The 57671-nt window shown below is 41.8% G+C and carries 49 protein-coding genes (2 of these 49 cut by a window edge); 24 read left to right on the top strand and 25 right to left on the bottom strand.

The genetic code is table 11. The annotated features are described in order from the left end of the window. The 5 genes from ACX0HA_RS05055 to ACX0HA_RS05035 form a co-directional block, all read left to right on the top strand. Nucleotides 1-1503: the 3' end of an efflux RND transporter permease subunit gene (locus ACX0HA_RS05055; RefSeq protein ID WP_458844180.1), read on the top strand. 1656 nt of this gene lie to the left of the window's left edge; the window shows 1503 of its 3159 coding nt (coding positions 1657-3159); its start codon lies off the left edge, out of view; the stop codon is at nt 1501-1503. Between the two features lie 4 nt (nt 1504-1507). Next, complete coding sequence (locus ACX0HA_RS05050; RefSeq protein WP_458844179.1) at nt 1508-2926, top strand: TolC family protein; 1419 nt, start codon at nt 1508-1510, stop codon at nt 2924-2926. Nucleotides 2927-3931: 1005 nt separating this feature from the next. Beyond that, on the top strand, nt 3932-6217 hold the full coding sequence (locus ACX0HA_RS05045; protein WP_458844178.1) for a T9SS type B sorting domain-containing protein: 2286 nt from the start codon (nt 3932-3934) through the stop codon (nt 6215-6217). 193 nt (nt 6218-6410) lie between these two features. Next, on the top strand, nt 6411-6842 hold the full coding sequence (locus tag ACX0HA_RS05040; protein ID WP_458844177.1) for a hypothetical protein: 432 nt from the start codon (nt 6411-6413) through the stop codon (nt 6840-6842). Between the two features lie 195 nt (nt 6843-7037). Then, a complete protein-coding gene (locus ACX0HA_RS05035) occupies nt 7038-8093 on the top strand; it encodes a PA0069 family radical SAM protein (RefSeq protein ID WP_458844176.1) in 1056 nt (351 codons plus the stop codon). A gap of 109 nt (nt 8094-8202) precedes the next feature. Here ACX0HA_RS05035 and ACX0HA_RS05030 read toward each other — a convergent pair whose 3' ends face one another. Together ACX0HA_RS05030 and ACX0HA_RS05025 are read right to left on the bottom strand one after the other, a co-directional pair. Continuing rightward, nucleotides 8203-9168, bottom strand: coding sequence for a YpdA family putative bacillithiol disulfide reductase (locus ACX0HA_RS05030; RefSeq protein ID WP_458844175.1), 966 nt, complete (start codon nt 9166-9168; stop codon nt 8203-8205). After that, nucleotides 9156-9629 carry a CYTH domain-containing protein gene (locus ACX0HA_RS05025; RefSeq protein ID WP_458844174.1) on the bottom strand — a complete coding sequence of 158 codons (474 nt, stop codon included), beginning with the start codon at nt 9627-9629 and terminating at the stop codon, nt 9156-9158. The genes ACX0HA_RS05030 and ACX0HA_RS05025 overlap by 13 nt, the downstream gene beginning before the upstream one ends. A gap of 179 nt (nt 9630-9808) precedes the next feature. Between ACX0HA_RS05025 and ACX0HA_RS05020 the strand changes: the two genes are divergently transcribed. After that, nucleotides 9809-11851, top strand: a complete 2043-nt coding sequence (locus tag ACX0HA_RS05020) for a site-specific recombinase (RefSeq protein ID WP_458844173.1) — start codon at nt 9809-9811, stop codon at nt 11849-11851. 2 nt (nt 11852-11853) lie between these two features. Here the strand turns inward: ACX0HA_RS05020 and ACX0HA_RS05015 are convergent, their stop codons facing one another. Then, on the bottom strand, nt 11854-12513 hold the full coding sequence (locus ACX0HA_RS05015) for an NAD(P)H-binding protein (RefSeq protein ID WP_458844172.1): 660 nt from the start codon (nt 12511-12513) through the stop codon (nt 11854-11856). 165 nt (nt 12514-12678) lie between these two features. Between ACX0HA_RS05015 and dinB the strand changes: the two genes are divergently transcribed. Continuing rightward, nucleotides 12679-13782, top strand: coding sequence for a DNA polymerase IV (gene dinB / locus ACX0HA_RS05010; protein WP_458844171.1), 1104 nt, complete (start codon nt 12679-12681; stop codon nt 13780-13782). A 196-nt stretch (nt 13783-13978) separates the two neighbouring features. On the opposite strand, the gene gldD is transcribed toward dinB, so the two are convergent. Genes gldD through mutY form a run of 4 tightly spaced genes read right to left on the bottom strand, consistent with a single transcriptional unit; the run spans nt 13979 to nt 17389 of the window. Then, complete coding sequence (gene gldD, locus ACX0HA_RS05005) at nt 13979-14551, bottom strand: gliding motility lipoprotein GldD (protein WP_458844170.1); 573 nt, start codon at nt 14549-14551, stop codon at nt 13979-13981. Then, on the bottom strand, nt 14548-15837 hold the full coding sequence (locus ACX0HA_RS05000; protein WP_458844169.1) for a gliding motility-associated protein GldE: 1290 nt from the start codon (nt 15835-15837) through the stop codon (nt 14548-14550). Before ACX0HA_RS05000 ends, gldD begins: the two co-directional genes overlap by 4 nt. A gap of 22 nt (nt 15838-15859) precedes the next feature. Beyond that, nucleotides 15860-16309, bottom strand: coding sequence for a single-stranded DNA-binding protein (locus ACX0HA_RS04995; RefSeq protein ID WP_458844168.1), 450 nt, complete (start codon nt 16307-16309; stop codon nt 15860-15862). 36 nt (nt 16310-16345) lie between these two features. After that, on the bottom strand, nt 16346-17389 hold the full coding sequence (gene mutY, locus ACX0HA_RS04990) for an A/G-specific adenine glycosylase (protein WP_458844215.1): 1044 nt from the start codon (nt 17387-17389) through the stop codon (nt 16346-16348). Between the two features lie 130 nt (nt 17390-17519). Here mutY and ACX0HA_RS04985 point away from each other — a divergent pair, with 130 nt between their 5' ends. The 5 genes from ACX0HA_RS04985 to ACX0HA_RS04965 all read left to right on the top strand — a co-directional run bounded on the left by ACX0HA_RS04985 (nt 17520) and on the right by ACX0HA_RS04965 (nt 22449). Beyond that, nucleotides 17520-17816 carry an HU family DNA-binding protein gene (locus tag ACX0HA_RS04985; RefSeq protein ID WP_057671073.1) on the top strand — a complete coding sequence of 99 codons (297 nt, stop codon included), beginning with the start codon at nt 17520-17522 and terminating at the stop codon, nt 17814-17816. A gap of 402 nt (nt 17817-18218) precedes the next feature. Continuing rightward, the gene (locus ACX0HA_RS04980; protein WP_458844167.1) at nt 18219-19766 is read left to right on the top strand and encodes an Rne/Rng family ribonuclease; all 1548 of its coding nucleotides are present in this window, start codon (nt 18219-18221) and stop codon (nt 19764-19766) included. Nucleotides 19767-19891: 125 nt separating this feature from the next. Continuing rightward, nucleotides 19892-21364 (top strand): DUF4041 domain-containing protein, encoded by a 1473-nt coding sequence (locus ACX0HA_RS04975; protein WP_458844166.1) that lies wholly within the window; start codon nt 19892-19894, stop codon nt 21362-21364. Between the two features lie 166 nt (nt 21365-21530). After that, complete coding sequence (locus tag ACX0HA_RS04970; protein WP_458844165.1) at nt 21531-21959, top strand: hypothetical protein; 429 nt, start codon at nt 21531-21533, stop codon at nt 21957-21959. A gap of 82 nt (nt 21960-22041) precedes the next feature. Next, nucleotides 22042-22449, top strand: coding sequence for a hypothetical protein (locus tag ACX0HA_RS04965; RefSeq protein WP_458844164.1), 408 nt, complete (start codon nt 22042-22044; stop codon nt 22447-22449). 47 nt (nt 22450-22496) lie between these two features. On the opposite strand, the gene ACX0HA_RS04960 is transcribed toward ACX0HA_RS04965, so the two are convergent. The 3 genes from ACX0HA_RS04960 to ACX0HA_RS04950 all read right to left on the bottom strand — a co-directional run bounded on the left by ACX0HA_RS04960 (nt 22497) and on the right by ACX0HA_RS04950 (nt 24119). After that, the gene (locus ACX0HA_RS04960) at nt 22497-22907 is read right to left on the bottom strand and encodes a hypothetical protein (RefSeq protein WP_458844163.1); all 411 of its coding nucleotides are present in this window, start codon (nt 22905-22907) and stop codon (nt 22497-22499) included. A 259-nt stretch (nt 22908-23166) separates the two neighbouring features. Further along, the gene (locus ACX0HA_RS04955) at nt 23167-23643 is read right to left on the bottom strand and encodes a hypothetical protein (protein WP_458844162.1); all 477 of its coding nucleotides are present in this window, start codon (nt 23641-23643) and stop codon (nt 23167-23169) included. A 53-nt stretch (nt 23644-23696) separates the two neighbouring features. Then, a complete protein-coding gene (locus ACX0HA_RS04950) occupies nt 23697-24119 on the bottom strand; it encodes a DUF2541 family protein (RefSeq protein ID WP_458844161.1) in 423 nt (140 codons plus the stop codon). Nucleotides 24120-24490: 371 nt separating this feature from the next. On the opposite strand from ACX0HA_RS04950, the gene ACX0HA_RS04945 reads away from it, so the two are divergent. The 6 genes from ACX0HA_RS04945 to ACX0HA_RS04920 all read left to right on the top strand — a co-directional run bounded on the left by ACX0HA_RS04945 (nt 24491) and on the right by ACX0HA_RS04920 (nt 31155). Further along, entirely contained in the window at nt 24491-25309 is an 819-nt protein-coding gene (locus ACX0HA_RS04945; protein ID WP_458844160.1) for an SDR family NAD(P)-dependent oxidoreductase, read from the top strand. A 78-nt stretch (nt 25310-25387) separates the two neighbouring features. After that, nucleotides 25388-26284 carry a helix-turn-helix domain-containing protein gene (locus ACX0HA_RS04940; protein WP_458844159.1) on the top strand — a complete coding sequence of 299 codons (897 nt, stop codon included), beginning with the start codon at nt 25388-25390 and terminating at the stop codon, nt 26282-26284. A gap of 422 nt (nt 26285-26706) precedes the next feature. Further along, nucleotides 26707-28320: an arylsulfatase gene (locus tag ACX0HA_RS04935; protein WP_458844158.1), complete on the top strand. Its 1614-nt coding sequence runs from the start codon at nt 26707-26709 to the stop codon at nt 28318-28320. Between the two features lie 57 nt (nt 28321-28377). Beyond that, complete coding sequence (locus ACX0HA_RS04930; RefSeq protein ID WP_458844157.1) at nt 28378-29424, top strand: HAD family hydrolase; 1047 nt, start codon at nt 28378-28380, stop codon at nt 29422-29424. Between the two features lie 121 nt (nt 29425-29545). Beyond that, entirely contained in the window at nt 29546-30349 is an 804-nt protein-coding gene (locus ACX0HA_RS04925) for a hypothetical protein (protein WP_458844156.1), read from the top strand. 11 nt (nt 30350-30360) lie between these two features. Then, on the top strand, nt 30361-31155 hold the full coding sequence (locus ACX0HA_RS04920; protein WP_458844155.1) for a bestrophin-like domain: 795 nt from the start codon (nt 30361-30363) through the stop codon (nt 31153-31155). A gap of 136 nt (nt 31156-31291) precedes the next feature. Here ACX0HA_RS04920 and pbpC read toward each other — a convergent pair whose 3' ends face one another. The 5 genes from pbpC to ACX0HA_RS04895 form a co-directional block, all read right to left on the bottom strand. Next, complete coding sequence (gene pbpC, locus ACX0HA_RS04915) at nt 31292-33643, bottom strand: penicillin-binding protein 1C (protein ID WP_458844154.1); 2352 nt, start codon at nt 33641-33643, stop codon at nt 31292-31294. 10 nt (nt 33644-33653) lie between these two features. Then, nucleotides 33654-33956: a type II toxin-antitoxin system RelE/ParE family toxin gene (locus ACX0HA_RS04910; protein ID WP_458844153.1), complete on the bottom strand. Its 303-nt coding sequence runs from the start codon at nt 33954-33956 to the stop codon at nt 33654-33656. Further along, nucleotides 33941-34186: a hypothetical protein gene (locus tag ACX0HA_RS04905; protein ID WP_458844152.1), complete on the bottom strand. Its 246-nt coding sequence runs from the start codon at nt 34184-34186 to the stop codon at nt 33941-33943. The genes ACX0HA_RS04910 and ACX0HA_RS04905 overlap by 16 nt, the downstream gene beginning before the upstream one ends. Before the next feature lie 90 nt (nt 34187-34276). Continuing rightward, the gene (locus ACX0HA_RS04900; RefSeq protein ID WP_458844151.1) at nt 34277-39781 is read right to left on the bottom strand and encodes an alpha-2-macroglobulin family protein; all 5505 of its coding nucleotides are present in this window, start codon (nt 39779-39781) and stop codon (nt 34277-34279) included. A gap of 154 nt (nt 39782-39935) precedes the next feature. Further along, nucleotides 39936-40379 carry a nucleoside deaminase gene (locus tag ACX0HA_RS04895; RefSeq protein WP_458844150.1) on the bottom strand — a complete coding sequence of 148 codons (444 nt, stop codon included), beginning with the start codon at nt 40377-40379 and terminating at the stop codon, nt 39936-39938. 160 nt (nt 40380-40539) lie between these two features. On the opposite strand from ACX0HA_RS04895, the gene ACX0HA_RS04890 reads away from it, so the two are divergent. From ACX0HA_RS04890 to ACX0HA_RS04865, 6 genes are all read left to right on the top strand, one after another. Next, nucleotides 40540-42780, top strand: a complete 2241-nt coding sequence (locus ACX0HA_RS04890) for a tetratricopeptide repeat-containing sensor histidine kinase (protein WP_458844149.1) — start codon at nt 40540-40542, stop codon at nt 42778-42780. A 43-nt stretch (nt 42781-42823) separates the two neighbouring features. Beyond that, a complete protein-coding gene (locus ACX0HA_RS04885; protein WP_458844148.1) occupies nt 42824-43336 on the top strand; it encodes a hypothetical protein in 513 nt (170 codons plus the stop codon). A 34-nt stretch (nt 43337-43370) separates the two neighbouring features. Next, the gene (locus ACX0HA_RS04880; RefSeq protein WP_458844147.1) at nt 43371-44387 is read left to right on the top strand and encodes a hypothetical protein; all 1017 of its coding nucleotides are present in this window, start codon (nt 43371-43373) and stop codon (nt 44385-44387) included. Nucleotides 44388-44480: 93 nt separating this feature from the next. Continuing rightward, nucleotides 44481-46250, top strand: a complete 1770-nt coding sequence (locus tag ACX0HA_RS04875) for a 1-deoxy-D-xylulose-5-phosphate synthase (protein WP_458844146.1) — start codon at nt 44481-44483, stop codon at nt 46248-46250. 46 nt (nt 46251-46296) lie between these two features. Further along, the gene (locus ACX0HA_RS04870) at nt 46297-47247 is read left to right on the top strand and encodes a DUF3078 domain-containing protein (protein WP_458844145.1); all 951 of its coding nucleotides are present in this window, start codon (nt 46297-46299) and stop codon (nt 47245-47247) included. Between the two features lie 215 nt (nt 47248-47462). After that, nucleotides 47463-47861: a DoxX family protein gene (locus tag ACX0HA_RS04865; RefSeq protein ID WP_458844144.1), complete on the top strand. Its 399-nt coding sequence runs from the start codon at nt 47463-47465 to the stop codon at nt 47859-47861. 97 nt (nt 47862-47958) lie between these two features. Here ACX0HA_RS04865 and ACX0HA_RS04860 read toward each other — a convergent pair whose 3' ends face one another. From ACX0HA_RS04860 to hppD, 10 genes are all read right to left on the bottom strand, one after another. Further along, the gene (locus ACX0HA_RS04860; protein ID WP_458844143.1) at nt 47959-48336 is read right to left on the bottom strand and encodes a septal ring lytic transglycosylase RlpA family protein; all 378 of its coding nucleotides are present in this window, start codon (nt 48334-48336) and stop codon (nt 47959-47961) included. Next, nucleotides 48336-48815 (bottom strand): septal ring lytic transglycosylase RlpA family protein, encoded by a 480-nt coding sequence (locus ACX0HA_RS04855; RefSeq protein ID WP_458844142.1) that lies wholly within the window; start codon nt 48813-48815, stop codon nt 48336-48338. Before ACX0HA_RS04855 ends, ACX0HA_RS04860 begins: the two co-directional genes overlap by 1 nt. An 85-nt stretch (nt 48816-48900) precedes the next feature. Next, nucleotides 48901-49338 (bottom strand): hypothetical protein, encoded by a 438-nt coding sequence (locus ACX0HA_RS04850; protein WP_458844141.1) that lies wholly within the window; start codon nt 49336-49338, stop codon nt 48901-48903. A 215-nt stretch (nt 49339-49553) separates the two neighbouring features. Beyond that, the gene (locus tag ACX0HA_RS04845; protein ID WP_458844140.1) at nt 49554-50588 is read right to left on the bottom strand and encodes a fatty acid desaturase family protein; all 1035 of its coding nucleotides are present in this window, start codon (nt 50586-50588) and stop codon (nt 49554-49556) included. A 277-nt stretch (nt 50589-50865) separates the two neighbouring features. Continuing rightward, entirely contained in the window at nt 50866-51405 is a 540-nt protein-coding gene (locus ACX0HA_RS04840; protein ID WP_458844139.1) for a hypothetical protein, read from the bottom strand. A 575-nt stretch (nt 51406-51980) separates the two neighbouring features. Continuing rightward, nucleotides 51981-53621, bottom strand: a complete 1641-nt coding sequence (gene pgi, locus ACX0HA_RS04835; protein WP_458844138.1) for a glucose-6-phosphate isomerase — start codon at nt 53619-53621, stop codon at nt 51981-51983. Between the two features lie 12 nt (nt 53622-53633). Beyond that, the gene (locus ACX0HA_RS04830; RefSeq protein ID WP_458844137.1) at nt 53634-54869 is read right to left on the bottom strand and encodes a peptidoglycan DD-metalloendopeptidase family protein; all 1236 of its coding nucleotides are present in this window, start codon (nt 54867-54869) and stop codon (nt 53634-53636) included. Nucleotides 54870-54892: 23 nt separating this feature from the next. After that, complete coding sequence (locus ACX0HA_RS04825; RefSeq protein WP_458844136.1) at nt 54893-55825, bottom strand: tryptophan 2,3-dioxygenase family protein; 933 nt, start codon at nt 55823-55825, stop codon at nt 54893-54895. A gap of 5 nt (nt 55826-55830) precedes the next feature. Further along, nucleotides 55831-56598 (bottom strand): DUF3108 domain-containing protein, encoded by a 768-nt coding sequence (locus ACX0HA_RS04820; RefSeq protein ID WP_458844135.1) that lies wholly within the window; start codon nt 56596-56598, stop codon nt 55831-55833. Between the two features lie 304 nt (nt 56599-56902). After that, a protein-coding gene (hppD, locus tag ACX0HA_RS04815) for a 4-hydroxyphenylpyruvate dioxygenase (protein ID WP_458844134.1) crosses the window boundary here: on the bottom strand, nt 56903-57671 show its 3' portion. Its footprint extends 389 nt past the window's final position; 769 of the gene's 1158 nt are visible here — the last part of the coding sequence; the start codon falls outside the window, past its right edge; its stop codon occupies nt 56903-56905.

The raw sequence follows: 57671 nt of genomic DNA, 5'->3' as shown, positions 1-57671 counted from the left end.
ACCTATTTCCTTTTCTCTACTACACCTGCCGGATTTATCCCTAACGAAGACAGGGGTATCATCATGGCCGATATTACTATGCCTCCGGGAACTACACTTGAGAAAACCGATGCAGCCGTAAAACAGCTTGACTCGGTACTTAAAAGCATGCCACTTGTAGAGGCAAGGATGAACATTGTTGGCTTCTCACTTCTAAATGGTATCAACGGTGCTTCGTATGCCTTTACGGTTATCAAACTGAAAGACTGGAAAGAGCGTAAAGAGGCTAACCAAAGCGTAGATGCAATTGTAGGTGAGCTATTTGGACGTACTGCAGGATTCAAGGATGCAAAACTATTGTTCTTTACACCTCCAAGTGTACAGGGATTTGGTACTGCCGATGGTTTTGAATTCAAAATACAGGATAAAGGTGATGACGACTGGGCAACAGTGAGCAAAGTGAGCAATGAGTTCCTTGGCGAACTGATGAAGCGTCCTGAGATACAATATGCCATGACTAACTTTAACCCGGGCTTCCCACAATATCAAATGGATATTAACGTGGAGAGGGCTAAAGATGCAGGAGTATCGGTAAGTGATATTTTCAATACAATGCAAGGTTACTATGGTGGTTTGTACACAACCGACTTTAACCGATTTGGTAAGCAGTTCCGTGTAATGATACAGGCACAGCCGGGCGAACGTGCAGATGAGAAATCTATAGACAAGATCTATGTGCGTAACGCCAATAACCAAATGGTAGCCATAAGCCAGTTTATTGATTTTAAAAAGATATATGGCCCTGAAGCCGTAGCGCGTTTCAACATGCTTAAAGCTGTAAACGTGAATGGTAAGGCGAAACCGGGCTACAGCTCGGGAGATGCGATTAAAGCCATTCAGGAAGTTGCGGCACAGCACTTACCAAAAACATACAGCTATGAATTCTCGGGTATGACCCGTGAGGAGATCATTGCCGGAAGTCAGGCAGCAGGCGTATTCTTATTGAGCTTGATATTTGTTTACTTCCTGCTTAGTGCACAGTATGAAAGTTACATCGTACCATTGGCCGTATTGCTTTCGCTTCCTGTGGGTATTGCGGGAGCCATTGGTTTCGTTAAGCTTGCCGGGCTGGAGAACAATATCTACTTCCAGGTAGCGCTGATCATGCTTATTGGACTCCTCGCCAAGAATGCCATCCTTATTGTGGAGTTTGCCATACAGCGAAGGCGACACGGCATGAGCCTGATAGAATCGGCCAAAGAAGGCGCGAAAGCACGTTTACGACCTATCCTTATGACCTCGTTTGCCTTTGTATTCGGACTTCTTCCATTGGCTCTTGCCAGCGGTGTAGGTGCGGTAGGTAACCGTTCGATAGGTATGGGTGCCGTAGGCGGGATGCTTGTAGGTACTGTATTTGGGGTATTTGTTATCCCGATACTGTTTGTAATATTCCAGGGGCTTCAGGAAAAGATATCATCTAAACCTGTTGCAGTAATCAATAACCCTGACACTAACGAAGCTTAGAATCATGAAATTTGTAAAGACAACATATAGAATAGCAGCACTGGCAGTAGCCGGGATACTCCTTCAGGGATGTTTTGCTGCCAAAGAATATAAAAGGCCTGATATTAAAGCCGAAAACCTGTACAGGACAGAAATCGTATCTCAGGATACGGTTTCTATGGCTGACATATCCTGGGAAAAGATGTTTACCGATCCTATTTTACAAGGCTATATAAAACAAGGGCTACAGAACAACTTTGAGCTTAGGATCGCAATACAGAATATTGTAGCTGCCGAAGCCAATGTTAAGCAGGGCAAAGCAGGCTATCTGCCTACCTTTAGCCTAGGTGCTGACTGGACGCACATAGAGCAGAGCAAGAACAGCCAGATTGGCCGTATTGTTAGCCAGACCGGTGGCTCTACAAATCTTGACCAATACCAGCTGACGGGCAATTTTGCTTGGGAAGCCGATATATGGGGCAAAATACGTAGCAATAAACGTGCTTTTTCTGCATCATATATGCAAACAGTAGCAGCGAACCAGCTTGTAAAAACACAGGTAATAACAGCCATCGCATCCAATTACTATCAATTACAATCGCTTGATGCCCAATTAAAAATAGCTGAAGCAACCCTTGTTAACCGAATTGAAAGCGTTGAAGCCATAATTGCACTTAAAGATGCCGGAAGCGTAAATGAAGTAGGTGTTAAACAGACCGAAGCACAACGCTATGAAACGGAAATCATCATAGAAGACCTTAAGAACACTATAGTTTTAGTAGAAAATTCACTGAACATTTTGTTAGGCGAACCGGGAAAAAAACTGTCCCGAAGTATTTTAACCGACCAGTACCTTAACCCTGCTATACAGGTAGGCGTTTCTGCACAGTTGCTTAGAAACCGACCTGATGTTGTTGCAGCAGAGTATGGTTTTATAAACGCATTTGAACTTACGAATGTGGCACGAAGCAATTTCTATCCGCAATTCAGGATTACAGCTACAGGCGGTTTACAGAGTATTGAGCTTAAAGACTGGATAAACACCAACTCGCTTTTTGCCAATATCGTTACCGGACTTACCCAGCCACTTCTTAACGGCAGGCAGATACGCACACGTTACGAAGTAGCCAAAGCACAGAACGAGCAGGCTTTGGTGCGCTTTGAGCAGTCGTTGCTAACAGCCAGTAAAGAAGTAAGTGATGCGCTGGCCAACTATAACAACGAAACCAAAAAAATTACCATCAGGCAAAAACAGGTAGATGCGCTTATTCTGGCAGCAGATTATTCAGACGAACTTTTGCAATATGGTATGGTAAATTATATTGAAGTGCTCGTTGCAAAATCTACTGCACTAAGCAGTGAGCTTAGCCTTGTAGAGACAAGATACCGTCAGCAACTCGCCATAATAAACTTATATAAAGCCCTTGGCGGAGGATGGCGCTAACCCATAATTTGGATTTTTCCAGATTATTTTAGATTAATTGTTTGTTTTATGTTTGCTCCCCGTTACTCCACTAAGTAACGGGGAGTTTCTTTTTAGGCAAGGTAGGGTAATAACAATTTAAGTTGTTTAGCAATTGTGTGGAACTTCTTTCTGTAAAAGCCGCCAGCTGCCCCAACAGCGGCGGTTTTTTTATAAAGGCATCAAAAGCATAATCAAAGCATTTTTTTTAGTCCATTCAGCGCAACCTTTTTGTTTTTTTACATCTCTTATAAAAGTAATTAATTATTTAAAAGTGTTTAGCATCAAGGGATAATCGCATTTGTGTTTTAGTTTTGTGTAAAGCATTTTATCTCTTTTAAGGCCGGTTTTAGCAAATTGCTGGAACCGGTTTTTATTTAACACGAATATTCTCCTTTACAACAACTTTACATCTTTTGTAAAAATACTTAAACCGTAACTAAGCTCTTACAAATATCTAATTTTTAAATAATTATTTAATTCACTATAACGTTTTCGTTTTAAAAACAAAGGTTTTTCAATAATTAATCGATTAAAAGACTGATTAAATCGACAAAATGTAAAAAAAGTAAAAAATACTTGCCTAAAAATTACGGTTGGTATTTATTTTTTAGATACTTTTGTCCCGCTTAAATATTTAGTATTGACTTTCAACACCTTAAATACTAAACTTTAACATTTCCCTCCACCAGTTATAACGTTTTCGTAGGCCTGAAAAACCAATGCGTGCATAACATCTTTAAATCCAAAAGATCTATTAGCCCGTAAATGAGCCCGTAATACCGCTAATTGTCATGCATTTATATATGGCGAAAAGCAAAAGAGAGAGTACAGCAGAAGCTGTAGTATGATGAAGGAGAAGGTGCTGAAGGAGTACTAAGGTTTTCGGAGACTGTAACATTGTTAAAGAATCCGGCAGTATGAAAAGATTATAGGATTGCTTAATAAGCATTCTGCAAACTTGTAATGCTGCATCAAAATTAAATAATGAAACAAGCACAAATTTTGCTTAGCGTTATCATGCTAATGTTTTTAAACGTTAACGCCCAGCAAGAAAACAATTGGTACTTTGGCCGTATGGCCGGATTAAATTTTAGCTCAGGCAGGCCGGTAGCCATAACGAGCAGCACAATGAGCACAATGGAAGGCAGCGCTTCTATATCTGACACGAACGGAAACATATTGTTCTACACCGACGGCATAAGCGTTTGGAACAGACTTAACCGAAAAATGCCTCACGGAACCGGATTACTCGGTGACCAGTCTACAACCCAGTCGGCCGTAATTGTTCCTAAGCCAGGCTCGAACACCCATTATTACATTTTTACCGCCGATGATGCAGGAGGCCCTAACGGCCTAACCTACTCTGAAGTAGACATGAACGCAGATAATGGTAAAGGCGATGTAATTAGCCTGAACATAGCACTAATAACTCCGGTTACAGAGAAAATTACAGCCGTATATCACGCCAATGGATCTGATATATGGATTACTACCCATCAATGGGGCGGCGATGCCTTTTACAGTTTCAGGGTTAGTTCAGCAGGTGTAAATTCTACTCCGGTAGTAAGCAACACAGGCCTTGTTATTGAAGGCACACTTAATTCAGGACATTATGCAGGATGGATGAATATATCGCCCGACGGAAAAAAACTCGCTTCAGCAAGTGGCCTTTTTGCCATAGAGCTTTTCGATTTTGACAACCAGACAGGAAAAGTAAGTAACGCAACGGTATTAAAAACACCTGCAAAATGCTATGGTGTTGAGTTCTCCCCCGATAGTAAAATATTATACAGCACCAGCGACGGTGCGGTATTACAGTATCAATTAAATTCTGCAAATATTGCTGCTTCGCAAACCTCTATAGGTGCTGTAGATGTTGCAAGTTCTATAAAGCTGGGTCCGGACTCAAAGATATATGTGGTAAGCAAATATCTTTCCACATCACTATCGGTCATCAATAACCCAAATGCTATTGGCAAAGATTGTAATTTCGTTCAGAATGCAGTAGACCTTGGTGGAAAAGAAACCTTTGTAGGCTTGCCTAACTTCTTAATCTCTCCTTACTATGTAATTGATATTGATGCAAAAAATGATTGCGATGATACAGCAGTATCTTTTGAAGCAATTGGCACTCTTGAAAATGAGGACGTTATATGGGATTTTGGAGACGGCAACCAGTCTACCAATGCTGTTACAACACATAGATATGCACAATCAGGCACCTATACTGTAAATCTAAAATCAAGAAGACACACTACTGTGCGCTATTTCTCGAAGCAAATTACTGTACTTAAAGCTCCTGTAGCAGGCACACCTGATGCGATGTATACCTGCGGCACCAATGGCACAGGTACTTTTGACCTCGCCGCGCAAAATGCTGCTATACTAGGCAGTCAGCCGGCAGGAGGCTATACAGTAAGCTATTATGCCACACTACTAAATGCTCAGGAAAAGAATAATCCACTCCCCCTATCATATACCAATAGTAGCAATCCGCAAACAGTCTACGCCCGCATATCCAGAAACAGTGGCGTTTGCTATGACACAACCTCCTTTACGCTTAATGTTGCCCCTAGTCCGGTTTTAGAAATGGAAGATAATTATAGTTTGTGCGAAGGGAGTTATACAGTGCTCTCTGCCCCTAAAGGGTTTGACAGCTACAAATGGACATTTGATGGCAAAACAGTAAAAGAGACTTCTCAAATGAGTGTTTCTAAACCAGGAACATACACCCTTACAGTAACTAAAACAACCGGTACTATTACATGCGATGCTACAAAAACTATACTTGTGACTGAATCGCAAAAACCAAAAATAAAAACCATTGAAGTAGACGACTGGTCTGACTATAACAACAGCATAGACGTTGTCATGGCATCATTGGGCGAATACGAATATTCTATCGATGGTGTAAGCTACCAGGGTAGCCCACGGTTCAGCAACCTTGAGCCGGGTATATATACTGTCACTGTAAAGAATGATTGTGGCCAGGCCGAAGATGAAATAGTACTGTTGATGTATCCAAAATTCTTTACGCCGAATGGCGATGGAATACACGACAAATGGCAGGTGAAACATGCTTTTTTTGCCAACGATGTTTCTGTAACCATTTTTGACCGCTATGGCAAGATCATAACCGCATTTAAAGGTAACAGTTCAGGCTGGGACGGTACTTTTAATGGCAATAATCTTCCGGCAAATGATTACTGGTTTGTAATAAACCGTAGCAATGGAAAAGAATATAAAGGGCATTTTTCCCTTATACGATAAAAAATGCAACTTATTACTAATCAGATTTATAAAGTATTTATTTGTTAAATAAAGGTGTTTTGTGCAGTTCGTCGAGTTTTTATGTTAAGAATAAAAAAATTCAATGTTAATATAAATTAAATGAATAGCTTAGTGCTTCATTAACAAAATTTTAAGATGTAAATTTGGTTATATAATTTAATACCTCCCCCACATGCATACCTTTTTATTACTGGTGGGCTTTTTTACCACCATGCTTTTTTTTCTTATCGATAACAACATGTTGCCCGGCATAACCATAGCCCAAAAATATATAATCACAAAGCTGGAGAAAAATAAAAGAAAGGAACTTGAACTTCAGTTGGAATTTGAGAAGCTCATAAACTCATATCAGGCCTGGTCTTTGAAAGCTTTCCCCGATGAAGATATCACCTATCGTGAATATATCGAATTACTTAAAGAAAAGTCCAGCATAGAATATTCAGATGCTGAGTTTAGCAGGCTAAAATCAAAACTAAAAAAAAACCAGTTGCTTGATTACATTGACAAAATCAAAAATCAGGAAGAAGCTGTAATTGCACTTCAGGCAAATATTGCCTGTCAAAAGAAAAACCTGCAGCTCCTTACTGTAGCAAAGGCATCATAAATTTCGTACTGTTTTTAAACTATAAAATTCTTTTAAAGAGTGGCTTCATAAGAGTTTCCTCATTAAAAGGATTTTGTACTTTCTGCATCCCCTTAATTTACTGGGCAAAGCATTTTTGTTGATAACCTCAGCACTGTTTTAACAGAAAAAGAGATGCCCTTTTCTTAATTTGCTTCAGGCAAAAGGGACAAAAAAATGGAAAAGGAAAAGATCAAAGGACAGGGTGCGGTTACCAATATTCACAATCACTTTATTAAAAACCGCTATGAGACATCCATATACCAGGATGATTATGAAGAGGAGATCGCCAAGACCCGTGTTTTGGAAGTCTTCCCCAAGACCATTGTCAATCCTGTAAAAAGTCCCGACCTCTCCATGGCCTACTCCATGAATCCTTATCAGGGATGCGAGCACGGCTGTGCCTATTGTTTTGCACGCCCCACACACGAATACTGGGGTTATAGTGCTGGAGTAGATTTTGAGCGCATCATAATGGCAAAAAAGAATGCGCCACAACTGCTAGAAAAGTTTTTTCAGAAGAGAGGCTACAAGCCCGAGCCCATACTCATGTCAGGCAATACCGACTGTTATCAGCCCATTGAGCGCAAACTCGAAATTACAAGGGGTCTGTTGCAGGTATGCCTAGACTACAGGCACCCTGTACATGTACTTACAAAAAATGCGCTTGTAACCCGTGACCTGGATATACTGACAAAACTTGCCGAGAAAGAGCTTGTTACCGTTTCGCTAAGCATACCCACCATAAACGAAGATTTAAGACGCAAGCTCGAGCCAAGAACCTCATCGGTAAACACTAAACTGAAAGCTCTTGAAACACTCTCAAAAGAAGGCATCCCCACCCATGTAATGGTTGCCCCCATGATTCCGGGACTGAATACTCCTGAGATACTCCCAATCGTAAAAACAATTGCCGAATTAGGCGCGCAGAGTTTTGGGTATACGCTTGTGCGTCTTAATGATACGGTAGAACCTGTTTTTATCGATTGGCTCGAAGAGCATTACCCCGACCGCAAAGAAAAAGTATTACACCAGATAAGCGATATGCATGGTGGGAAACTCGGCGAAAAACAGGTCTTTAAACGCCGCACCGGAGAGGGTAATATTGCCGATATGATACATACCAGCTTTAAGATAGCCCGAAAGAAATTCTTTGGCGGTAAAAAAGAGATGCCGCCATTGGCATTGCATCATTTTGATGGCACTAAAGGTGAGCAGCTGAGTCTTTTTTAGACTATAACGAACGTTTGTCATTGCGAGCAAAACGCAGTGGAGCGTGGCAATCTAAACAAGATTGCTTCGTCGTATCTCCTCGCAATGACAAAAACTAAATATTATTCAATCAAAAAACAATACTCTTAATTATCATCTCAGCATGTACACGGCTGTTCTCGATAAACCATTTATGGGTTTCAAGACCGCCACATACCACTCCGGCAAGATAAAGACCTTTTACATTGGTCTGCATAGTATCGGGATTGTAAGTTGGCGTGGAATAAACACCATCAGAAATAGCAACACCCGCTGCTTTTAAAAACTCCAGGTCCGGGCGGTAGCCGGTAAGTGCCAGTACAAAATCGGCTTCAAGGAGGACTTCGCCGTCAGGTGAGTTTATGATCACTTCATTTTCGGTAATCTCTACGATCTCCGAATAGAAATGCGCTTTGATACTGCCTTCGGCAATGCGGTTCTCTACATCAGGCTTTACCCAGTATTTCACGCGGTCATTTATTTCGCCCTTACGGATCACCATGGTAACATCGGCACCTTTGCGGTAACACTCCAACGCGGCATCTACCGATGAATTGTTAGCGCCCACAACAACTACTTTACGAAATGCATATTCATGCGCTTCTTTGTAATAATGATGCACATGGGGCAGGTTTTCGCCCGGTACTTCCATGTACATTGGGATATCATAGAAGCCAGTGGCGATAACCACATTTTTAGATGTGTAATTTGCTTTGCTTGTGTTCACTGAGAAAACATCACCATTCCTGGCTACAGCCTCTACTCTTTCAAACAGATTAATGTTCAGGCTGAAATGGCGCAGTATGTTTCGGTAATATTCTAATGCTTCCTGTCTGCCTGGTTTTGGGGCAATGCAGCTAAATGGCACACCACCTATCTCAAGCCTTTCGGCGGTAGAAAAGAATGTCATATACAACGGATAGTTGAACAGGCTGTTTACCAATGCTCCTTTTTCAAGGATTAGGTAATTAAGGCCTTTTCTTTGCGCTTCTATTCCACAGGCCATGCCTATCGGTCCGCCACCGATTATGATCAGGTCGTAGGTTACTTGTTCCATAACGTAAACGGATTATTGCTCAGGTAAGCATTGTAATAACGTTCATCTCCCGTAACCTCTTCACCCAGCCATAACGGCTTTTCAAAAGCTTCGTTTTCATCAGAAAGTTCTACCTCAGCTATGGTAAGTCCGGCGTTGTCGCCAAAGAATTCGTCAACCTCAAAAATATGACTCCCAACTTTTACCTCATAGCGTATCTTGTCGATGCTTCCTTTTTCGCATAACGCCAAGAGCTGTTCGGCATCGGCTACGGAAATTTCTTTTTCCCATTCCATACGGCTTGTACCACTGTTGTTGCTTTTGCCTTTTATGGTCAGGAAACCCTGACTGCCTTTGGTACGTACACGCACGGTTCGTTCAGGGTTAGAATTCAGGTAGCCCTGAGCTATTCGTTTTTGGGTAACAGCCTCATTTTTATAGGCATCGGTAAGCACGAGGAATTTGCGTTCAATCTCAATCATGTTCTTTGGAAATAATAGCTAAGGTAGGGAATTGCGGGGAGATTGTCTCACCCCAGGCCCTACTCCTTTGGAGAGAGGTTGGGATAAGGCCTACTCTTAACCAAATCCTAAATCCTTCCTGTTACAAGGTTTTCCGGGATATGATTCGTATTTTTACGTTTCAGCCCTTACTAAAGCCCATGAAGCTCAGGAAAACTAAACAACGTATCACGCTAAAAGGTTTCTTCGAAACTAATTTTGACAAAAACAATCTGTGGGAATTTAAAGCCCAGGAAACCGATCTGCTGGCACAGCTGGTCTATATTATCCGCCCAAGCAACCCTAAAGCAGTACAGTCGATAGATCTCGGTGAACTCCTGCATGAACTTAAAGAAAACCTAACTTTTCGCGAGGGGCTGTCCCGTTACATCAGCGGACTTATAACCCATAAGAAATTCAACAAAATACTTACTGATGCCGGTATCCTCACCAATGCCGATTTTATATATGAGGTAAGGAAACGCCTTTTTGCCAAACTCATTCCGGAACAGCCTGAAAAAAACACATTGGAATACATACTGAATCAGGTATTCTTTTACAAAACCGATCCCGTCTGGATTAACAAAATACCGCTTCAGCAGGTCGAGCAGCTTTTTGACCTGCTTAAATTCAGGACTATCTATGATGACAGCAAATCAGGCAGTCCTCTATCTGAACTGGTTTTTGCCATAGAAGTACTCATACACCGCATCGCCGGACGTGCGCTGGAAACCGAGGTTATCGCCATGGTACCCGAGTATGAAAACCTCGAAAGCCCTTTTCTTGCCTTTCAGAAAGAGTTTGCCGACATCAGCGAAAAACTCCTCGGAAAAGAACAAAATTTTGTCACCCCGGATGATCTCGGCTATAAGCAATTGCTACTATTACACCGACAATGCTCTAACTATGTAAATACCGCTTTTAAGAACAGTGAGAAATTTGGTATTTCACTGCACGTAAACCAAAGCCTGTTGCGCATCAGGCAGCAGCTGGAACGTCTGGAGACACTCTTGCCACTTTTAGTAGTTGACAAACCGCAAGATGCCAAACAAAACAGCATCCTGATCGCTAAAGACCTGATCGCTTATAATTGCGACAAGAACAATGTTAGGAAGCTTATAAATGAAAGTACGCAGCTTGTATCGTATGAGGTTACACAGCACACGGCAAAAACAGGAGAGCATTATATTACCAAAGACCGTAAGGAATATTTTAGCATGTTTTGGAGTGCTTTGGGCGGAGGTGTAATTGTGGGTATCTTCTGTATCTTTAAAATATTCCTTTCTAAAATGGACACGAGTATTTTTGGACATGCCTTTTTTTACAGCCTTAATTATGCGTTGGGGTTCATCATCATTTATGTAATGGGTTTTACACTGGCCACAAAACAACCTGCCATGACAGCATCGGCACTGATAAGTGCACTTGAAGCCGACAGCAAAAACAAAGGCCTGCACGACGACGAGAAACACAGGGCATTCGCCAAATTTTTTGCCAGGGTATTCCGCAGCCAGTTTATAGCATTTGTAGGCAATGTTATAACAGCTTTCTCCATTCCGCTGTTAGGGATATGGCTCATAGACATCATTTTCGATTATAACCTTGCCCTTACAAAATGGTATCATCTCATACGCGACCTGAGCCCTATACACTCTATGGCTGTGCTGCATGCTGCCATTGCGGGTATATTCCTTTTCCTCTCGGGGATTATTGCCGGAGCCGTAGCTAACCGTGACAAATACCAGCATATTTATTACAGGATACAGGAACATCCACTGCTAAAGATGAGCCTGGGACGTACCCGCACAAAAAAGATTGCCGATCTCTATGAAAAAAAATGGGCAGGTATCATTTCCAACTTTTGGTTTGGGGTGTTTATGGGGACTACAGCCCCTATTGGGATCTTTCTGGGTTTGAATCTCGATGTAAGGCACATTACCTTCTCCAGCGGAAACTTTGCCCTGGGGCTATATGGTGCCAACTGGAATGTAGCTACTGATGCTATTGTATGGGGCATTGTGGGTATTGTAATTATAGGAATGGTAAACTTTCTCGTGAGCTTTGGCCTTTCTATGGGACTGGCATTCCGTTCCAGGAATATACCATTATCTGAAATAAGAATAGTGGCAGCTTCAATCTGGAAATACTTTAAAAAAGAGCCTTTATCATTCTTCTTTCCTCTCAAAACAAAAAACAGCGATTAAAATCAGTGCTTCCCAATGTTTTCGATCTGGTCAGACACTACAATAGTTTGCTTGTAATCGTTATTGGCAAGCCACAGCATGGCTTTTGCAACGGTCAATGCCTTAATGCTCCTGTATTTGGCAGCACCGCCAAATAAAAGCGGATTAATAAGCCACATAAAGCCTTCTGCTACTTTTTCGACAATGCGGTTATCCTTTCTGTTGGCCAGGATAAGAGAAGGCTGCAGAAGGTGAACTTTAGGGATATTCTCAGACAGGACAGCATCCTGCATTTCGCCTTTGGTGCGATTATAAAAAATACTGCTTTCTGCATCAGCACCAATAGCCGATATTACTATATATGTTTTAATACCATTAGCCGCGGCAAGTTTGGCAGCGTTTACAGGGATACCATAATCAATATCATGATAGGTTTTCTTATCGGGAGTTTTTGCCTTTGTAGTTCCTATGCAGCAATAAACTTCATCGCCAGTAAAAACATAATCCTGTTTTTCAAGCTGAAAAAGATCAATAAGGTGCTCTTCGATCTTAGGGTGAAGATTATTTACAGAGGAACGCGCAAAAAGTTTAATCTTTTCGTAGCGGCTATCTGCCAGCAGTAATTGGAGGAGTTCACTACCTACAGCCCCGCTTCCACCTAAAAGTATAGCGGTTTTTGGCATAGTTGTATTGTTTTTTTGTTTTCGGTAGTATGAAGTTACAAAAAATAAGTTGAAAACACTGTAAATTAAGCCAATAACCGATGTACAGCCATCTGAAACGGATAATCAGTGAAACTTTATGAGATGCAATTCTCTAACTTTTCTGCTTTTAATTAATTTTACAACATGGAAGCCCCTGAAGAAAAAGAACTACGCCTCCGAAAGATTATACACGTAGACATGGATGCATTTTATGCCTCGGTAGAGCAGCTGGACAACCCGGAACTGCGTGGCAAAGCCGTGGCTGTAGGGGGTGGCGAAAGCAGGGGTGTAGTATCGGCAGCGAGTTATGAGGCACGGAAATTTGGCGTTCGCAGTGCCATGAGCGGTTTTCTTGCCAAGAAAAAATGCCCCCACCTTATTTTCGTCAGGCCCAGGTTTGACCGCTATCGTCAGGTTTCACAGCAAATACGGGAGATATTCCATGAGTATACTGACCTTGTAGAGCCACTTTCGCTCGATGAGGCCTATCTTGATGTTACCCAGAATAAAAAAGGCAATCCGAGTGCCACAATGATTGCACAAGAGATACGCCAAAAAATACTCGAAAAAACAGGGCTCACTGCCTCGGCAGGGATATCCATCAATAAGTTCATTGCCAAAGTTGCCAGCGATTACAATAAGCCTAATGGCCAAAAAACGGTAAACCCCGACGAAGTTCTCGACTTTCTCGAAAAACTGGCCATCGGCAAGTTTTATGGCGTAGGCAAAGTGACTGAAGAAAAAATGTACCAATTAGGCATTTTTACCGGTGCCGACCTGAAACAAAAATCGGTTGAATATTTAACGGAGCATTTCGGGAAATCAGGAGCCTATTATTACCATGTGGTACGTGGCATACATAACGGACAGGTAAAACCCGACAGGACGGTAAAATCTGTAGGAACGGAACATACTTTTTTTGAGAATCTGGTATCTGAGGTATTCATGCTCGAAAAGCTGGAACTAATTGCCGATGAACTGGAACGCCGACTCAAGAAAAAGAAGATTGCCGGAAAAACCGTAACCCTGAAGATAAAATACAGCGACTTTACTGTACAGACGCGTAGCAAGACAATGGCTTATTTCATCTCTGACAAAAGCCTTATCCTCGAAACGGTTAAAGAATTATTGTATCAGGAAAAACCAAAGGATTCCGTACGCTTATTGGGCATCTCACTCAATAACCTGAACACGGAAGAATCGGGTGTTAAGAAGCCCGTTGCTGTACAGCTGAAGTTTGAGTTCTAAGCAGTCTTCAGTCGCAGTTTTTAGCATCATAATCAAAAAACACCCCTAGCCCCTCTCAAGAGAGGAACCTGCTTCACTCAGATTTAAAAGCAATCGTGGCAGAGCATGAGTGTTCCTCTCTTGAGAGGGGCTAGGGGTGTGTTAGAACAAAAAAGCCGCCCAAACAGGACGGCTTATATATATTTTCGTTAGCAAACTACTTCCACTTCACAGTTTCCATGATATTCCTCATATCATCCCTTAGATAGCTTGCTGCCGGCATGATTGAGTCGAAATTGGGCTTGGCATAAAAATATACCGATCCCGAAAGAAAATGATGCAGGCTGTCGGTTACATAGAACTGCGCATTGGTTGCTGCATTTCCACCCACTTCATAAAACATTCCATAGGCTTTTTTCTCAGGGTTAAAATACGGCTGTTCACGAATGTCATCTGCCTTTACAACCTGTTTATAAGTCAGTTTCTGAGCATCTCTAAGCAATTCATCAAGGTTACCGTTTACAGGCTTATAGTTAAGGTAGATAGTAGCCTTCATTTTTGGATAATGAATCTCAAGATTACTACAGTCTTTACCCGGCTTTAGTTTAGCCAGAGAGTTATATCCAAAAGTATATGGGCAAGGCTGCTCAAGCGGCACATATTTACCCATAGGGTAATCCAGCCTTAGGTAAGCCTCTGGTTTAGGCAGGGTTTCTCCGCCACAGCTAACAACCATTATTGCAACAGTTAGCATACCTATAAAACCCGTTAATCGTTTAATATTATTCATTTAAGTGTAACCTTAATTTGTTTTATCCTTCTCTTATCAACTGATTCGATGGTAAAGATATTGCCATTAAAGCTAATTTTTTGTCCTTTTTTCGGAAAATTACCCCATATCTCTAAAAGAAAGCCCGCAAGGGTTTCGGCTTCGCCTTTGGCAGCTTCAAATTCTTCCTCTTCAATATCGGTTATCCTGTAAAAGTCCTTAAGGCTTATTTTCCCGTCAAACAGGTAGTTATGGTCATCAATACGGGTATAGATAATATCCTCATCATCAAACTCATCACTTATATCGCCTACTATTTCCTCTAATATATCTTCAAGCGATATAAGTCCTGAAGTACCACCATATTCATCGACTACAATGGCAAGGTGGTTTTTCATGGTCTGGAATTCCTTTAGGAGGTTGTCCAGCTTTTTATTTTCGGGCACAAAAAATGGCTCGCGAATGATAGCCTGCCAATCAAAATTGTTGTTATCTATATGCGGAATAAGGTCTTTAATGAACAGTACCCCTTCTATCTGGTCGATATTGTCGCGGTAAACAGGGATACGTGAAAAGCCTTTATCTACGATCTGCGGCATTAATGCTTCGAAAGATGTTTCAATATTCAGTGCAAAAATGTCAATCCGCGGACTCATAACCTGCTTCACATCAGTATTCCCGAAGGAAACGATACCTTCCAGTATCTTTTGCTCCTCGGCGGTAGCATCGCCATAATCGGTAAGTTCCAGTGCCTGAGACAGCCTGTCTATTGAGAGGCCATTACCCTGTGCCCCCACTCTTTTGTGAAGCTTTACCGTAAGTTCACGCATGGGCACGCTTAGCGGAGACAGTAGCTTATTAAGTCCAAAGAGCACATAACATATCCTATTGGCAAATTTAGTATTGTTCCTGCCGGCATATAGCTTGGGAACCACCTCACCAAACAACAGTACCAGGAATGTAATAACGATTACCTGAACCATAAAACTAAGCCACGGAATGGTAATACCGCCAAACAACGAACCGCTTATCCTGAAGAAAAGGATAATGATCGCTATATTAATAAATGTATTGGTAATAAGAATCGTGGCCTGGAGCTTTTTAGGCTTTTCAAGAAGCGAAACAATAAGGCTGCCACGTTTGGGGCTTTTTTGGCTCATTTTTTCCACATCCTGTGGTGTGAGCGAAAAAACAGCTACTTCGGTGCCTGATATGAATGCAGAACATACAAGTAGAAAAAGAATTCCTGTTACGCCGCAAATGAGGCTGTAATCTAAAAAGGTGTAACTCGAGGGGTCGGGGTCCAAAACAATGGGTGTTCGTTAAACATTAAAATGGCAGGTCGTCGTTAGGTGCCGGCACATTTACATCATAATTCGGTTTTGCAGGCTCATTCACGGCTTGTGACGAAAAACTCTGCTGCTGCTTGTGGTCAAGCTCTTTTTTAGTGGTAAGGAAAGTAAATTCCGTTACCTGTATCTCGGTCGTATATTTAGTAGAACCGTCTTCACCCTGCCACTGGCGGGATTTGATTCGGCCTTCAACATATATCTTATCGCCTTTGGTCAGGTACTTTTCGCAGATCTCCGCCGCTTTGTTGCGCACTACAAGGTTATGCCACTCGGTAGAGGTTATCTTTTCGTTCGTCTGCTTATTGATATAGATCTCGTTGGTAGCCAATGGAAAACGCCCAATGCAATTACCGCCTTCAAAATAATGAAGCTTTACATCGTCGCCCAAATGCCCTATCAGCATCACTTTATTTAACGTACCGTTCATGGTTTGTACTGATTAGTTCAATCAAATATACCACTTTTAACGCTTACTCCAATAATTCTCAATAAAATTATGGATAACGATGGGAAACGGATACTCTTTTAGCACATCTGCAGGGATTGCCCCAGTAACTTCTTCATTAATAGCAACTTCTAAAAAACGAATATGAAGATGCTGGTGCGACAACTTGTGTATCATAACATCTGTAAGAAGCGTAACTTTTTTTGGAACAAAGCCCAGACCTTCAAATTTTTTGATGCTTAGTATTGCATCCTCCACAGAAGTAAGGCTTTCGGTTTCCAACAGCGGAAACTCATATAAGTTATGCCAGATGCCTTTAGCAGTGCGTTTTTGGACAAGGCTATAGCCGCGGCTGTCTTTTACCACAATATAATTAAAGTACCTATTGGTCACTTTTGTCTTTTTAAGCTTAACCGGCAGCTCTCCCACCCTGCCCGTCGTAAAAGCTACACAATGGACATTGAATATACATATAGCGCAGTCCGGACTTTTGGGCACACATTGCAATGCACCGAATTCCATCATGGCCTGATTGAATTCAGAAGCCTGTCCCTTTGGCATCAGCGAAGCTGCAAGTTCGGTAAATTGTTTTTTGGCTCCGCCGGATGAAATATCGGTATCAATACCAAATACACGGGATAGCACACGATAAACATTACCATCAACAACAGGAACACCCTCGCCATAAGCAATAGATGCTATCGCGGCCGCAGTATAATCGCCCACTCCTTTTAACTTTAACAGTCCTGCATAGCTATCCGGGAAATTTCCATCCATTTCAAACGCCACCATTTTTGCCGTAGCGTGAAGATTTCGGGCACGGGAGTAATATCCCAGTCCCTGCCATAGCTTTAGCACCTGCTCTTCGGGTGCGGCAGCCATGTCCTGAACGGTAGGAAAAGCGTCGATAAAACGTAAAAAGTAGGGTAAACCCTGTGCTACACGGGTTTGCTGCAGCATTATTTCTGACAGCCAGATAGGGTATGCGCCCGTGGTTTTTCGCCAGGGTAAATCGCGCTTATTTTGTAAATACCAATGAATTAAAGGCTTAGAAAACTCCATAATAGTGTACCAGTGCACAAAAGTAAAAGTTTATGTTATTAAATTTTAATAGATTAACCTTGAATTATTGTTTTTTTAATTCTTATATTTGCACTCTCAAAAAAATACACAATCATAAATTAGAAAGAAAATGACGAAAGCAGACATCGTAGCGAAAATTTCGGAGAAACTTGGACTTGAGAAAGGTGATGTACAAGCAACAGTTGAGTCTTTTATGGAAGAAGTAAAAAACTCTCTTGAGACTGGTGACAATGTATACCTTAGAGGTTTTGGAAGTTTTATCATCAAAACGCGCGCTGAAAAAACAGGTAGAAACATTTCAAAGAATACTACCATTAAGATTCCTGCTCACAACATCCCGGCATTCAAACCTGCAAAGATCTTTGTTGACGGAGTAAAAACAAATACTGAGGCTAAAGTAAACTAATTATTAACCACCTAACCCTTTTCAATTATGCCAAGTGGTAAAAAAAGAAAAAGACATAAGGTAGCAACGCACAAACGTAAGAAAAGAGCGAGAGCTAACCGTCACAAAAAGAAAAAGTAGTTCTAAACTACTTTTTCTTGTTTTAAAAGAATTTAAAGTTCATTGAAAAAAAGGATATTAGATTTTAGACCTTAAGTTTTAGATTTTGCCGTACTATGCGCTGAAAACTGAGACAGGGACTGGAAACTTTATCCTATGGGTACTCAAATACCTGTAAATTAATGTTTAATCCATCTGCTTCCGGTTAACGGTTGGCAGTTATAAGTTAACAGTTTCAGCCTTGCGCTGTGAACTGTAAACCGTAAACTGTAAACTATCACCTTGCGGATAAAAATGTACAGTGTGAACAAAGAATTAATTATTCGATCTGGTTCTGACGCGGTAGATTTTGCCTTATTAAAAGATGGAAAACTAATTGAATTGCACAGCGAGCGCGAAGACAAAAACCAATTTAACGTTGGTGACATCTTCATAGCAAAGATCCGCAAACCCGTGGCCGGCCTTAACGCCGCCTTTGTAAATGTAGGTTTCGAAAAAGATGCCTTTTTACATTACCACGATTTGGGTCCTAACCTGGCCTCGATGCTGAAATTCATAAAACTTGTAAGCGCAGGTAAAGTAAAAGATTACTCACTGAAAAACTTTCCTTTTGAGAAAGAGATAGACAAAGATGGTTCCATAGGCGACGTGCTTAGCGCCAATCAGTCTGTTCTCGTTCAGGTGGTTAAGGAACCCATATCTACCAAAGGGCCGCGTATAAGCTCTGAGCTTTCACTGGCAGGAAGATATGTTGTTTTGGTTCCCTTTTCAGACAGGATCTCTATTTCTCAGAAAATAGAATCCAAAGAAGAAAAAGACCGCCTAAAGAGACTCGTGCAGTCTATCAGGCCAAAAGGATTTGGAGTAATAGTGAGAACGGTAGCAGAAGGCAAAAAAGTAGCCGAACTGGACAAAGACCTGCAAAACCTGCTGGACAAATGGACAGGAATGTGCAAACGACTGCCAAGCGCCCATCACCCAAGCAAAGTACTGGGAGAAGTTAATAAAGCTTCGTCTATACTTCGCGACGTATTCAACGATACCTTTACCGGTATTTATGTGGATGATGAGGACCTGTATTACCAAACAAAGGACTATCTGCAGGAGATAGCTCCTCAAAAAGCGAATATCGTAAAGCACTACCAAAGTAAAGAGCTGCCATTGTTTGAAAAATATAACATAGAAAGGCAGATTAAAACCTCTTTCGGTAAAACGGTATCCATGAGCAAGGGGGCCTATTTGATAATAGAGCATACCGAAGCCCTGCACGTTATCGACGTGAACAGTGGCAACCGCTCAAACAAGGCTTTAAGCCAGGAAGATACCGCCCTCGAAGTAAACCTTATAGCCGCCGCAGAGATTGCGCGACAGCTGAGACTAAGGGATATGGGAGGGATTATAGTAGTCGATTTCATAGATATGGGAAATCCTGACAACAGGAAGAAACTCTATGATTTCCTTCGCGAAGAAATGAGCGACGATAAAGCAAAACACAAGATCCTGCCTCCTAGTAAATTTGGACTGATCCAGATTACAAGGCAAAGGGTAAGGCCTGAAGTTAATATCAAAACCAAAGAAGTAGACCCGAACAGGGTAAACGGCGAAATTGAAGCCCCTATTCTTGTTATTGACCGCATAACGGCCGACCTGGAAAGAATTATGAAGACCCACAAAAAGATCGTGCTTAACGCACACCCATTTGTGGCCGCATACCTAACAAAAGGTTTCCCTTCTATACGTTCAAAATGGTTTTTTGAACATAAGAAATGGGTAACGATCATACCTCGTGACGCTTACACGTATTTAGAATACCACTTTTTTGATAGCAAAGGAGACGCTATCGCAGAATAACAAGAACCGCCCCAACGATGTTGAGGGCGGTTTTTTTATGCCAAAAAAATTTTGTGATAATGTGGTTTTCCGTAAAAAAATTAACAGGATTTTATTTAGGTTTGTCATACCAAAACAATCAAATTATGTCACTTTTAGATTTTTCAAAGAAAAAAGAGCTTGAAGAAATCAAACTCTTAAAAGAACAACTTGAAGAGTTCAGACCCATATTAAACATTCAGGATAGGGTTAAAACTATTGAAGATCAATTAAATAATCTCATTAAAGAAAAAGAGTCACGTATAGATCTTTTAAAAATGCAGATAAAAAAATATGAGAATATTATTGACTTGGAAGAAAAAATTGCCGCAAATGAAAAAGAGTACTCAGCAACAATAAAAACCAAAAAGTCAGAGATTAGAATACTTGATGATGAATATGCTAATATGAGGCAAAAGTATGGCGATTCGCGAGAGTTATATTTAAAACTCAAACAAGAGCTTAAAATTTATCAGGATAAAATCGATTTATCCGAATTTGGCATATATGAACCTGTCTATGATTTCGAAAAATCTGAAGATTATCGAGCAGAGCAGGCTGTAATAATCCAACGCCAAAAGACTATGATTGCAAATGAAAAGGCCGCAACATGTAGTGTTAACTGGACTATTGATGGAAGTGAAGCTAAAGGAAAATCATCGACCAAAAGGCTTATAAAATTAGTCTTACGTGCATTTAATGGCGAATGTGATTCTTTTATAGCAAAAGTGAAATGGAATAATGCTAGTCAAATGAGAGAAAGAATCAAAAAAGCCTATGAATCAATAAACAAACTTAGCGAAGGAAATGCAATTACCATAAGCCCAGAATATTTAGATTTAAAAATAAGAGAGCTTAATTTAGAATACGAATATCAGGCAAAAAAACAAGAAGAAAAGGAAAAAATGAGAGCTATACAAGAAGAGCTAAGAGAAGAAGAAAAAGCTAAGAGGGAATTTGAAAAAGCGCAACGTGATGCTGAAAAAGAAGAAGCTGTTTTCCAAAAAGCACTTGACAAGATTAAAAAAGAAATGGGCTATGCAAGTCCAGAACTACAACAACAATTACAACAGCAAATTAATCTCTTAGAAACAGAACTGGAAGAAGCCAGATTGAAAAAAGAAAGAGCACTATCAATGGCTCAACAAACCAAACGTGGACATGTATATATAATTTCTAATATTGGTTCTTTCGGAGAGAATGTATATAAAATAGGCATGACAAGAAGGCTTGAACCTACAGATCGTGTTAAGGAATTGGGAGATGCTTCTGTACCTTTTCAATTTGATATTCATGCTATGATATATTCCGATGAGGCAAGAACTCTGGAATATGAACTCCATAAAGCTTTTAGCGATAAAAAAGTAAATATGCTTAATTATCGTCGGGAATTTTTTAGAGTTAGCTTACAGGAAATAGAATCTAAAATAAAAGAATTAGGGTTTGATGCCGAATTCACCTTACTACCTGAAGCAATGGAATATAGAGAATCAATTACGATAATTGAAAAAAATCAAAACGGAATAGAAATAAAATCAACTGAAGAATTAGTCGAAGAAGATTTTCCTTTAGACCTATAGTAGAGGCGTAGCAATGCTACGTCTTTTCATTTAGAACGTTTTAAAACATCTAATCCTCCTCGAGAAATCGCCATACATAAGTCTATACTATGTTAAACAAACCTATCCCCAAAACACAATACTTTAAACACTTTAGCGTTATAGGCATATATAAAAACAACCGCCAATGAAGAATTATATTAAACTGCTGTTGTTGCTTGCTTCTGCAAATTTTTATGGCCATAACCTGGCAAATTGCGGACTGGACAACAACCCTGCACTTACTGACGATGAAGCGGCTTTTCTTAACGCCTGGTTTGGAGAAGATGAAAGTGATGGCTTCGATTTTAAAGGAAAAAAAGTATTGATAGTAAATGGTGCCGACGGACTTCGTTTTGAGTCTAAAGCCGATTACTTTAAAGACATCAGGCAGCGCCTCGAAGAAGAAGGCATGCCGGTAGCTTCGGCTCCAATCCCTCTTACCGAGATGGAAAAAATACAATCAGGAGGTTATGATGCTGTGATTACCCACTGGGTAGACGAGCCAATGACCAAAGAGAAAAAAAGAAACATTATAGGCAGGCTTGCTGCCGGTTTCTGGGGATCGCTTAGTTAATCCGCCATCAGAAAAACATTCATAAAGACGCGGCATTGCTGCGTCTTTATTATTATCATCAATCAATCAAATCACATATACAATGAATCACCTTACCTTACTCCTGTTATTTTTCACATCACTCACCTTTTCACAAGACCCTGAAAAATGCGGCATAGACAACAATCCGTTGCTGAATAACGACGAGGCGGCATTCCTCAATGACTACTTTAACGACGAAAGAGGCCACTTTAATTTTACCGGAAAGAAGATTCTTATTGTCGGCGGACCCGGTGCATCTTACCTGGAATCAAAAGGCCGGTATTTTAATGGAATCAGGGAATGGAACCAGGGAAGAATATCAACTGGCTTCTATCCTTTTACTGAAGAAGAAAAAACAGCATCAGGAGGCTATGATGCAATCATATCTTATTGGACTAAAATAGATGTCAATAAGCAAAAAGTAATCCGAAAGGTAAAGAATGGCAAATGGAAAGTTCCCGGCGCCTGATACATCACCAAGAATATAACTAATAAAAAGCTTTTCTGTTAACTCAATTATCTCCTCGCAAAGACCGTAACTTCGGCCTTGCCTCTTTTAAAATCGGCAGAGTCGTACCAGAAATCGATACGTTTAATATTCCTGTCTCCGGTCTGTATTTCTAAAATATCACTTTCGCCGTTTTTAGGTATGGCAATAGGGGCATCGATAACCTCATCTTCCCCGGAATCATAAACAACCTTCATTTTTGTAATCGTCAGCGGAAGATCCCTAACGGTAACCTTCAGCCTTCCGTAATTAGCCACAGGCTCTTTGATCTGAATAACATCGTGATCTGTATTGTGCATGGCATACGTATCCCCAAGGGCAAACCACCCTCCGCGCCTTTCCGGCGGTGCCGATGCTTTTTGAGCGTTTACGAACCCCACAATACAACAGCAGACTGCTATAAAAAAACACTTTTTCATGATAATGGCTTTTAAGTTAGGTTATGGAAACCTTGTTAGCCAATGAGGGGGTTTTTGGCTGTATACTTAAAGTCAGACGGAAGAAAATATTATCTACATTTTAGATAATACACCTACTAAAGACAATTTGCTTCTAAAAGCAAACCCTTATCAGGCTCTTACAGAGTCTCCCCAAAGACCTTATATAAAGGTAAGCAATTTATAGTATTTAATATTTAATTGTACACTATTTCAGGTTTATTCTTTGAAAGCCTGTTTTTTATCGACCGATTGCCCAAACGTCTCCAAGATTCAGGAAACTGAATAGCATAGTATTCTCAGCGTTAGTGTAACGCTGGGTCTTCTTATCAGGTTTCGCATCTGCTTTGAAATAATACTGCCAGACCGGGAACAAGGCATCAAACTTTGCCTTGGCTTTATCAAACCGATATGATTTTCCGTTAGCATCGGTTACAGTTTTAAAATCGGTTACAAAGCTGTCTTCATAATCAGCCTGCGCTTTAATGGCATCTTCAGTCATGCCCTGTGGCGTAAAAACAATACGCAGCATACCGTTGTCAAACTCCTTGAGTTTATAGAAAACATAATTGCCTTTTAACCGGGATGCCAGTGAGGCTGCAACGTCTTTAGCACTATCTTGGGATGGTATGGCATTTAACGTATTGAGAAAAGCCGTATCCTGAGCTTTTGCAGGGATAGCGATTATGAAGAATAAAAGGAATGCAAATGTTTTCATGTGTACTATCAGGGCATAAAAAAAGCGCAGTAAAACTGCGCCTTAGATTCTTATTATTTTCTTCCGAAAACGGTAACCTCTACCTTACCGCTGGTAAAGTCGGTACTGTCATACCAAAAGTCAATACGTTGTATGTTCCTTGTCCCGCTTTTGATATCAACAACAGCGCTTTCGCCATTCTTAGGTATTTCCATAGGGATATCAATCGTTTCCTGTTCGCCATTGTTATATACAATAGTCATCTTGGTAATGGTAAGAGGTGCATTTCTTACCGTTACTTTCATCTTTTTATAATTCAGTGAAGCATCTTTTTTAACCACGATAGCATTATGATCGGTATTATGGATTGCTTCGGTAGTGCCTACAACCATCCAGGCACCTCCAACAGGGTTTTCTTTAACCCTGAAATCGCCACCCTGGGCAGCAAACAGGCCTGTAAAAAAGCAGCATACGAATAGTAAAGTAATTTTTTTCATCAGTTTCTTCTTAGAACGATTATACAGTATTGGGGCGATAGTTATCTTTTAACTAAAACAGGTTAAAGGGAATTAACCCTACGTTAAGTATATTAAATTTTCATTTAAATCATCATCTTTATCTGTAAGAAAATGCGTCTTAAAAATCAATATATCAAACACTTAAAAACATAACCTTATAGCTAAGCTGTAAAGATAAAAATTTTTACAAATATTCAAATCTTAAATATTTCTTAAAATGTTAAATATTCTAAAGTCCAAATGGGACAATGTAATACGGCTTTTTGTATCATCATTCCACACTTTTGTATAAGATGGAGGGCATGCACCCGGCATAACTTTGTATCATTAATATTAAACGATACAATACAATGTCTAAAACAATTTTTATAACAGGTGCATCACGAGGATTTGGACGCATCTGGGCAGAGGCTTTTCTTGAACGCGGCGATAAGGTTGCAGCAACAGCACGAAATATTGAAGCACTTAACGACCTGAAAGCAAAATATGGCGATGCCGTTTTGCCGATTCAGCTTAATGTAGACAACCGAAGTGAGGCTTTTGACGCTGTAAACAAGGCAGCCAAACATTTTGGCAAACTTGACGTGGTTATCAACAATGCAGGGTACGGTCTTTTTGGTGCAATTGAAGAAGCAAGCGAACAGGAAGCACGCCAGCAATTTGAAACCAATGTTTTTGGATTACTTTGGATTACACAGGCTGCCCTGCCCATAATGAGAAAACAAGGATACGGGCACATTATACAGCTATCAAGCTTACTTGGTGTAATTACACTTCCCGTATTAGGGATCTACAATGCTTCTAAATTTGCCGTTGAAGGGCTTAGCGAAACTCTGGCACAGGAAGTAAAAGGCTTTGGCATCAACGTTACCCTTGTTGAACCGAATGGTTTTGCTACCGATTGGGCTGGCTCATCATCTTTCCACAGTGAATCTATTGAAGCCTATGACGGTGTTAAGAAAGCCTTTAACGATGGCCTTACCGATGATGTCTTTGGTATTCCCGAAGCTACAACTCCTGCAATACTTAAGCTGGTTGACGAGAAAAATCCGCCATTGCGTTACTTCCTTGGTAAAGTTGGCCTTCCGGCTGCGCAACAGGTATATGCACAACGCTTTGCCGAATGGGAACAATATGCCGATGTGGCTATTGTCGCACATGGTAAATAAAATGCTTACTTTCATTATCTTTACAATAGCATCTGCCTCTGCAAAGAGGCCGGTGCTATTGCCTATACCCTAAATATTATGCAGCATTTTAAAACCCTTAGCGAATATGCCCGTTTTAATGGTTTCGCTACACCCGAAAACCCATTGATCCACCTTGTTGAATGCGCAAAGGTTGACACCTGCAACATGAGCCAGGAAGAATTTACGGGAGACTTTTACATGATCATGTTCAAGAAAATGAAATCGGGCGTAATTGTGTATGGCCGTACAAAATATGACCATGAAAATGGCTCAATGGCATTTATAAAGCCACGGCAGCTCATGAAGATGGACAATGTAGAGCTTGAAGAAAATGGTTTTATCATTTTTGTACATGAAGATTACCTCAACGGACACACACTGCACGCTGAAATAAAAAAATACGGGTATTTTGATTATGAAGCCAACGAAGCACTGCATCTCTCTGCCCGCGAAGAAGAGATAGTATGGGACCTGTTCTTTAAGATGGAAACAGAATATAATAACAACCAGGATGAATATACCCGTGAAATCATGCTGACACATCTGGATTCAATTCTCAAATATTCACAGCGTTTTTACAAAAGGCAATTCATAAACAGGACACAGCTTTCGGGTAAGACGGTTTCAAAATTCAATGAGGTGTTGTTTTCTTACTTTGATAAAGGACTCTTGAAAACAAAAGGTCTGCCAAGCGTAAAAGCCATGGCAACACTTCTGAATACTTCACCACGTTACCTGAGTGACCTGCTTAAACAGGAAACAGGAAAAACCGCCATGGAACTTATACACATCTTCCTGATTGGCGAAGCAAAGAACATGCTTCAGGCTTCTGAGAGCACTATTGCCGAAACTGCTTATTATCTTGGTTTTGAGAACCCTCCTTATTTTTCGCGATTGTTCAAGAAAGAGGTAGGACTTACCCCGGTAGAATTCAGAAAACAGTTCTTAAACTAATACAACCGCCATAAGGGCGGTTTTTATTTGTCCTGTTTGCCCCCTTTTATTGTCGTTGACTCACACTAATAGAACAAACGCTTTCTCTAACTTTGAACTTATAAATGAATGGTTATGAGAAAACTGACTGTTTTAATATCATTACCATTAACGAATTTTTAAGAGTGCCTCCTGCAAAATAACAATCCAGAGAATCATCAATCGAAGGACGAACGATAAACCTGAGTTCTCCGCTAAGCCCTGAAACACAATGTTTCAGGGCTTTTATTTTGTTGCAGATTACAATATGCTACAGGAAAGGAATTCTAAAACACACCTCATTAGACAATTGAACCTAATTTTATATCCCTGAAAAAGGCACTCCTTCCTCGTCCAAATACAATATGGCCAATCAATTTATATAAAATCAAATCTTTTAAGTTATGAGAAAAACAACTTTATCTATTGTGTGTCTCAGTTTGTCTCTCCTGACATTTAGTGGCATGTTTGCCCAATCTAAGAAAAAACCTAACATCATTATGGTCATCTCAGACGATACCGGCTGGGGAGACCTTGGTGTTTATGGTGGCGGTGTCGGACGTGGAATGCCAACCCCTAACCTTGACAAAATGGCCAAAGAAGGCATGCAGTTCTGGTCGTTTTATGGGCAGCCTAGCTGTACTCCGGGAAGGGCAGCCATGCTTACAGGCCGTATCCCTAACCGAAGCGGTATGACTACTGTTGCCTTTCAGGGACAGGGCGGCGGATTGCCAAAAGAAGAATGGACGTTGGCATCGGTACTGAAAAAAGCCAATTATAAAACCTACTTTTCAGGAAAATGGCACTTAGGCGAAGCCGATTATTCGATGCCTATTGCTCATGGTTTTGACAAAATGCAGAATGTGGTACTGTACCACCTTAATGCTTACACCTATGCTTTTGAGTCGTGGAATCCGGAAATGTCTCCCGAAATGCTGGAACTCTTCAAAAAAGTGACTACCGGTGTACTTGAAGGCGAAGCCGGAGGAAAAGCACGTGAGATAAGTAAAGTTACCGAAGAAAACATTGCCGAACTGGATATGATGATGGTCGAGAATAACCTGAAACAGCTTGACGAATATGGTAAAAGCAAAGACCCCTTCTTTATGTGCATCAACTTTGCAAAAAACCATCAACCTAACCTTCCGTCAAAACAGTTTGTAAACAAATCTCCCGGAAAAAGCAAATATTCTGACGCTGTAGTAGAGATGGACTACAATGTAGGCCGTATCATGGATAAGATCCGTTCGCTTGGCATTGCCGAGAATACCATAGTTATCTATACGGTTGATAATGGTGCATGGCAGGACGTACACCCTGATTCAGGTTATACGCCTTTCAGGGGTACAAAAGGTACCGATCGCGAAGGTGGTAGCCGTGTACCCGCACTTGCATGGTGGCCGGGCCAGATCGAAGCCGCAAGCCAGAGCCACGATATCGTGGGCGGGCTTGACCTTATGGCAACATTTGCCAGCCTTGCAGGTGTAGAGCTTCCTAAACAGGACAGAGCGGGTGCCGAGATGGTGTTTGACAGCTACGACATGTCTAATGTATTATTCAAAAAAGGAAAACCACTACGTGACAGATGGTTCTATTTTACAGAAGCCGAATTGTCTCCCGGTGCAGTACGAATAGGAAAATTCAAAGCGGTATTCAATACCCGTGGAGATAATGGCGCTATTGCAGGTAGTGATATGCCGGGTCAACAGCTTGGCTGGAGGGGCGATGAAACATACGTAGCTACTGTACCTGCCATCTACAACCTGTGGCAGGATCCTCAGGAGCGTTATGACCTTTTCATGAACAGCTGGACAGAAAAGACATGGACAGCAATAATCTTTAACCAGGCTATAGCCGATCTGATGAAGACATATGCCAAAATACCTCCAAGGGCACCTCAGAGTGAAACCTTTACAGGGGAAATGCAGATACAACAATACAGGACAATTGAGCAGGTGAAAAAACTCATGAATGACAAGAATACAAAGCTGCCACCTTTGAGCGTAGATCCTAAATAATAAAATCAATAAAGCCGGGGCATTACGGTCCGGCTTTTCCTATTTAAACATTTCATTATGAAGATAAATATCCATTTAAGAAAAGCATTTGCCTTCTCTATACTGTTTGTTTCTTTAACTGCCTGTAAAAAGGAAGCCGTTAAAGAATCCGATAAATCAACTGAAACCGCTTCAGTAAACAGTGATAATCCTCTGCCTTCGTGGAATGACGGCAAGACAAAAGACGCTATCATCAATTATGTGAAAGACGTCACCACCGAGGGAGGTGCCAACTTCATCCCCGTAAGCGAACGCATCGCAACTTTTGATAACGACGGGACCCTGTGGAGCGAACAGCCAGTGTATTTCGAACTGTTCTTTGCACTGGACAGGATCAAGGCCATGGCCAAAGACCATCCCGAATGGAAAGACAAGCAACCTTTTAAAGCAGTGCTTGAAAACAATATGGGAGATCTTATGAAACAGGGAGAAAAAGGCCTTGGCGAAATAATGATGGTTACCCATACGGGAATGACAGGCGACGAGTTTGACAAAACAGTAAAAGACTGGATGGCCACAGCAAAGCACCCTGTGAAGAAAAAGCCTTATAACCAGCTTATCTACCAGCCGATGCTGGAGCTTGTAAATTACCTTAAGGCTAATGATTTTAAAGTATTCATTGTATCCGGCGGAGGTATAGACTTCATGCGCCCATGGGCAGAAGATGCGTATGGCATCCCTAAAAACCAGATAGTGGGCAGCAGCGGCAAAGACCAATTTGATTACAACAATGGTAACCCGGTCATAAAAAAACTGCCCGCGCTTGATTTTATAGACGACAAAGAAGGCAAGCCTGTAGGCATCTATAAATTCATTGGCCGCAAGCCGGTATTTGCTGCCGGAAACTCTGATGGCGACCTGCAGATGCTGCAATATGCCGCGTCTAACAAATACAAAAACTTCGAATTGTATGTTCATCATACTGATTCAGTAAGGGAATGGGCGTACGACCGTAAATCGCACATAGGTACATTTGACAAGGGTCTTGACTTTGCCAACGAAAAAGGCTGGCTCGTTGCCAGCATGAAAGACGACTGGAAAGTGATATACCCGGGAGACAAGTAAAACTTTCTAAAAACTCCTGCTAAAACAGGAGTTTTTGTTTCATTTTATAATCTGCAACATCAAATAAAACAGCTGTATACTACTTAGTTATACCTTTAGAATAATTACGAAAGCCTTTATTATGAAAACAAAGCTACTTTTATGCCTTGCAGTTGCAGGACTAACCTCAACAATGGCCATTGCCCAAGACGAAGCGCCAAAAGACGATGCTGCCGAACTGGCAAAAAAACTATCCAACCCTGTCGCTAACCTCATCAGCGTGCCGTTCCAGAACAACAGCGATTATGGTATAGGCGAGTTTAAGGGTTCCCGCAACACCATGAACTTTCAACCTGTACTTCCGGTAAGCCTTAACGAAAAATGGAACATGATCAACAGGCTGATATTGCCCATAGTTACCCAAAACAACATCACCGCTCCCGGTGCAACCGAGAACGGGCTAAGCGATGCAGTATACACAGCCTTCTTCAGCCCTAAGCAGAGCAAGTTCATCTGGGGTGTGGGCCCGGCATTCTTGATTCCGACAGGTACCGATGATTTACTGACATCTAAAAAATTTGGCGTAGGCCCTTCTGCTCTTGTATTGCAGCAAAAAGGAGGATGGACTTATGGTGTTTTGGTAAACCAAATTTGGAGTGTTGCAGGAGATGACGAAAGACCGGATGTAAACCAAATGTTCGCACAGCCGTTTTTAGTACACAACTGGAAAACCGGTGCAGGGCTTGGCGTTAATGCTGAATGGACACAAAACTGGGAAACCAGCACAAGTGTAGTTTGGCTAAATCCTATCGTAACGGGTGTGACCAGTCTTGGCAAACAGAAAGTATCGCTGGGTGTAGGCCCACGCCTTAATATCATAGCTCCGGAAAGCCTAAGAGGCGACTGGGGCTGGAGAGCTGTTGTAACTTTTGTTTTTCCTAAATAATGATAAATACTATGAATATTAGGCTACTTCACGACATAGATGCTTGGGTATATGCTCTTTTATTGTTTGCGATAATGCTTATCTGCATTTGGCTTGGTGCAAGAACAGGTAAGAAGAAGGCCCAGAAGAAAGATTATATCGAAAATGAGTCCAATAAAACCATATTCGGCTCTGTTTTCGGACTGCTGGCTTTTTTACTTGCCTTTACCTTTGGCATGGGCGGTTCGCGATATGAAGCAAGAAGATCGGCTTCTATTGCCGAGGCTAATGCTATTGGAACTGCCATTCTCAGAGCTGACCTCTATCCTGAAGAACAGCGTAACGCTTTCAGGGCCGATTTTAAAGATTACCTTCAGGCTCGCATTGATTATCTGAAATGCCAAAGGGATGACCCAAAAATATCCGAATATGCAGCGTCACAGCAAAAAGCAGGCAACAGCTTATGGAAAAGAGCTATGACATTATCTGTAAACGCTCCAAGTATCATACCGTCTAACCAAATGATCCCTGCCCTCAATGAGATGTTTGACAGCGCCACATCTAACGACTACAGCGAGCTGATGAAAGTCCCGCAGTCTATTGTGACCATGCTGTTCATACTCTCTTTTGTTTCGGCATTCTTTATGGGTTACATATCGGGCGAAAAAGGAAAGATCGACTGGTATATTGCGATGGGATTCTGTTTCCTGAGCGCAATGGTTATTTACATAACGCTCGATCTCGACAGGCCGCGCAGGGGACTGATACAACTTGACGTGAGCCATAATGCAATATTCTCGCAAATAGACCAGTTTAAAGGAGAATGATCAGCACATTCTAACATTAGAAATAGCAAACCAAAAGAGATCAAACCACAAATCGAACACGGATGAAGCGGATTGGGCAGATAACCGCGGATTTTGCTTACTCCTGACTATATTAACTGCGTCTGAATACTGAACACTACTCCTCACTCACTATCTCAATCTTCCTCCGAATCTCATTGCCTGTTTCATCGGTCACGGTAATGATGTATTTACCTGTCGAGGCATTTACAGGCATTTCATGAAACGTTTGGGTTTCGCCCAGGTATCGGTCGCCGATATACCAAAATAGTCTGGCATTCGCCAAGGAATGCGCTGCACGGAGTATCACGGGCTGTACCTGTCCGTTAAAATCTTTGGTCAGATAGATTTTTCCATTTTCTTTTGGATAAATAAAATCCATACTACTGCCTGTTATACCCTGGCAATCGCTGCGGAAAGGCGGCAGTGGCATATAGTCCATGTGCAGGCCTTTGTAATACCACTCCATAACGGGAGGAAGTACAAACCAGGTTTTGGTGATCATGTTATCTACGCTTTCGCAGCTGCTGTTCACCTGAAACTGACCTGTAGGATCAAGGTGCACTACTTTATGGTACTGGCATACTGTTGTTTTTCTTCCGTTAATTGGTATCCATTGTTTAATTGTCGGGCAATGTTCTCCTGCAAGATGTCCGCTCAGGCTGCATACATCGGCTTCTTCAAGGTCGTTAAAGGGTGTTGCAAACCACTTGGTACGCGGCAGCAGATTGAATACGTCAAACAATATAGGTGCGGCACTGCCCACGCCCGTAAGCGACGGCCTGCCCTCTCCCGAGGCATTACCAACCCAAACCCCTACCACATAACGCGAACTCGTGCCAATGGCCCATGCATCGCGGCTACCAAAGCTTGTGCCTGTTTTCCAGGCAATCTCAAGTGATGAGTCATAAAAACGCCATGCCTCATCGCCCTGAGGGCGGTTCACTTCTTTCATGGCATTATAGGTTAGCCATATTGATCCCGCTCCAAGCTGTGGCTTATTGAATACCTCTTTGCCAAAATCGGCCGTATGATTGCTGTCCCAATTGAGTTCGGCAAATTCACCTGTATGGTATTTCGCCTGCGTTGCGGTAAAATGGTTTAGTGTTCCGCTCAGTCCGGCGTATGTACGGCACAAGTCCCAAAGGTTGCTTTCGGCACCACCAAGAATTAGTGACAGGCCGTAATGGTTTGGGTGTTTGTTGATGTTGTGTAGTTTAAAATGCTGTAACTGTTCATAGAAACGGTATACGCCAAAATCCTTCAGCATCAGTACCGACGGTATGTTCAGCGAACGCGACAATGCCTTTTGTGCAGGTACAGCGCCATCATAAGTAAGTTCAAAATTTTTAGGCGAATAACCCGCAATCTGCGTAGGTACATCGGCAACTAAAGTATTTGGCAATAATTCGCCTGCATCCAGCATCGAGGCATAAAGGAAGGGTTTCAAAATACTTCCGGTGCTTCTCGGTGCGGGAATAATATCCACATCCTTTTGGTGGTTCCTGTCGGTAGGTGAATTGCCTACGTAGGCCACAACATTGCGTGTCTGTACATCAACTACAAGAATAGCAAGGTTATGCACTTCGGTCTGTTTATATTCCTGATAATAGCGGGCGGCAATCTGGTTTACTCTTGCCTGAAGGTCGTTTTGTACTGTGGTTTTAATACGCTGCCCTTCTTTGGTTTTAGCGATGTTCTGCAACAGGTGCGGCGCAGCCTGAGGCAGTTTGAATGGTTTTTGCGGCAGGTCTTCCTGAAGCGAAAGCTCATAAGTCGTTTGGTCTATTACCTTTTCTTCGAATAGCTTTTTGAGCAGGCGGTTGCGTTTGGCCAACAAATTCCGCTGATTCTTACCCGGATAGATAAGACTTGGGGCATTAGGCAATACGGCAAGCGTAGCTGTTTCTGCCCACGACAATTGGTGCGGCTGAACGCCAAAGTAACGCCACGATGCCATCTCAAGCCCTACCACGTTTCCTCCATAGGGAGCGTGTGCGGCATACAGCCCCAGTATCTCATCTTTGTTGTGGCGCACCTCAAGGCGGGTTGCCAATAGCATTTCAAGCAATTTCTCAAAATAGCTGCGTTTTTTACCTTCACGCGAAAGGCGTACTACCTGTTGCGTAAGCGTACTACCCCCACGCACCACTTTACCGGCATTGTAATTCTGCTTCATAGCTTTGCCAATAGCTACGGGATTAAACCCCGGATGGCTGTAAAAATGCTGGTCCTCAAAATAGACAATGCACTTCTTGAATTTATAAGGCACGCTGTCCTGCGCCGGAAAACGCCACTGTCCGTCACGGGCTATACGTGCGCCCAACAGTTCGCCGTCACTGCTTTCTATCACGGTAGAGTATGGTGACTCAAACAATGTTCGAGGCAGGCAAAAATAATAGCCCACCAAAAACACAACGGTTACGGCTGTTCGGAGTTTATTGGATTTGATCCAATTAATGAGTTTCATCGTTTGATGATTAATATGATTTTGGAAATCTGCTTGTATGCCTAACAGAAGAAATTCTGATTACATCTCCCGAAAACTTATAGGCAATTCTGTAATGAAAAATCTCGTAAGCTCTATAACTGCCATCATTATACCCTCTAAATGTATCTAATGGATAAATTTCATGATTTGTGCTTAGAATCAAAGTCGATTTTTGAATTTGTATAATAACCTTATCTGCAATAGATAGGGATTTAGTAGTATTTAAGATGTATTCATGAATTTCGTAAAGCTGATCAAGAGCAATACGTGTCCATATTATTTTCTTCCCCATCTTTTTATAAGCTCACTTACCTCATCATGAGTAAATACATCTCCTTTTTCGAACTGCTCATCAGCAATATCAAGTTCTTTATTGTATTGCTCAATACTTATGGGCTCAGATACAATTACCGGATGACGCTGCTGATAAACATCAATAGCATCCTCTACTATTTTTAGTAAATTTTCATCTGCCATACTTATTTCCTGAATAAGTTTTTCCCTCAATTTATAAGCTTCCATAACATTTGTCTTGAATATCAAATATACTAAGATTTTACCCTTTTAAAGAGGCGACATATAATTATTCATATGCCGCCCTATAAATTATCCTTACCTCACAACCTTAACCCACTGCCCTTTGGTCCTTGCCATAAACGAGTTGTCATACATGGCTTCGCACTGCACACCCGGCAGGTAATAGCTGCCCGGATAGCTGGCGTTGAGCAGTATCCTGAAGGTTTTGGTTTCGTTGGCCTTCAGCGGGAAGTAGAAGTTCGTCCTGTCGTCCCTTATATCGGTGTAGTCTACGTTATTTTCGGCAAAGCTGCCAAAGTCGGTAAACCTCGTGTTCACGATTTCCCATCCTGATGGGATGATCTGCGTAAGCGCCACGTTCTCTACCCTTTCGCCTTTGGTATTGCTTATGGTTACCTCAGCCACAAACTCGGTACCTTGCGTCAGCGATGACGGGTTGATAGCATTACCGCCCCTGTCTTTGAACACTATGCCGGTTTTCAGTCCGCGTTCTTCGGTTTGTTCCTGACCTACAGGCAATATGCCGCTGTACACAACTTTTATATATAGCGTTCCTTTATTGTTGTTCTTAAGCGCCACAGTGTTACTTGCACTTATGTCAAGTTTCCTGTCGGCAAAGGTTTTTTGCGTAGCGATAGCCTGCGACTTGCCTTTGCTTGTATAGGTAATATCGATGCCTTTCGGGCCATTATTTAATGCAAACTTAGACATTGCATACAGGCAGTATGCTGACGTTTGCGTACTCATCCATTCGCCTGACGACATTTGTTTTGCCAGTTTGGTCGCCATACTGAAAGCTTTCTCTTTCTGACCCAATATCACTAATGTTTCAAGTGCCATTGCCCTGTTGCGTGCCGCCGAACCATAGTAATAATATTGGTACGGGTTGTTCTCTACATCAAGGCTGCTTTGTGCCAGCAATTGCTGGCCTACCGCTTTTTGTCCTGCTAATGCATAGGCAGCAGCAAGCCTAAGTTTAGATTCATTAGAGATACCTGCTGTTTCCCTCAACCTGTTCATAGACGAAAGGTCGGGTGCTCCGGCAAGTGCCAATGTATATAATCGATATGCCTGCGCAAAATCGTTATGGTAGCCACTATCGTATCGCCATTGCCTTGCCACTCTCTGCTGGTATTGCAGCCATTGTTTTTTCGCATTCAGCGGAAGCGCATACCCTTTCTTCTCTGCTTCGATAAAGAAATGCCCGGCATAGCTCGTACCCCAGTCATCGGCTTCGTTCATTCCCGGCCAGTAGGCAAAACCGCCATTAGCCACCTGAAACTGTGACAGTCTTTGCAATGCTGCAGTAACATTTTTCTGTATCTTTTGCTTGCGTGTACCATCTATATCGGCAATATCAGCAAGGTATAATTGCGGGAACGCGGCAGATGTTGTCTGCTCCACACAGCCATGAGGATATTGTATTAGGTAATCGAGCCTGCGGTTAAAGTCGATAGACGGGAACGACGATACCTCAAGCCTTGCGACATTACTGCCGGCAACGCCAAAGCTGTTCCAGTTTACCGTCGCCGATTTCCCAGGTTCAAGCACCAGCTCTTTATAGTTTCTGGTAACCGGATTAGGGTTCATGATATCCAGCTCTACGTCATAGCTTGCCTTTGCACTGCCAGATGTCGCCGTTACCGTTACTTTACCTATGCCCGTAACATCGTTCACTTCAAGGTCAAAATACACCACCTTCTCATCCGGGCGGGCAAAGCTCACTGATTGCGACGATGCTCCCACCACTCTTATACCGTTATTGGTTTTTACCGTTAGCGTTACATTCTTAACCTGATTTTCCATTGCAAATACCGTTACCGGAAGTGTTACCCTTTCTTTTGGTGTAACCTTTCTTGGCAGTGATGCCAATAACATCAGCGGACTGCGCACCGGAGTAGCCTTTTCGGCCATACCATAAGCACTCAGATCGGTATTGGCTGCAACTACCATAGTACGCACCGAACCTACATATTTAGGCAGTTTTATTTCGTGCACCCTTGTCTGGCCTTTGCCAACAGTAAACGGACCAAAGTACATTACCACCGGTTTGAACCTGTTGGCTTTTTTGGCTTTACCACCGCCAAGGTCGGCATCTCCACCTATACTGAATACCTGGTTTACCTTGCCACCATAAGCACCAATCACATCATCATAGATATCCCATGTTTTTACGCCAAGTGCTTCTTTAGCATAGAACGCATCCCATGCGTTCGGGGTTTTAAAGCGGGTAAGGTCAAGCAGGCCTTCGTCTACTACCGCAAGGGTATAAGTCATGGGCTTGCCATTTTGTTCGCTTACTTTTATTGTGGTCTTCTGCTCCGGCTTCAGTACATCGGGCATGGTTATCTTTGGCTGAAGAATAGTGTTCTTATCGACCACTTCAATAGGGATGATACCATAAAGGCGTATCGGCGAGTCATTGGCTGTGGTAGCGTGCGGTTGCAGCAGCGTGATATGAATGTACACATTGGGCGCCATTTTTGCCGTTACCGGAATTACGATCTGGGTTTCGCCTTTACGGGTTGGTGCCCAGTAGGTCTGCACTACTTTAGAGCCATTTTCAAGCGATACCAATGCACGCCCTCCTTCGCTTGAAGGAAACGATATGGTTGCTTTCTCGCCTACCGCATATTTCTCCTTGTCGGCAGTAAACATTAGCATTGCAGCGTCTTCACCTCCATTATTGCGGCTACGGCCTGACCATGACGGATAATCAATATATACCGTTTGTCCGGCAGAGTGCCCTCCCTCATAATCAGTAACACGGATAAGGTATCGGCCCCATTGCTCCTCATCGGTCTTAAAGCTGAATGATGCCTTCCCCGAAGCATTGGTAACTACCTGCTCACTATAAAAAGGCATATTGGCAATAGCTGTGCTGTAAGACGATGGCCCGCTGTTAGATTCGTCCCACCACCAGCGCCATTCAACTTTGTAGACTCTTACATCTACTTTACGGCCCGGTTTTGCCTGGCCTTTTTCGTTTACGGTTGCCACCTCAAAGCGGTTGCTTTTACCGGTTTCGAGCATGCCATATTTATTGCCCTGCGGCATTTTTACACCCACATAGGTATTATATGGCGAGTAAGATGCCGTAATCACATCGGTACTAAAGTCGCCTCCTTTTTCGTAGGCTTTCGTAATGATCGCTGTTTTCAGCATACCCGGAGCACGCGATTGCAGTTTTGGCTGAAGCGTTACCACAGCTGTACCGTTATCATCGGTCTTGCCTGAGAATATGTTTACTTCTTCGCTGCTAAAAGCCTGCGCAGGATCATCGAACACATAATTCAGGTATCCTTTAAAGCTTGTTGTCTGCTCCAGGAATTTAGCCTGCATCTCGACCTTAAGGTCTTTGGCAATAGCGCCATGCAGCCATGCTACCTGAACAGTTCCTGTATTTTGGGCATTCGCCGATAGCATTTTACCTTCAAGGCTGTTCTTTATCTTCAGCCTGTTTGGCTTGATGGTCTCGATTTTGATGCTTTTGTAAAAATGGGCACCACCCACGCTTACCATTGCCTCCCAGTTACCCGTAGGGGCAGTTTGCTGTGTTGGCACTATAAATTTAAAGTGATTACGTTCGTTATAGGTCTGCACCGCCTGGAACATCATCTTACCATTAGGGTCACTCAACCTTAGTTTTATAGGATGCGTACCCGGCAGTTTTGCCGCCTTGTCGTTAAGTATGAAGCCTATGAACAAGGTATCGCCCGGACGCCAAACGCCCCTCTCGCCATAAATGTAGCCTTTAAGCCCTTTCACTAATTGGGAACCGTCTACATCAAAGTTGGAAACCGACTTCGCATTACCGTCATACAGCTTAACGTAGGTCGTGTTATTGTCTTTTTTTACGATGGCAAAATAACCCCCTTTCTTAGCGGTGAAACTTACCGTACCCTCATTGCCCGTTACGGCAGAGCCCATTTTCTGGCGCTGGTAATTGTAGATGTCTACTTTGGCCCCAACAACGGGCTGTGTCGAGGTGATACTTGTTACGGCAAAGAAATAATTATCATTAGCCCCGCGCTTGGCAATAACCCCAAGGTCACTTGCCAGAACATTGGTACTTACTCTTCTTTCATAGCCAACGAAATAACTGCTGTGGCAAGGGTTATCCCTTTGATCCCAGTCATAATCATCGCCATAGTAATCATATCCTTCATCATACTCAGAGAAATCTTCTTCTTCCTCTTCCGGCTCATCAGCAGTCTGCTGAACGCTGCCTGAGTCATCGCATTTGTATAGAGAGTATGCTCTTTTCATTGTCATCTCTACACGGTAAATCGCACCTTGCTGTGGCTGTATCAGTTTGGCAAGGTCAAGCGAATAAGCATTCCACTTGCCATAATTTTTAGTCTTATCAGCATTCAGTACCAGCTTGGTTTTCGCTACCGGCAATGATACCGTTCGCATATTGTAGTTGCCGTTAAGCTCATTATCCTGAAGGAATTGCAGCACATTGTTCTCAAATATGCGGTACACCTTAACATCTACCGCGCTCAGGTTCACAGCTTCAAAGTTTATCTTCAGGTTGCTGGATGATGGCAGTATGGTACCGCTCTTAATAAAGCGCACTTCGGGTTTAAGCTGCTCAAAAAGCACTTTTTCGCTATGGGTTACCCTGGTCTTAAACCCGTCAACACTCTCAATACCCTGAAACACCTCAACCAAAAAACTTCCGTTAAGCGGTTCGGCAAAAAACACTTTAAGCAGGTTTCCGTCTACGGCATATTTCAGGTTCTGTATTGTTTCTACGGCAACGAGACCGCTAAAATCCTGATCCTTTTGCAGTGGGTCAGAGAAGTTGATGAGCAGCGTCTGGTTATCGCCATCGGCAGGAGTCATGTTCACTACTTTAAAGTTATCCTTACCCGGCACTTCAAAAAATTCAGAGTCTTCCCTGTCTATACCTACGCTCTTACCACTCCAGCTGATCTTTACTTTGCTGTTTTGGGGCTTGCGCTGAATGCTGTCTATTATAAAATGGAAATCGGTTGCTCCCCCAGCCTTGCCGTCAAAGCGCACGGGCAGCTTGCGGCCATCCTGTTCGGCGGTCACTATTTTTTTGGCTGTAGCCAAATCCATCTGGTCGCTGGTTTTCAGCGTACCATTAAGAAACTGCCAGTCCCTGTTGTAAGATTGCAGGTCCTGAACGGTAACCAAAAAGTCCTGTTTTATGGTTCTTACCCTGAAATTAAAGTCGGCCAGGTTATTCGGCAACTCAATAAATTTAGAGAGGTGGAGGGTAACGCGGTATTCGGTATCCTGTTCCAGTTTTTTTGTTGGGCGAAAGGCAAGTATGTTCCCTGCAAGAAAAACCACTTTACCTTCTGCCGAAGGCGAAACTGTAAAATAATTTTTGTCGAGCTCCTGTCCGTCCTGCCATTCTTTTTTGGTGAATGCCAGGCCAACCTGTATGTCGGACGTTGTAGAAATTACTCCCGATGAAAAGCTTGTAATGTAATCCCTGTACAGGGTGTAATCAGAGTCAAAGTCTTTTCCTGATTTTTCAGAGCAGGCATGAAACAGCACGGTGATAACTGTAAGGCACAGCATCAGTCTAAGGGTTTTCATACGATTGGTTGGATTAGGTTAAAAAATTATTTTTAAGTAACTTATTTCACGCTATAACTAAGAATGTCTTACAAATATTGTGATGAAATTACGATATATTTTAATGATTTTGAAAATATTTTTGAACACCGCTAATTCATTGACTTTCTAAAAGTTAGCGCCTGCGTTTTTTAAAAAAATCTTTTACTAAAGCGCCACATTCTTCGGCCATGATTCCGGCCACCACTTCTGTTTTTGGGTGCAGCTTTCCACCCATCGCCCTGTAGCCTCTGTGATCATCTTCGGCACCAAAAACAATGCGGCTCACCTGGCTCCAGTACAATGCCCCGGCACACATCTGGCAGGGCTCGAGCGTAACATAGAGTGTACAGCCCGTAAGGTACTTGCCGCCAATGAAGTTTGCCGCCGCAGTTATGGCCTGCATCTCGGCATGGGCAGTAACATCAACAAGCAGTTCGGTAAGGTTATGGGATTTAGCAATAACCCTGTTATCTACTACAACCAGAGCACCTACGGGTATTTCGCCTTTATCAAATGCATCCTGCGCTTCGAGCAGGGCCTTCTTCATAAAATACTCATGGGTAAAGATGTTCTCCATAGCAACAAAAATACGATTATGATTACAAAAGTATCTTAAATAAAACCTTAAATTTCGGTTAGGCAGTATCCTTCGCTGCAATTCCTTTTAGGAATATCGCATGAAAAAAAATGTTAATTTTAACCCAACATCTTTCTAATCACGTCTAAATCAATTTTATATGAAAAAAATTTTCATATACATCTCCGTCTTGTTATTTACTTCCTTGCTGTGCTATGCTCAGATTGGCAATAAAAAGTTTGATGAGCTTTATAAAAAGCTCCATCAGACAAAATCTGATACTGCACGAATAAATACAATGGACAAGATCGCCAATCTGCACATGGATCGCTGCCTGAAGATTGCAAATGTAAAATCGCTGGACAGCGCCCGAATTTATCTTGAGAAAGTAGAGAAGCTAAGCAAAAGAATACATTCTGACGAAATAACAGGCAAGAGCTACCTTTTAAGATCCCGGTATCAGTACTTTATTGGCGACACAAAAGGGGCTATGGAACAGGCAAAAAAAGCAATGGCTCTTTTTGAAAAAAATAATGATCTGAACAACCTGTGCGAAGCTTACCGGGCACAAATGAAACTTCAGGCAATTTCGAACACCGAAGGAAAACTGCTTGCGCTGGCGACAAAAGCACTAAAAATAGCACGCAGGGCGCATAATAAAATTACCGAAGCCGAAGCGCTTGAAAATATTGCCTATGATTATATTGTAGCTAATGATTATACTAAAGCCCTCTCCTATTTTAATGAGGCTTTAAAGGTCTCGCGACAGGCCAGGCGAAAAAACGTACAGGGGACCTACTCTTTAATGGCCGGCTTATACACCGAGTTAGGCAAGCAGGACAAGGCCCTGGAGTTTATGCTTAAAGCTATAGATGCCACCGATAAGATAGAAGACCCCAATACAGAGGATGCTTACATATACAATTTGGCAGGGGTTACCTACAGGGGTATGAAGGATACCCAAAAAGCGATTGCTTATTTTAAAAAAGCCATAGATATCTCAAAACAATATTTTGATAATGAGATGAGGATACTCTATGAATTAAACCTGGTGGGCGAATTACTGCATACCAAAAACCCTTCAAACGCAAAACCACATATTGAGATCATAAAAAACTCGTATGATGAACTGGGAGAACTAATGCGCAGGCAGGCTGTACCAATCCTAATAAAAAGCAGCATATTCTTTAAAAATGATGCCGACGTTAAAAAATATGCTGATATAGCGATTGCTGAATTCAAAAAAGGGAATCTTAACGATATGAATTACCTAAGATTGCAGCGCATATTGATACTCTATTATTTTTACACCAAAGATTATAACCTATGCCGGACTTATGTAAATGATTATAAAGGCCGATCCGAAAAACTAAAAAGCATTGAAAAGCTGATGTTCTCATACGATATGTTGTCTCAGTTGGATTCGGTACACGGAAATAATGCTTCTGCCCTGCAGAACTACAAAACATCAGTAAAATATAAAGACAGCCTTTTTAATGAAGCCAAAAATAGCCAGCTTACAGAACATCAGGTAAAATATGATACCGAGAAAAAAGAAAAAGACAATCAGCTTTTAAAAAAACAGGCAGAGCTTCAGCAAGCTAAACTGTCTAAAGCCACTCTTGAAAAAAACCTGAGCCTGGCAGGAATACTCCTTCTGATACTATCAATAGGGCTTATCTATCGACGCTACGTCATTAATAAAAAGATGAGGACACAGACAACTGTTAAGAATAATATGCTTGAAAACCTTCTCAACGAAAAAGAATGGCTGCTTAAAGAAATACATCACAGGGTTAAGAACAACCTGCAAATAGTAATGAGCTTACTAAACACCCAAGTGCATTTTCTTAAAGATGAAGCCGCCATTGAAGCCATAAAAAACAGCCAGGACAGGATACACTCCATGTCGCTCCTGCATAAAAAGCTGTACCAGTCTGAGAATACAGCATCTATAAATATCAGGAAATACATAGAGGAACTAACAGAATATTTTAAAGCTACATTTAACACCAAGAACATTATTTTCATTCTCGATGTAGACCCAATAGAGATTCCTCCCGCACAGGCAGTGCCGTTGGCTCTCATTATTAACGAAACCATCATTAATTCACTCAAACACGCTTTTCCTGACCAAAGACCTGGGACTATCGAAATAAAAATCAAAGAATTACCCGAAAACAGGGTATCGCTAATTGTAAAAGATAACGGCATAGGTACTGAAAGCGACCTTAACAACACCCAGTTTCAGTCGCTTGGCATAAAACTAATTAAAGGCTTTAGCGGAGAACTTAGCGCTTCGCCAGATTTTATAAACGACAACGGCCTCACATTGCATCTTGAATTTTTGAACAATAAAAACTTTTTTGAACCTGAAGCACAAAGCAATATCAGTGCATAAAACATTTTGTAGTGGAGTTACGTTATACCAAAAACCACCTACTATGAACAAACTATTTTCTGTACCAAAGCCCTGCCACGAAAACTGGGCTGCCATGACTCCTGATGAGCAGGGCCGCTTTTGCAGCGCATGCAGCAAATCTGTTACCGACTTTACCCGAATGAGTAACGAAGAAATCGTAATTTACCTTCGTAAAAACAGCAATAACGGGGTTTGCGGACGCTTCAGGAACGATCAGCTCGAAGAGCCGGTTGCCATCAATATTCCAAGAAAGGTTTTGTATTCGCAAACAAAATTCAGGAATATCTTTTTACTGGCGTTACTGGTAACCATGGGTTCTACACTGGTTAGCTGTATGGGTAAACCCATAACAACCACCGGGGAAGTTGCTGTTTCAACTGATACTATAGCAATACCGCCGCCCCCAACACCAGACAGGTCGACAACTGTGGGGATGGTAGCATATCCCGATGACTCAGTTCATCACGATTCTGTTCCGCCCCCGCCTCCTTTACCGGCTAAGGAAGCCCCAAAAGCAAAAGGGAATAAATCATAAGTAGTATATGAGATATTTCAAACTTTTTATCGCTATGTTTTTACTATTGGCTGCTGCCAAAGTAAATTCCCAAAGCATTGGCCATACCTACAATGCACTCATAAATAAAGCCGAACTGAATATAACCGACGGCCGATATGCCGAAGCCCTTAAAAACTATGAAACTGCTTTCGCAGACACCAAAATTGAGTTCGCAGCCGACCTTTATAATGCCTGTATATGTGCCCATAAACTTAAAAACACAACCAAGGTTTTAAGTTTTGCCGATAAGCTCGCAGTCAAAGGCGTGGGCGAAAAATTCTTTACTAAAAAAACATTCAGGAACTACCTTACTAATGATGAGTTTAAAAGAATTACCCTGAAAGCAGAACAGGTAATGAATGATAAAGCAGCAACAAATAAAGAATATGCTGATAAAATGACTGAGTTCTTAAATCTTGACATAAGCTATAACGAATTAAGGCGAGAGAAATATTATCATTTGCAAGAATTACCCGATACGCTTCAGCAACTTAACCGGGCAAATATGAAAAACCTTGTCAGCTTAATTAAAAAAGAGGGCTTTTATTCGGAAGAGAAATTGGGAGCCAATATTCTGAGAGATACTGTAATTGGTAATATGAGGAAATTTGACATTGCTGTTTTACATTACTTTGAAATGGGCAATGACAAAGCCCTTATAGATGAACTTAAAAGCATATTGCTTGACAACCTTAACAAAGGTAGCATCAGATATTATCATGTGAACGCCATGATGTCTATGACCGCAGGCATTTTTGGTGATATTGGAGAATGGGCCTTTGTGATAAACGACTGTAAAATTTACAGGAAAACAACAATTGAGGCTGAATGGCAGGATAAAATAGAGCATTACAGGGATTTGTACTGCATGAACAACTTAGCAGATTTTGAAAAGATAATATGCCATAAATATGCTACCAATTCAGACTTCGACTTTAAATATTACCTCATACAAAGCCCTGTATCGGATATGGAATATTTTGTGAGCGCCTTTAATGAAATCGCCAAAATCAATGACTGTCAGCACTAAGGCAGTTTATTTGGTTATTTGTTCATTCGAATAACCGAATCAACACATCAACACATCAACAAATAACGTAAATTTGCTATTCTATTTCACGCAATGGCAAACACTCTATTACAAGCTATCAACGACCCCGCTGATTTACGAAAACTCAGCCCTGAACAGCTGCCACAACTGGCACAGGAGCTGCGAAGCTTTATTATTGATATCGTATCGGCCAAAGAAGGCCATCTTGGCGCAAGCCTTGGCGTGACAGAGCTTACCATTGCCCTGCATTATATTTTCGATACTCCTGACGACCTTTTGGTTTGGGATGTTGGCCATCAGGCTTATGGACACAAACTGCTTACAGGCCGCAAAGATAAATTTGACACCAACCGTCAGCTAAACGGCATAAGCGGTTTCCCAAAACGCAGCGAAAGCGAATACGATACCTTTGGCACCGGCCACAGCAGCACCTCTATTTCGGCGGCACTGGGCATGGCAATTGCCTCTAAGCTAAAGGGCGAAACCGAAAAGAATCATATTGCGGTTATCGGGGATGCTTCGATAGCATCGGGGATGGCGTTTGAAGGCCTAAACCACGCCGGAGTAACCGATGCCAACCTGCTCGTGATACTCAACGATAATGCCATAGGGATCGATCCAAGCGTGGGCGCACTCAAAAACTACCTTACCCAGGTAAAAGAAGGCACCAATCCGCGTGACAACAACATGATCAAGTCGCTTAACTTTGATTACAGCGGCCCCATAGATGGGCATGACCTGCCTGTACTACTAAAAGAGCTTGAAAGGCTGAAACATAAAAAAGGCCCGCGTTTCCTGCATATTATTACTACCAAAGGCAAAGGGCTTAAGCAAGCCGAGGAAGACCAGGTAAAATATCATGCTCCCGGTAAGTTTGACCGCCTTACGGGTGAGGTTTTGGCTATTGCCGATGAGAACCTCCCGCCAAAATACCAGGATGTCTTTGGGCTTACGCTTGTAGAACTGGCAGAACAAAACGAAAATATACTCGGCATCACACCTGCAATGCCATCGGGCAGCTCTATGAAATTCATGATGGAGGTTTTTCCCGACCGTGCTTTTGATGTAGGTATCGCCGAACAGCATGCCGTTACCCTTGCCGCAGGCATGGCAACACAGGGCATGATCGTGTACTGCAATATATACTCCACGTTCCTGCAAAGGGCGTACGACCAGGTAATACACGACGTGGCATTGCAAAACCTGCCCGTTATTTTTTGCCTTGACCGTGCCGGGCTTGTAGGCGAAGACGGCGCAACCCACCACGGAGTTTTTGACATTGCTTACCTTAGATGCATACCTAACCTGATCGTTTACGCACCGCTTAACGAAAGCGCGTTACGCAACATACTTTATACTGCCCAGCTGGGACTTGAGCATCCTATTGCCATACGCTACCCTCGTGGCCGCGGTGAGAATACCGACTGGATCCAACCATTTGAAAAAATTGAAATAGGCAAAGCTCATCTGCTTAAAGGAGGAACTAAAGTTGCCATACTGTCTACAGGAACCATCGGCAACAACGTGATAAAAGCCCTTGAACAATCAGATAATGCATCGTTATTCTCTCATTATGACTTTGCTTTTATCAAACCTCTGGATACCAAATCACTTCATGATATCTTCAAACAGCACGAAGAAATTATAACTATTGAAGATGGATGCATTACCGGCGGCTTTGGCAGCAGCATCTGTGCCTTTGCCGCAAAGCAGGGTTATTCATTGAAAATAAGAACATTAGGGATTCCAGATACATTCATAGAGCAGGGAACTGTAAACGAGCTGCAACAATCTTGCGGAATTGACGTTAAAAGCCTTAAAGATATTTTTTCTGCTTATTGAAAAAATACCGACTTTTGCAGCAATTTTCCAAATAAAACAGTTCAGAATGAGAATAAAAGCCTGTGTAATAGTTTTATTATGCATCCTATTTAGCCCAAAGACCCAAGCGCAAGTACTTGTAACCACTACCCTTCCCGACTCGATAACTAACTGGGAGCGAAGCAACACTGTAGGCCTCGACCTAAACCAGGTGGCTTTCGTCAACTGGAATGTAGGGGGTAATAACTCTGTTGCCGGTGTTGCAAAAGGTGCTTTCATACGAAAATATGCAAAAAAATACCTGAACTGGAGCAACGAGCTTATCCTAAAGTACGGACTGAACAGGCAGGAAGGACAGGGCACCCGTAAAACCGATGACCAGATTGAGATGAACTCTACTTTTGGCTACAGGACAGACACGGTTTCCAACTGGTATTATAGTGCCAAATTCAATTTCAAGACGCAGTTTGCCAACGGTTATAACTATCCTAATACAAAAGAAGAGATTTCGGGCCCGTTTTCTCCTGCCTATATCTTCTTAGGGGTTGGTACCGAGTACATCCGTAAAGACCTTGGACTCAATCTTTATTTATCGCCACTTACCGCGAAAACAACCATTGTAACTAATAACAGGCTTGCCGATCAGGGTGCTTTTGGGGTTCCGGGCGCAGTATATGATGCCGACGGGAACATTATAAGCCATGGAAAGAACTCCCGTACAGAGGTAGGTATCTTAATTACCAACCAGTACAAACGTCAGATATTCAAAAATATCATGCTCGATAACCGTTTTGTATTTTATACCGATTACCTGAATAATTTCGGGAATATTGATGTAGACTGGCAGATGCAGCTTGACCTTACCGTAAACCAGTATGTTAAAGCCAACGTGGGCATGCACATGATCTATGACGACGACATTAAAAGCAAAGTAGAGAAAGATGGTGTTCAGGTTACCGAAGGCCCAAAAATACAGCTGAAACAAATGCTTGGTGTAGGGCTTACCTATACTTTCTAAAATAGTAGATAATAGATGTGAGACATTACCGCTTCACTCAAAATAAACAAGAAATCCCCACCTATTGCGTGGGGATTTTTTTTGCACGCTTAATCTTCAATGATCCCATTGTCCGTTTGACGTTTTAAATTGCCCGTTTCGGCAGAATATGGCTGTTTTCATAATTGTTTGTAATGCAAATTTGCCCTATCAAACAACATATAAAACATAATATCATGGAACTTAAAACACAAAAAAGAATTTATTGGACAGGAGCAGTACTAACATCATTATGGTTTGGCGCAAGCGGCTTTTTTGAACTTACTAAAAACCCTGTAGTATGGGATATTACCCAACAGCTGGGCTATCCTGCTCATTTTATCTATCTGCTTGGTGTGGCAAAACTATCAGGGATTTTTGTCTTACTGACACCCAACAAACTTCTTCGATTAAAAGAATGGGTATTTGCAGGTATCTTTTTCGACATCATCTTTGCCTTCGTATCTAAACTGGCCGTTCTGGGTTTTGCAGCTACCGCAGATGCAATTATCGCGATGGTAATGGTTACGGTAACCTATACCATGTTCAGGAAACTCTATCCGGCAACTTATCGTAACTTACCGTCTCAGGCATAAACAAATTAGCACTAAACAAGAAATCCCCACGTATTGCGTGGGGATTTCTTGTTTAGAATCAGTCAAACAATCCAATTATCAAACTATCGGATAGAGACTATTTTGCTACTTCAATCGAGACATACATATCGCCCCTGCGGTTCTTGCCGGCTATGTTCTTGTACGCTTTTTTAGAGAGGTCGATGTCAAAGCCGCCCGAGAAGGGTCCACGGTCGTTTATAACAACGATTACCGACTTTCCGTTATCCAGATTAGTAACCTTAACTTTCGTGCCAAACGGGAGCTTCCTATGCGCTGCAGTAAGCTTGCTGTTGCTAAAGCGTTCGCCGCTGGCAGTCTTCCTTCCGTTAAATTTATCGGCATAATAGCTGGCTTTGGCTTTCTTGTCGTAGGATGTAAAAGCCCCTTTAGACGACGAACAGCCCGTAAGGGCTGTAAGTGTTATAAGTAGTATGATGAGAATCGATCTGCGCATTATTCTGCAGGCTCAATAATTTCCATCTTAACCTTAAAGCTGCCGCATCCTTTTTTAGAAACGATTTCCATAAAGGCGGTCTTGGTAAGGTCAATCTCAAGTTTTTTACTGAAAGGGCCGCGATCGTTCACCTTAACGTCAACAAATTTTCCATTGTTTTCATTGGTTACCCTCACCATGGTCCCAAAAGGAAGCCTCATGTGGGCTGCGGTGTACTTCTTGTTGTGAAAGCGCTCGCCGCTTGTAGTTTTCCTGCCATTAAACTTATCGGCATAATAAGTCGCAAGTACGTTTTGCTTGTAGAGTGTCAGCTTAGGTTCTGCAGGTTTAGCCGTTTCCGTAGTATCGGCGGCAACCTTAGGTGCAGTAAATTTTTCAATCTTTTTTGTTGTGGGAGCTGTCGTTGTACCCCCAGTTGTAAAGCCCGTTATTATTAGCAACAATAATGACACACTAAAAACGATAATCTTATTCTTCATAATAATTATTATTTTTCGGTTTTTATGTTTAACAATAAGCATGCCAATAGACACAAAAAGCCTTTAAAAGGCTTTTAGAATTCGGTTAGCTTAACCATTGATCCCAAGGGATCCTGCTTAAAAGCAGCACTAAGCCTATGGCATAAAAAATTGCAATCTTTTTAAATTTGACAGTACTGTCTTCGGCTCTTTTGTGCGTAGACCAGCCTATCGTTATAAGTATGATAGCTATTAAATTGATGGCAGGATGTTCTACCAGTAGTTTTCTGAGTTCAGGGTTTTTCATTACCCCACCCATGCCTAATTGTTTTGCCGCATCCATTTTGGCAGAAACAAAAAGAAGCACTAATCCGAGAACAAACTGAACATGTGTAAATATAAGCGCAAGCATAGAAATCTGCCTGTCTTTTGGCAAAAATGCCCTTTTAGATGCCAACCCCATAAAAGCGTTCAACGTCGCCAATAAAAGGAAAACAAGTACTGCAAATGCCCAATAAGAATGAAGGTCTAATACGCCGCTCATATAGTTTTTGTTTTTTTCGGAAAGGCAAATATAACCAATTACCTATAAAAACCGACTTAAAAAGCCCTGTTAATTAAGTGTTAACGCTAGTTTAGAACCTGTCTAAGAAGCAATTAACATTGTTAAGCCCCCAAGGGTAAAGGAGTTACGACTCCGGCAGCCGCCAATGTTAAATTTTTAATTTTGTCCAGTAGATTCCTGATTTTTTGAAGTGATCATGCTTCTAAACCGAATTTTTTAAGCATTCTGAAGTGCGATTTTAAAGCTCCTACAAAGGTGCGGCTCTCAATATAAGGAATGTTAAATTCGGCAGCTGTCTGCTTAACTATTTTACTGATTGTCCCATAATGCACATGGCATACTTTAGGAAATAAATGGTGCTCGATCTGCCTGTTAAGCCCGCCCAGAAAAAAAGCGGCAATACGGTTGTCGGTGGCAAAATTTGCCGTTGCCCTCATTTGGTGTTCTGCCCAGGCTTCTTCAATATTTCCTGACTGATCGGGCATAGGGTATTCGGTTCCTTCGACAACATGCGCCAACTGAAAGACTAAGCCCATGGTAAGCCCCTGAGCTATATGCAGCGCCATAAACCCAATGATAAACTGCCACCAGGTGATATCAAGCACAAGCAGAGGCAATACAATGAACAGGAAATAATAGAGCCCTTTTGAAAAAAACAGATTAAAGTATTCTGCCTTAGGGTGTTTTACAGCTATATGCCCAACTTTTGCCTGAAAGAATTTTTTGTAATCCTTACGAAAAACCCACGATAATGAAGCCAGGCTATATAATGGGAAAGCATACCAATGCTGGTAACGCTGAAGTTTGTTTACCGGCTCTTCATTAGATATGCGTATCAGCCCCGGAGCGACATCAATATCCTCATCGTGCCCGGGTATATTGGTATAAGTATGATGAGCTGCATTATGGGTTATCGTCCATACATATGGGTTGGCACCCACAAGATTGAAGACACTGCTGAATATTTTATTAACTGTCCCGTTAGCCGAGAACGAGCCGTGAATAGCATCGTGGCAGATATTAAAGCCAACAAATGCGCTGAACATACCCAGTAGCAATGCCAACGGCAGCATAGTCCATGGCGAAAACAAGTTTGATATGATGAGCCCATACAGCACTACAAAACCGCCAAGAAAAACTGCTGTTTTAATCCACATTGTAAAATTGGCATTATACGACTGTCCTGAATCCTGGAAATGGTGGTCTACCCTTGCGCGTATAGTAGCCATAAAAAGGGATTTGGACGTATTCTTAAATTTTAATCGGGTATTCATGAGACGATAACTGCAATGCTTTGTAAACCATGCAGATATGCATAATTGATGGAGAGTGAATTCTATATTATCGGAATACCGTAATTTTTTCGGAAGGCCTCTTTAGCTGTAGTACTTATATAAACGCAATATTCGCACCAATAGTTTTCAGAAAGCAATAATTAACAGTAATCACTCAGCTTTTTAACTATAAATCTGAAACCTGACCGAAATAGTTAGTGGATTGGGTGGATTAATAACTGCGGAAAAAAACAGAATCTTTTATAACCAGTTGCTGTAATTCCTTCTGAATATTAGATTCATATACATGAGAACTAAGAGCAGATACTCTTTTTATAAAAACCCCTGAGGAATCGGTAATAAAAAGAGTATGTACAGGTTGACAGGTAGCATGCACCCTTCTTTCATCCATATAATGAAACTTATAAATTGAAATTTCCCTGCCCTTATATAGAAGCTTTTTAAATGACTTCGGATTTAATTTTTCGCTATTAAAAACAACTGAGTTTCCGTAAATTTTCAGAGTGTCATTTAATCTCTTCCCATCTTTATAGTAGATATAGGTAACAGTATCTCTATTAGTTACTCTCTTAACATTCATACTATCATACACAGTATCCCATAAATCGTTATTAGTAAAGGTAATTTTATAATTTGCAGCCTTTATTTTTTTGGGGTATTGTACCGGTTCCGGCATTTTTCCTGAGCAGCTGGACAAAGCCAGCAGCAATACAAAAATTACATATTTATTTCTCTTACCCATAAAATGCATTCGTTGAAAGTTAAGTAAATTATTACAACGCCATTCCCATCATAAAATTATTCTTGTGAATAATCCTTACCTCTCTTCACAGGAGGGGAAAGCTCATTCCAATTTACCTGTTCCGTCATTGCGAGCGGAATGTAATAGAGCGTGGCAATCTTTTTAGATTGCTTCGTCGTTCCTCCTCGTAATGACGAAACGTGAAAACAAAAACCCCGAAGATTGCTCTCCGGGGCTTCATCAATATGAAATTTATTTACTGAATCTACTGCATCAACAGTATTTAAACAGGCAGGCTTATACAGCACTACCCGTTTTTAAACACACACACTGCAAAAGTAAGTCTCTATAAGACAGTTATCCATACCCAATACTGGGGATTTTTAAAAAATGTCTTTACAGCAAAACAGTGGTTTCGGAAGCTGAAAGCAGAGGTGGTTACCAATTACAAATCAAAGGAACCACCCCACCCTACGGGCACCCCTTCGAAAGAGGGGAAACCTATCTATGCCAATAAAAAGAAAACCCCAAAGATTACTCTTCGGGGTTATTTTATCTATCAACAGACAACCGTCAACCAACAACTATTTGCCTAAAAACTTCTCTAATAAGAAAGTCGTAGAGCTGTCATGTGTTTTTACGTCGCCTGAGTTTATTTCGTCAAGAATAGAATTAGCAAGCTGTTTTCCAAGCTCCACACCCCATTGGTCATAACTGAATATGTTCCATATAACACCCTGAACAAATATTTTATGTTCGTACAATGCGATAAGCGAGCCCAGTGTTTCGGGAGTAAGCTTTTTAATAAGAAGCGTGTTCGTTGGCTTATTGCCTGCAAATACCTTAAACGGACGAAGGTAATCGGCTTTATCGGCAGCAACACCTGCCTTGTCAAACTCTGCCTGCACCTGCGCTTCGGTCTTGCCATTAAGCAAGGCCTCTGTTTGTGCAAAGAAGTTAGACATCAGCTTATCGTGGTGGTCTTTATTACCATGAAGCGGCTGTATGTAGCCAATAAAGTCCGTTGGGATAAGTTTAGTTCCCTGGTGTATCAGCTGGAAGAAAGCATGCTGAGAGTTTGTTCCCGGCTCTCCCCAAATGATGGTTCCTGTCTGGTAATTTACTGCTTTGCCATCACGCCCTACACTCTTACCGTTACTCTCCATAATACCCTGCTGCAGGTATGGAGCAAGTTTCTGTAAGTATTGCGTATATGGAATAAGTGCTTCACTTTCGGCACCAAAGAAATTGTTGTACCAAATACTAAGCAGTGCCAGAACTACCGGAATATTTTTATCATGATCAGCAGTACGGAAATGGTCATCCATTTCGTTAGCGCCTTTCAGTAATTTATCGAAGTTATCAAAACCTACTGCCAGTGCAATTGTAAGTCCTACCGCGCTCCAAAGCGAGAAACGCCCGCCAACCCAGTCCCACATTGGGAAAATGTTGTTTTCGGCAATACCGAATTCGGTTACCTTTTGGATATTGGTCGATACAGCAACGAAGTGTTTCGCCACATCTTCCTGCTTCGCCGACTGTAAGAACCATGCCCTTACCGTCTCGGCGTTAGAAAGCGTTTCCTGGGTCGTAAAAGTTTTGGAAGCAATTACGAACAAGGTCGTTTCAGGATTAAGCCCTTTAAGGCTTTCCATCACGTGGTCGCCATCTACGTTAGAGATGAACCTTACATTAAGCTGATTCTTGTAGAATTTAAGCGACTCTACAACCATCGCAGGGCCAAGGTCAGACCCACCGATACCAATGTTTACCACATCTGTAAAGGCTTTGCCTGTATAACCCTTCTGGCTTCCGCCAATGATGGCATCGCAAAACTGTTTGATCTTGTTCTTAACCGAATAGATCTCGGGCATTACATTAACGCCGTCAACCTTAATATCTACGGTTGAAGGGGCACGTAGCGCTGTATGCAACACTGCCCTGCCCTCGGTGCGGTTTATGGCGTCTCCGCCAAAGTAAGCATCTATTGCACCTTTAAGATTTGCCTGTTGGGCAAGATCCTGAAGCAGCTGCAATGTCTTTTCGTTAATGATGTTTTTGGAATAGTCAACTATAAAATCATTCCACTGAATGTTGAACTTCGCCGTCCTGTCTTTATCCGATGCAAACATTGCTGCCATAGATGCGTGCTGCATCTGCGCAAAATGCTGCATCAGCTCCTGCCAGGCGGCTGTACCGGACGGATTGATGTTTTCTAAGGCCATTGTAATGTGAATTTATTTAGAGAATTTGATGTCTGATAAGCTATCCAGCTCTTTTTTGAGCGGAGTTATGTAGGCCATGTAGCGCGGTTTGTCTTTAGCGCTCATCGGTTCAGAGCTTGGCAATTTCATACGAAGCGCATCTACCTGTACCCCGTTCTTCCAAAAACGGTAGCATACGTGAGGTCCCGTTGCAAGGCCGGTACTTCCTACCTTACCTATAACGTCGCCCTGAGTCACTCTTTGCCCGTTCCTTACCAATATTTTGCTCATGTGAAGGTATTGGGTAGAGTACTGCCCATTGTGCCTTACCTTAACAAAGTTACCGTTACCTGCAGTATAACCTGTGCGTTCCACTACTCCATTAGCTGTAGTCATAATAGGCGTTCCGTGCGGTGCGGCATAATCGGTTCCGTTGTGGGCTTTCCAGCGACCCTGTACAGGGTGAAAACGCCTTGGTGAAAACCTTGAACTTATGCGGCTGAATTTTAATGGTGCTTTCAGGAACATGCTCTTCAGCACTTTTCCTTCCTCGTCATAAAAATCAACTTTCCTGGAATCAGGGTCTTTTTTAAAAGGGAATGCATAAATACGTTTGCCTTTATATTCAAAATAAGATGATTCAATATTTTGCAGTCCGGCATATTGCGTGCCATCTATATATTTTTCGTTTACTGCAACGGCAAACTTATCGCCTTTCTGGATCTTGAAGAAGTCAATAGACCATGCATACACTTCAGAAAGTTCATGTGCCAGTGCGGGTGTAGCCCCTGCATTAGATAAAGTCTCCGAAAGCGAACCTTCGATCTCTGCCACAATAACCCTGCGCTTTATGGTCATTGGCCTTACCTTTTTATAAGCTTTGGCAATACTGTCACGAAGATCTACCACATAATAACTGGTAACATCCGGCTGGTACACAAATACCTGAAGCGCGTTAGGTGCTTTTTTGTCTTTCAGCATCGTGAAAGCTTTACCCACGCGAATGTCTCTCAGGTCAAAGGAATCTTTTATGGCTTCGGTAATCTTATGCACACCTGCGGCGTCATACCCCTCATCACTCAACAGCTTGCCAAAGGTATCCCCATTTTCAATGGTGTCGTTTACCACCTTAAAATCATTTAGCGTAAAGCCAAATTCTTTTATGATGGGTTCCTTTTTAACGGCCGCTTGTTTAGTTTTTGCGGTATCTTCATCCTTCTTACACCCGATTAATGTAAAAAGTAACAGTATGACAGTAAGGTACTTCAATTTGTGTAGTGTGTTTCTATTGGTTATACATTCTCACCCCAAGTCCTCAATTCTTCTTCAGACCATAGCTCAGGGAAAAATATCCTGCGCTGGTATTTAGGGTGCATGTATTTCTTCCAGTCACTGCCTCCGGTAGCCTCTTGCGGGCCATCCTGGCTTTCTATGTATTTTTTTGCTGCATTAAGGTGTCCCATAACCCAGGTAACGTTTACCGTATAGTCATAATGGCGCATCGCTTTTACCAGCATAGGGTCGGCCTGGCTTTCAGCAGGAAGCTGCTTAAATTTCTGCCAGATATTAATGGTGTTATATTCTTCCATCCAGCGAAGGAATTCGCCTTTATATTTCTTTTCAAATGCGTTAAGCAGGTACGATTTCTCGCCTGTTTTATGGTCTTTGCCCGCTGCCTGCCAGTACAGGTGCTCCAGCGCATGCTCATAAGGCGTGTTACGGTCTATTGTAGCACGAAAACGGTAATCTATAAGGTTTATCAGGTCTGTCGATGCAAACTCAATAAGCCTGTATTGTGCGCTCTGGAAACCACTTGCCGGAGTAAGCGTGTTACGGAACTTCATATACTGCTCTACTTCCATACCGTCGCCCATAATGTCGAATGATGTGGTAAGCATATCAAAGTAACGGCTAATGCGCATCAGCCTTTCGGTAAAGAATGGGGTTGCCGGAGCTTCGTTATGGCAAAGCTGATCTATTTCCCAAAGTATCATTTTAAATAGCAGCTCATTAACCTGGTGATACATGATAAACACCATCTCATCAGGCAGTGTAGTTCTTTGTATCTGCAGGTTAAGGAGCGCATCTGTTTGTATGTAGTCCCAATACGTTATAGGTTTTGACCAAAGAAGGCCTTCAAGATGGGTTTCTGTCTTTTGGTTTATAGCAGCAAATTTTTCATTCAGCTGCTCAATCTTTTCCTGCATTGGGGTTGTAATCTCCATTGTAATTATTTTGCTTTTATTTTAAGCGTATGCGCCAATCCTTTATATTCTTCAAGATCTGCTTTTAGCGAACCTACAGCAAGACTTGCTTTAATTCGCAGCGGAATCTTATTGTCATCGTCTGAAATCCAGACCGTTAAACTCTCTTCTTCCTTAAATACACGGCCTGACTGTACCAGCGGCCTGAATATCATTGTAGAAACGGTTCCAAATTTAGTTTTTATATCCTCCCTGCCAATGAATTTCAGCTTAAATTTTACGACTTCATCGTCAAAAAACATGTCTACCGTAACAGACTCGCCTACAATCATTTTATCTACCTTCGGATGGTTCCTCAGGTAATAAAAGGTCGACACAATATCCTGAACATTCTCAGTAACCGATATGGTTTTCTGTTTCTTGTTCTTATAATCCTTTACCAGTACCGTGTTGTTGTCCTGATTAAAAAAACCTTCCTGGTTCTTGGTATAGCCACCCTCGTCTATCTTTCGCACATACTGGTATGGCTTGCCTGTCGTTTTGTCAAAATAACTTTCATACAGGTCATCTACCTTAAAGAAAAACTTCGTCATTCCGGTCGTATAACCTTTCCCTACAACATGGTATACTTTTTTGTTGTCCCTTGTGGCATCTTTTACCTCCAGTGTGGCATAGCCAGCATTCACGACACCATAATGTATCCTGAATTTAAACAGCTCACCAACATTAAAGGAACTTTGCGAAATCGCATCAGAAGCACTAAAAAGCAAGAAAAATGCAATCAATTTCTTCATATAAATTTATTTATTTTGGTATTTAGAGCCAATAAATGCAATTTCTGTTCCAAAAATAAGAAAACAAAAAAACCCAGTCAAACAATGACCGGGTTTTTATGCTATTAACCAACCAAAAAACTATAAATTATGAAAAATTTACCTTGCTAGAAAGGAAGCCTATGAAATCCTCCTTTTTTGCGAGTGCAAAGGTAATTAGTTTTATTGAAAATTTGTTCGTTAAATTTTCACTTTAACACATATTTCACAAAATTCAAGCCTCTGAACGGTCTAAAATTATATTATCTGCAAAAATAGGTAGGTTTTATAGAGTACCTCTCAATTCCTGCTCACGTTCAATCGATTCAAAAAGTGCTTTAAAGTTACCTGCACCAAAACCTCTTGCACCCATTCTCTGAATAATTTCAAAGAAAAGTGTCGGGCGATCCTGTAGTGGCTTGGTAAATATCTGCAATAGGTAACCTTCCTCATCAGCATCAACCATGATCGCCAGTTTCTGTATTTCTTTGATGTCTTCTTTAAAAGCATCTTTATGAGCACCAAGACGTCCCGGTACTGCATCATAATAAGCCTGCGGCGGTGCAGAAAGGAATTCTACGCCACGAGCCTTAAGGTCAGACACGGTTTTGATGATATCATCCGTAGCGATAGCCACGTGCTGAATACCAGGTCCTCCGTTAAAATCAAGATACTCTTCGATCTGTGATCTTTTCTTTCCTTCAGCCGGCTCATTAATAGGGAATTTAATCCTGCCATTACCGTTGCTCATTACTTTACTCATCAATGCAGAGTACTCCGTGTTGATTTGTTTATCATCAAATGAAAGGAAGTTAACAAAGCCCATTACATCTTCATACCACTTAACCCATATATTCATTTCGTTCCACCCCACGTTACCTACCATGTGGTCTACATATTTAAGCCCTGTTGGTGCCGGATTGTAATCCGATTTCCACTCCCTGAAGCCCGGTAAGAATACACCGTTATAGTTTTTACGCTCTACAAACATGTGTATTGTTTCACCGTATGTGTAAATACCTGCACGCACTACTTCACCAAATTCATCAGTCTCA

Source organism: Flavobacterium hauense (assembly GCF_054457175.1).
Note: the sequence above shows the minus strand (reverse complement) of the source record. Positions and strands in the feature narration are given on the sequence as shown.

What these genes read in the sequence shown, in the direction of transcription:
- ACX0HA_RS04970 (WP_458844165.1), top strand. Translation starts at nt 21,531, where the DNA reads ATGAAGAATTATATTAAACTGCTGTTGTTGCTTGCTTCTGCAAATTTT.
- ACX0HA_RS04925 (WP_458844156.1), top strand. Translation starts at nt 29,546, where the DNA reads ATGAAAACAAAGCTACTTTTATGCCTTGCAGTTGCAGGACTAACCTCA.
- ACX0HA_RS04950 (WP_458844161.1), bottom strand. Translation starts at nt 24,119, where the DNA reads ATGAAAAAAATTACTTTACTATTCGTATGCTGCTTTTTTACAGGCCTG.
- ACX0HA_RS04910 (WP_458844153.1), bottom strand. Translation starts at nt 33,956, where the DNA reads ATGGGGAAGAAAATAATATGGACACGTATTGCTCTTGATCAGCTTTAC.
- gldD (WP_458844170.1), bottom strand. Translation starts at nt 14,551, where the DNA reads ATGAATAATATTAAACGATTAACGGGTTTTATAGGTATGCTAACTGTT.
- ACX0HA_RS04860 (WP_458844143.1), bottom strand. Translation starts at nt 48,336, where the DNA reads ATGCGCAGATCGATTCTCATCATACTACTTATAACACTTACAGCCCTT.
- ACX0HA_RS04905 (WP_458844152.1), bottom strand. Translation starts at nt 34,186, where the DNA reads ATGGAAGCTTATAAATTGAGGGAAAAACTTATTCAGGAAATAAGTATG.
- ACX0HA_RS05050 (WP_458844179.1), top strand. Translation starts at nt 1,508, where the DNA reads ATGAAATTTGTAAAGACAACATATAGAATAGCAGCACTGGCAGTAGCC.
- ACX0HA_RS05025 (WP_458844174.1), bottom strand. Translation starts at nt 9,629, where the DNA reads ATGATTGAGATTGAACGCAAATTCCTCGTGCTTACCGATGCCTATAAA.
- ACX0HA_RS05020 (WP_458844173.1), top strand. Translation starts at nt 9,809, where the DNA reads ATGAAGCTCAGGAAAACTAAACAACGTATCACGCTAAAAGGTTTCTTC.
- ACX0HA_RS04920 (WP_458844155.1), top strand. Translation starts at nt 30,361, where the DNA reads ATGAATATTAGGCTACTTCACGACATAGATGCTTGGGTATATGCTCTT.
- ACX0HA_RS04890 (WP_458844149.1), top strand. Translation starts at nt 40,540, where the DNA reads ATGAAAAAAATTTTCATATACATCTCCGTCTTGTTATTTACTTCCTTG.
- ACX0HA_RS04930 (WP_458844157.1), top strand. Translation starts at nt 28,378, where the DNA reads ATGAAGATAAATATCCATTTAAGAAAAGCATTTGCCTTCTCTATACTG.
- pbpC (WP_458844154.1), bottom strand. Translation starts at nt 33,643, where the DNA reads ATGAAACTCATTAATTGGATCAAATCCAATAAACTCCGAACAGCCGTA.
- ACX0HA_RS04865 (WP_458844144.1), top strand. Translation starts at nt 47,463, where the DNA reads ATGGAACTTAAAACACAAAAAAGAATTTATTGGACAGGAGCAGTACTA.
- ACX0HA_RS05030 (WP_458844175.1), bottom strand. Translation starts at nt 9,168, where the DNA reads ATGGAACAAGTAACCTACGACCTGATCATAATCGGTGGCGGACCGATA.
- ACX0HA_RS04875 (WP_458844146.1), top strand. Translation starts at nt 44,481, where the DNA reads ATGGCAAACACTCTATTACAAGCTATCAACGACCCCGCTGATTTACGA.
- ACX0HA_RS05035 (WP_458844176.1), top strand. Translation starts at nt 7,038, where the DNA reads ATGGAAAAGGAAAAGATCAAAGGACAGGGTGCGGTTACCAATATTCAC.
- ACX0HA_RS04870 (WP_458844145.1), top strand. Translation starts at nt 46,297, where the DNA reads ATGAGAATAAAAGCCTGTGTAATAGTTTTATTATGCATCCTATTTAGC.
- ACX0HA_RS04850 (WP_458844141.1), bottom strand. Translation starts at nt 49,338, where the DNA reads ATGAGCGGCGTATTAGACCTTCATTCTTATTGGGCATTTGCAGTACTT.
- ACX0HA_RS04955 (WP_458844162.1), bottom strand. Translation starts at nt 23,643, where the DNA reads ATGAAAACATTTGCATTCCTTTTATTCTTCATAATCGCTATCCCTGCA.
- mutY (WP_458844215.1), bottom strand. Translation starts at nt 17,389, where the DNA reads ATGGAGTTTTCTAAGCCTTTAATTCATTGGTATTTACAAAATAAGCGC.
- ACX0HA_RS05015 (WP_458844172.1), bottom strand. Translation starts at nt 12,513, where the DNA reads ATGCCAAAAACCGCTATACTTTTAGGTGGAAGCGGGGCTGTAGGTAGT.
- ACX0HA_RS04825 (WP_458844136.1), bottom strand. Translation starts at nt 55,825, where the DNA reads ATGGAGATTACAACCCCAATGCAGGAAAAGATTGAGCAGCTGAATGAA.
- ACX0HA_RS04900 (WP_458844151.1), bottom strand. Translation starts at nt 39,781, where the DNA reads ATGAAAACCCTTAGACTGATGCTGTGCCTTACAGTTATCACCGTGCTG.
- ACX0HA_RS04855 (WP_458844142.1), bottom strand. Translation starts at nt 48,815, where the DNA reads ATGAAGAATAAGATTATCGTTTTTAGTGTGTCATTATTGTTGCTAATA.
- ACX0HA_RS05040 (WP_458844177.1), top strand. Translation starts at nt 6,411, where the DNA reads ATGCATACCTTTTTATTACTGGTGGGCTTTTTTACCACCATGCTTTTT.
- ACX0HA_RS04845 (WP_458844140.1), bottom strand. Translation starts at nt 50,588, where the DNA reads ATGGCTACTATACGCGCAAGGGTAGACCACCATTTCCAGGATTCAGGA.
- ACX0HA_RS04820 (WP_458844135.1), bottom strand. Translation starts at nt 56,598, where the DNA reads ATGAAGAAATTGATTGCATTTTTCTTGCTTTTTAGTGCTTCTGATGCG.
- ACX0HA_RS04975 (WP_458844166.1), top strand. Translation starts at nt 19,892, where the DNA reads ATGTCACTTTTAGATTTTTCAAAGAAAAAAGAGCTTGAAGAAATCAAA.
- ACX0HA_RS04995 (WP_458844168.1), bottom strand. Translation starts at nt 16,309, where the DNA reads ATGAACGGTACGTTAAATAAAGTGATGCTGATAGGGCATTTGGGCGAC.
- ACX0HA_RS05045 (WP_458844178.1), top strand. Translation starts at nt 3,932, where the DNA reads ATGAAACAAGCACAAATTTTGCTTAGCGTTATCATGCTAATGTTTTTA.
- ACX0HA_RS04935 (WP_458844158.1), top strand. Translation starts at nt 26,707, where the DNA reads ATGAGAAAAACAACTTTATCTATTGTGTGTCTCAGTTTGTCTCTCCTG.
- dinB (WP_458844171.1), top strand. Translation starts at nt 12,679, where the DNA reads ATGGAAGCCCCTGAAGAAAAAGAACTACGCCTCCGAAAGATTATACAC.
- pgi (WP_458844138.1), bottom strand. Translation starts at nt 53,621, where the DNA reads ATGGCCTTAGAAAACATCAATCCGTCCGGTACAGCCGCCTGGCAGGAG.
- ACX0HA_RS04940 (WP_458844159.1), top strand. Translation starts at nt 25,388, where the DNA reads ATGCAGCATTTTAAAACCCTTAGCGAATATGCCCGTTTTAATGGTTTC.
- ACX0HA_RS04895 (WP_458844150.1), bottom strand. Translation starts at nt 40,379, where the DNA reads ATGGAGAACATCTTTACCCATGAGTATTTTATGAAGAAGGCCCTGCTC.
- ACX0HA_RS04880 (WP_458844147.1), top strand. Translation starts at nt 43,371, where the DNA reads ATGTTTTTACTATTGGCTGCTGCCAAAGTAAATTCCCAAAGCATTGGC.
- ACX0HA_RS04965 (WP_458844164.1), top strand. Translation starts at nt 22,042, where the DNA reads ATGAATCACCTTACCTTACTCCTGTTATTTTTCACATCACTCACCTTT.
- ACX0HA_RS04960 (WP_458844163.1), bottom strand. Translation starts at nt 22,907, where the DNA reads ATGAAAAAGTGTTTTTTTATAGCAGTCTGCTGTTGTATTGTGGGGTTC.
- ACX0HA_RS04885 (WP_458844148.1), top strand. Translation starts at nt 42,824, where the DNA reads ATGAACAAACTATTTTCTGTACCAAAGCCCTGCCACGAAAACTGGGCT.
- ACX0HA_RS04985 (WP_057671073.1), top strand. Translation starts at nt 17,520, where the DNA reads ATGACGAAAGCAGACATCGTAGCGAAAATTTCGGAGAAACTTGGACTT.
- ACX0HA_RS04840 (WP_458844139.1), bottom strand. Translation starts at nt 51,405, where the DNA reads ATGCATTTTATGGGTAAGAGAAATAAATATGTAATTTTTGTATTGCTG.
- ACX0HA_RS04945 (WP_458844160.1), top strand. Translation starts at nt 24,491, where the DNA reads ATGTCTAAAACAATTTTTATAACAGGTGCATCACGAGGATTTGGACGC.